The sequence below is a fragment of the Streptomyces sp. NPDC042346 genome, from assembly GCF_055581845.1.
This window is the reverse complement of record NZ_JBVJEH010000004.1, coordinates 440,939-497,192: the sequence shown is the minus strand read 5'-3', so window position 1 is coordinate 497,192 and position 56,254 is coordinate 440,939. Positions and strand designations below refer to the sequence as shown.

At 72.2% G+C, this 56,254-nt stretch carries 48 protein-coding genes (1 of these 48 only partly in view); 25 read left to right on the top strand and 23 right to left on the bottom strand.

The window, feature by feature from the left end:
* Positions 1 to 476, bottom strand: the 5' portion of a protein-coding gene (paaA, locus tag ACZ6K0_RS20235; RefSeq protein ID WP_376397719.1) for a 1,2-phenylacetyl-CoA epoxidase subunit PaaA. The gene continues 541 nt to the left of window position 1, outside the view; the window shows 476 of its 1,017 coding nt (coding positions 1-476); its start codon is at positions 474 to 476; the stop codon falls past the left edge of the window.
* A 112-nt stretch (positions 477 to 588) separates the two neighbouring features.
* On the opposite strand from paaA, the gene ACZ6K0_RS20230 reads away from it, so the two are divergent.
* The 3 genes from ACZ6K0_RS20230 to ACZ6K0_RS20220 are packed head-to-tail and all read left to right on the top strand — an operon-like array spanning position 589 to position 3,352.
* Positions 589 to 1,440, top strand: coding sequence for a DUF5819 family protein (locus ACZ6K0_RS20230; protein ID WP_469231203.1), 852 nt, complete (start codon positions 589 to 591; stop codon positions 1,438 to 1,440).
* Positions 1,437 to 2,663 (top strand): HTTM domain-containing protein, encoded by a 1,227-nt coding sequence (locus tag ACZ6K0_RS20225; RefSeq protein WP_469231201.1) that lies wholly within the window; start codon positions 1,437 to 1,439, stop codon positions 2,661 to 2,663. The genes ACZ6K0_RS20230 and ACZ6K0_RS20225 overlap by 4 nt, the downstream gene beginning before the upstream one ends.
* On the top strand, positions 2,660 to 3,352 hold the full coding sequence (locus ACZ6K0_RS20220; RefSeq protein ID WP_376397711.1) for a TrmH family RNA methyltransferase: 693 nt from the start codon (positions 2,660 to 2,662) through the stop codon (positions 3,350 to 3,352). The genes ACZ6K0_RS20225 and ACZ6K0_RS20220 overlap by 4 nt, the downstream gene beginning before the upstream one ends.
* Positions 3,353 to 3,454: 102 nt before the next feature.
* On the opposite strand, the gene paaN is transcribed toward ACZ6K0_RS20220, so the two are convergent.
* The gene (gene paaN, locus ACZ6K0_RS20215; RefSeq protein WP_469231199.1) at positions 3,455 to 5,152 is read right to left on the bottom strand and encodes a phenylacetic acid degradation protein PaaN; all 1,698 of its coding nucleotides are present in this window, start codon (positions 5,150 to 5,152) and stop codon (positions 3,455 to 3,457) included.
* A 124-nt stretch (positions 5,153 to 5,276) separates the two neighbouring features.
* Here paaN and ACZ6K0_RS20210 point away from each other — a divergent pair, with 124 nt between their 5' ends.
* Together ACZ6K0_RS20210 and ACZ6K0_RS20205 are read left to right on the top strand one after the other, a co-directional pair.
* A complete protein-coding gene (locus tag ACZ6K0_RS20210; RefSeq protein ID WP_469231197.1) occupies positions 5,277 to 6,848 on the top strand; it encodes a 3-hydroxyacyl-CoA dehydrogenase in 1,572 nt (523 codons plus the stop codon).
* Positions 6,845 to 7,438, top strand: coding sequence for a TetR/AcrR family transcriptional regulator (locus ACZ6K0_RS20205; RefSeq protein WP_055642496.1), 594 nt, complete (start codon positions 6,845 to 6,847; stop codon positions 7,436 to 7,438). The genes ACZ6K0_RS20210 and ACZ6K0_RS20205 overlap by 4 nt, the downstream gene beginning before the upstream one ends.
* Positions 7,439 to 7,495: 57 nt before the next feature.
* Here the strand turns inward: ACZ6K0_RS20205 and ACZ6K0_RS20200 are convergent, their stop codons facing one another.
* Entirely contained in the window at positions 7,496 to 7,969 is a 474-nt protein-coding gene (locus ACZ6K0_RS20200) for an Lrp/AsnC family transcriptional regulator (RefSeq protein ID WP_376398437.1), read from the bottom strand.
* Between the two features lie 342 nt (positions 7,970 to 8,311).
* Here ACZ6K0_RS20200 and pdhA (ACZ6K0_RS20195) point away from each other — a divergent pair, with 342 nt between their 5' ends.
* The 7 genes from pdhA (ACZ6K0_RS20195) (at position 8,312) to ACZ6K0_RS20165 (ending at position 16,422) form a co-directional block, all read left to right on the top strand.
* Complete coding sequence (pdhA, locus tag ACZ6K0_RS20195; RefSeq protein ID WP_376397699.1) at positions 8,312 to 9,472, top strand: pyruvate dehydrogenase (acetyl-transferring) E1 component subunit alpha; 1,161 nt, start codon at positions 8,312 to 8,314, stop codon at positions 9,470 to 9,472.
* Entirely contained in the window at positions 9,472 to 10,527 is a 1,056-nt protein-coding gene (locus ACZ6K0_RS20190) for an alpha-ketoacid dehydrogenase subunit beta (protein WP_376397695.1), read from the top strand. The genes pdhA (ACZ6K0_RS20195) and ACZ6K0_RS20190 overlap by 1 nt, the downstream gene beginning before the upstream one ends.
* Positions 10,527 to 11,957, top strand: coding sequence for a dihydrolipoamide acetyltransferase family protein (locus ACZ6K0_RS20185; RefSeq protein WP_376397692.1), 1,431 nt, complete (start codon positions 10,527 to 10,529; stop codon positions 11,955 to 11,957). The genes ACZ6K0_RS20190 and ACZ6K0_RS20185 overlap by 1 nt, the downstream gene beginning before the upstream one ends.
* A gap of 83 nt (positions 11,958 to 12,040) precedes the next feature.
* On the top strand, positions 12,041 to 12,895 hold the full coding sequence (locus tag ACZ6K0_RS20180) for an NTP transferase domain-containing protein (RefSeq protein WP_376397689.1): 855 nt from the start codon (positions 12,041 to 12,043) through the stop codon (positions 12,893 to 12,895).
* Complete coding sequence (locus ACZ6K0_RS20175; protein WP_469231194.1) at positions 12,892 to 14,310, top strand: molybdopterin molybdotransferase MoeA; 1,419 nt, start codon at positions 12,892 to 12,894, stop codon at positions 14,308 to 14,310. The genes ACZ6K0_RS20180 and ACZ6K0_RS20175 overlap by 4 nt, the downstream gene beginning before the upstream one ends.
* The gene (locus ACZ6K0_RS20170) at positions 14,307 to 15,392 is read left to right on the top strand and encodes a potassium channel family protein (RefSeq protein WP_376397683.1); all 1,086 of its coding nucleotides are present in this window, start codon (positions 14,307 to 14,309) and stop codon (positions 15,390 to 15,392) included. Before ACZ6K0_RS20175 ends, ACZ6K0_RS20170 begins: the two co-directional genes overlap by 4 nt.
* A 43-nt stretch (positions 15,393 to 15,435) precedes the next feature.
* Positions 15,436 to 16,422 carry an NAD(P)H-quinone oxidoreductase gene (locus ACZ6K0_RS20165; protein ID WP_376397681.1) on the top strand — a complete coding sequence of 329 codons (987 nt, stop codon included), beginning with the start codon at positions 15,436 to 15,438 and terminating at the stop codon, positions 16,420 to 16,422.
* A gap of 71 nt (positions 16,423 to 16,493) precedes the next feature.
* Here ACZ6K0_RS20165 and ACZ6K0_RS20160 read toward each other — a convergent pair whose 3' ends face one another.
* The 6 genes from ACZ6K0_RS20160 to ACZ6K0_RS20135 all read right to left on the bottom strand — a co-directional run bounded on the left by ACZ6K0_RS20160 (position 16,494) and on the right by ACZ6K0_RS20135 (position 24,239).
* Positions 16,494 to 17,042: a bacterial proteasome activator family protein gene (locus tag ACZ6K0_RS20160; RefSeq protein ID WP_376397678.1), complete on the bottom strand. Its 549-nt coding sequence runs from the start codon at positions 17,040 to 17,042 to the stop codon at positions 16,494 to 16,496.
* 110 nt (positions 17,043 to 17,152) lie between these two features.
* Positions 17,153 to 20,023, bottom strand: a complete 2,871-nt coding sequence (locus ACZ6K0_RS20155) for an ABC transporter permease (protein WP_376397675.1) — start codon at positions 20,021 to 20,023, stop codon at positions 17,153 to 17,155.
* Complete coding sequence (locus tag ACZ6K0_RS20150; RefSeq protein ID WP_376397672.1) at positions 20,020 to 20,754, bottom strand: ABC transporter ATP-binding protein; 735 nt, start codon at positions 20,752 to 20,754, stop codon at positions 20,020 to 20,022. Before ACZ6K0_RS20150 ends, ACZ6K0_RS20155 begins: the two co-directional genes overlap by 4 nt.
* A gap of 113 nt (positions 20,755 to 20,867) precedes the next feature.
* The gene (locus ACZ6K0_RS20145) at positions 20,868 to 21,548 is read right to left on the bottom strand and encodes a PadR family transcriptional regulator (protein ID WP_376397670.1); all 681 of its coding nucleotides are present in this window, start codon (positions 21,546 to 21,548) and stop codon (positions 20,868 to 20,870) included.
* Positions 21,549 to 21,643: 95 nt separating this feature from the next.
* Positions 21,644 to 22,429 (bottom strand): hypothetical protein, encoded by a 786-nt coding sequence (locus ACZ6K0_RS20140; protein ID WP_376397667.1) that lies wholly within the window; start codon positions 22,427 to 22,429, stop codon positions 21,644 to 21,646.
* Between the two features lie 139 nt (positions 22,430 to 22,568).
* Complete coding sequence (locus ACZ6K0_RS20135; RefSeq protein WP_376397664.1) at positions 22,569 to 24,239, bottom strand: protein kinase domain-containing protein; 1,671 nt, start codon at positions 24,237 to 24,239, stop codon at positions 22,569 to 22,571.
* A 279-nt stretch (positions 24,240 to 24,518) separates the two neighbouring features.
* Between ACZ6K0_RS20135 and ACZ6K0_RS20130 the strand changes: the two genes are divergently transcribed.
* Positions 24,519 to 26,153: a protein kinase domain-containing protein gene (locus ACZ6K0_RS20130; protein ID WP_469231190.1), complete on the top strand. Its 1,635-nt coding sequence runs from the start codon at positions 24,519 to 24,521 to the stop codon at positions 26,151 to 26,153.
* A 46-nt stretch (positions 26,154 to 26,199) separates the two neighbouring features.
* On the opposite strand, the gene ACZ6K0_RS20125 is transcribed toward ACZ6K0_RS20130, so the two are convergent.
* From ACZ6K0_RS20125 to ACZ6K0_RS20115, 3 genes are all read right to left on the bottom strand, one after another.
* Positions 26,200 to 27,216: a phosphotransferase gene (locus ACZ6K0_RS20125; RefSeq protein ID WP_376397658.1), complete on the bottom strand. Its 1,017-nt coding sequence runs from the start codon at positions 27,214 to 27,216 to the stop codon at positions 26,200 to 26,202.
* A gap of 15 nt (positions 27,217 to 27,231) precedes the next feature.
* Positions 27,232 to 27,732: a pyridoxamine 5'-phosphate oxidase family protein gene (locus ACZ6K0_RS20120; protein ID WP_376397655.1), complete on the bottom strand. Its 501-nt coding sequence runs from the start codon at positions 27,730 to 27,732 to the stop codon at positions 27,232 to 27,234.
* 144 nt (positions 27,733 to 27,876) lie between these two features.
* Complete coding sequence (locus ACZ6K0_RS20115; protein WP_376397652.1) at positions 27,877 to 28,536, bottom strand: response regulator; 660 nt, start codon at positions 28,534 to 28,536, stop codon at positions 27,877 to 27,879.
* Between the two features lie 341 nt (positions 28,537 to 28,877).
* On the opposite strand from ACZ6K0_RS20115, the gene pdhA (ACZ6K0_RS20110) reads away from it, so the two are divergent.
* The 5 genes from pdhA (ACZ6K0_RS20110) (at position 28,878) to ACZ6K0_RS20090 (ending at position 34,727) form a co-directional block, all read left to right on the top strand.
* On the top strand, positions 28,878 to 30,071 hold the full coding sequence (pdhA, locus tag ACZ6K0_RS20110; RefSeq protein WP_376397649.1) for a pyruvate dehydrogenase (acetyl-transferring) E1 component subunit alpha: 1,194 nt from the start codon (positions 28,878 to 28,880) through the stop codon (positions 30,069 to 30,071).
* 2 nt (positions 30,072 to 30,073) lie between these two features.
* Positions 30,074 to 31,054 carry an alpha-ketoacid dehydrogenase subunit beta gene (locus ACZ6K0_RS20105; protein ID WP_376397646.1) on the top strand — a complete coding sequence of 327 codons (981 nt, stop codon included), beginning with the start codon at positions 30,074 to 30,076 and terminating at the stop codon, positions 31,052 to 31,054.
* A 31-nt stretch (positions 31,055 to 31,085) separates the two neighbouring features.
* Entirely contained in the window at positions 31,086 to 32,507 is a 1,422-nt protein-coding gene (locus tag ACZ6K0_RS20100) for a dihydrolipoamide acetyltransferase family protein (RefSeq protein ID WP_469231494.1), read from the top strand.
* Between the two features lie 235 nt (positions 32,508 to 32,742).
* Entirely contained in the window at positions 32,743 to 33,384 is a 642-nt protein-coding gene (locus ACZ6K0_RS20095) for a GntR family transcriptional regulator (RefSeq protein ID WP_469231187.1), read from the top strand.
* Positions 33,381 to 34,727, top strand: a complete 1,347-nt coding sequence (locus ACZ6K0_RS20090) for an MFS transporter (protein WP_376397640.1) — start codon at positions 33,381 to 33,383, stop codon at positions 34,725 to 34,727. The genes ACZ6K0_RS20095 and ACZ6K0_RS20090 overlap by 4 nt, the downstream gene beginning before the upstream one ends.
* Before the next feature lie 87 nt (positions 34,728 to 34,814).
* On the opposite strand, the gene ACZ6K0_RS20085 is transcribed toward ACZ6K0_RS20090, so the two are convergent.
* Positions 34,815 to 35,642, bottom strand: coding sequence for a maleylpyruvate isomerase family mycothiol-dependent enzyme (locus ACZ6K0_RS20085; protein ID WP_376397637.1), 828 nt, complete (start codon positions 35,640 to 35,642; stop codon positions 34,815 to 34,817).
* Between the two features lie 155 nt (positions 35,643 to 35,797).
* On the opposite strand from ACZ6K0_RS20085, the gene ACZ6K0_RS20080 reads away from it, so the two are divergent.
* Positions 35,798 to 36,601, top strand: coding sequence for a carbon-nitrogen family hydrolase (locus ACZ6K0_RS20080; protein ID WP_376397633.1), 804 nt, complete (start codon positions 35,798 to 35,800; stop codon positions 36,599 to 36,601).
* 40 nt (positions 36,602 to 36,641) lie between these two features.
* Here the strand turns inward: ACZ6K0_RS20080 and ACZ6K0_RS20075 are convergent, their stop codons facing one another.
* The 3 genes from ACZ6K0_RS20075 to ACZ6K0_RS20065 form a co-directional block, all read right to left on the bottom strand.
* Complete coding sequence (locus ACZ6K0_RS20075; RefSeq protein ID WP_376397630.1) at positions 36,642 to 36,941, bottom strand: hypothetical protein; 300 nt, start codon at positions 36,939 to 36,941, stop codon at positions 36,642 to 36,644.
* Positions 36,942 to 37,111: 170 nt separating this feature from the next.
* On the bottom strand, positions 37,112 to 37,720 hold the full coding sequence (locus tag ACZ6K0_RS20070) for a hypothetical protein (RefSeq protein WP_469231184.1): 609 nt from the start codon (positions 37,718 to 37,720) through the stop codon (positions 37,112 to 37,114).
* Positions 37,721 to 37,747: 27 nt separating this feature from the next.
* Complete coding sequence (locus ACZ6K0_RS20065) at positions 37,748 to 39,298, bottom strand: aminotransferase-like domain-containing protein (RefSeq protein ID WP_469231182.1); 1,551 nt, start codon at positions 39,296 to 39,298, stop codon at positions 37,748 to 37,750.
* A 63-nt stretch (positions 39,299 to 39,361) separates the two neighbouring features.
* On the opposite strand from ACZ6K0_RS20065, the gene ACZ6K0_RS20060 reads away from it, so the two are divergent.
* A complete protein-coding gene (locus ACZ6K0_RS20060; protein ID WP_469231180.1) occupies positions 39,362 to 40,654 on the top strand; it encodes a trans-sulfuration enzyme family protein in 1,293 nt (430 codons plus the stop codon).
* 7 nt (positions 40,655 to 40,661) lie between these two features.
* On the opposite strand, the gene ACZ6K0_RS20055 is transcribed toward ACZ6K0_RS20060, so the two are convergent.
* Positions 40,662 to 41,153 (bottom strand): LURP-one-related/scramblase family protein, encoded by a 492-nt coding sequence (locus ACZ6K0_RS20055; protein ID WP_376397618.1) that lies wholly within the window; start codon positions 41,151 to 41,153, stop codon positions 40,662 to 40,664.
* Between the two features lie 113 nt (positions 41,154 to 41,266).
* On the opposite strand from ACZ6K0_RS20055, the gene ACZ6K0_RS20050 reads away from it, so the two are divergent.
* Entirely contained in the window at positions 41,267 to 43,096 is a 1,830-nt protein-coding gene (locus ACZ6K0_RS20050; protein WP_469231178.1) for an NHL domain-containing thioredoxin family protein, read from the top strand.
* A 6-nt stretch (positions 43,097 to 43,102) separates the two neighbouring features.
* On the opposite strand, the gene ACZ6K0_RS20045 is transcribed toward ACZ6K0_RS20050, so the two are convergent.
* The 3 genes from ACZ6K0_RS20045 to ACZ6K0_RS20035 all read right to left on the bottom strand — a co-directional run bounded on the left by ACZ6K0_RS20045 (position 43,103) and on the right by ACZ6K0_RS20035 (position 47,040).
* Positions 43,103 to 43,447 carry a hypothetical protein gene (locus ACZ6K0_RS20045; RefSeq protein ID WP_469231176.1) on the bottom strand — a complete coding sequence of 115 codons (345 nt, stop codon included), beginning with the start codon at positions 43,445 to 43,447 and terminating at the stop codon, positions 43,103 to 43,105.
* A gap of 60 nt (positions 43,448 to 43,507) precedes the next feature.
* The gene (locus ACZ6K0_RS20040; protein WP_376397608.1) at positions 43,508 to 44,815 is read right to left on the bottom strand and encodes a M18 family aminopeptidase; all 1,308 of its coding nucleotides are present in this window, start codon (positions 44,813 to 44,815) and stop codon (positions 43,508 to 43,510) included.
* A gap of 395 nt (positions 44,816 to 45,210) precedes the next feature.
* Positions 45,211 to 47,040: an acyl-CoA dehydrogenase gene (locus tag ACZ6K0_RS20035; RefSeq protein WP_376397605.1), complete on the bottom strand. Its 1,830-nt coding sequence runs from the start codon at positions 47,038 to 47,040 to the stop codon at positions 45,211 to 45,213.
* 144 nt (positions 47,041 to 47,184) lie between these two features.
* Here ACZ6K0_RS20035 and ACZ6K0_RS20030 point away from each other — a divergent pair, with 144 nt between their 5' ends.
* From ACZ6K0_RS20030 to ACZ6K0_RS20020, 3 genes are all read left to right on the top strand, one after another.
* Positions 47,185 to 47,637: an SseB family protein gene (locus tag ACZ6K0_RS20030; protein ID WP_317597074.1), complete on the top strand. Its 453-nt coding sequence runs from the start codon at positions 47,185 to 47,187 to the stop codon at positions 47,635 to 47,637.
* Between the two features lie 123 nt (positions 47,638 to 47,760).
* Positions 47,761 to 48,723, top strand: coding sequence for a pirin family protein (locus ACZ6K0_RS20025; protein WP_469231173.1), 963 nt, complete (start codon positions 47,761 to 47,763; stop codon positions 48,721 to 48,723).
* A gap of 82 nt (positions 48,724 to 48,805) precedes the next feature.
* Positions 48,806 to 49,912, top strand: a complete 1,107-nt coding sequence (locus tag ACZ6K0_RS20020; RefSeq protein ID WP_469231171.1) for an AI-2E family transporter — start codon at positions 48,806 to 48,808, stop codon at positions 49,910 to 49,912.
* On the opposite strand, the gene ACZ6K0_RS20015 is transcribed toward ACZ6K0_RS20020, so the two are convergent.
* Complete coding sequence (locus ACZ6K0_RS20015) at positions 49,909 to 50,724, bottom strand: MBL fold metallo-hydrolase (RefSeq protein ID WP_376397596.1); 816 nt, start codon at positions 50,722 to 50,724, stop codon at positions 49,909 to 49,911. The two genes, ACZ6K0_RS20020 and ACZ6K0_RS20015, sit on opposite strands and share 4 nt — an antisense overlap.
* Before the next feature lie 149 nt (positions 50,725 to 50,873).
* On the bottom strand, positions 50,874 to 52,991 hold the full coding sequence (locus ACZ6K0_RS20010; RefSeq protein WP_376397593.1) for a SpoIIE family protein phosphatase: 2,118 nt from the start codon (positions 52,989 to 52,991) through the stop codon (positions 50,874 to 50,876).
* A 185-nt stretch (positions 52,992 to 53,176) separates the two neighbouring features.
* Between ACZ6K0_RS20010 and aspS the strand changes: the two genes are divergently transcribed.
* Positions 53,177 to 55,003 carry an aspartate--tRNA ligase gene (gene aspS / locus ACZ6K0_RS20005; RefSeq protein WP_469231169.1) on the top strand — a complete coding sequence of 609 codons (1,827 nt, stop codon included), beginning with the start codon at positions 53,177 to 53,179 and terminating at the stop codon, positions 55,001 to 55,003.
* 327 nt (positions 55,004 to 55,330) lie between these two features.
* Here aspS and ACZ6K0_RS20000 read toward each other — a convergent pair whose 3' ends face one another.
* Positions 55,331 to 55,864, bottom strand: coding sequence for an SMI1/KNR4 family protein (locus ACZ6K0_RS20000; protein ID WP_469231167.1), 534 nt, complete (start codon positions 55,862 to 55,864; stop codon positions 55,331 to 55,333).
* Positions 55,865 to 56,254 lie beyond the last annotated feature (390 nt).

The window sequence follows — 56,254 nt, the reverse complement described above, 5'->3', positions numbered from 1 at the left end:
TGGTTGGTGATCGCGGCCCCGTCCACGAGCCAGCCGATCGCGCCGACGTCGGCCCAGGTCAGCGTGGGGTAGTTGAAGATCGAGGAGTACTTCTGGCGGCCGGCGTGGAGCTTGTCGAGCAGCTCGTCGCGGCTGGTGCCGAGGGTCTCCGCGGCGCTGTACAGGTACAGGCCGTGGCCGGCCTCGTCCTGGACCTTGGCCATGAGGATCGCCTTGCGGCGCAGCGAGGGCGCGCGGGTGATCCAGTTCGCCTCGGGCTGCATGCCGATGATCTCGGAGTGGGCGTGCTGCGCGATCTGCCGGACGAGCGAGGCGCGGTAGGCCTCGGGCATCCAGTCGCGCGGCTCGATCCGCTCGTCGGCGGCCACGGCGGCGTCGAACACGGCTTCGTAGGCGGCCTGTGTCGCCGCTACGGCCGCGTCCGACACGCCGGGCGCGCCCGTGGTTCCTGTCGTCCCTGCCGTCACTGCGGTCATCGAACCCCCTACCGACCGATCGTTCGGTTGAATGGCTTCAATGGTGAGTCGGCGGCCCGTATGGTGTCAACCCTGTGGATAACCGAGGTGGGCCGATCGGGATCGGGGCGGGATGGACGCGGACGTCGAAAGGGACATCGACGCGGACGTCGAATCGGACGTCGAAGCGGGCGTCGCGGGCGCTGATGCGGGCGTCGACGCGGCTCGCGTGACGGACGCGGACGAGGCGACGAGCGGCCCGCACGCGGCCGGGTCCGCCGGGCCCGCGGGGCCCACGGGCAGCGGGATCATGGCCCTGTCGCTGCCTTACCAGGTCGTCGCCGCCGTGGCCCTCGCCGTGGCCGGGGTCTTCGTCTGCGTCCACCTGGCGATGGTGTTCCTGCACGTCGCGCCGTCCAACACGCTCACCAAACGGCACGGCCAGGCCGTCGACGACTGGGTCTATCCCGAGTTCGAACAGAACTGGAAGCTCTTCGCGCCCAATCCGCTCCAGCAGAACGTCTCCGTCGAGGTCCGCGCCGAGGTCGTCACCGCCGGAGCCGGCCGCAGCACCACCGGCTGGATCGACCTCACCGCCCAGGACGCCGCGGCGATCCGCCACAACCCGCTGCCCAGTCACACCCAGCAGAACGAGCTCCGCAGGGCCGTGGACTTCTACCTGAACTCGCACTCCGACGACGACAGCCCCCACGGGATGCGCGGCCACCTCTCGGAGGAGTACATGCGCCGGATCGCGATGCTCCGGCTCGACGGCCTCCCGTCCCTCGAAGGGGCCGACGTGCGGCGCGTCCAGCTCCGGGCGGTCACCCGGCCCGTACCCGCGCCCCGGTGGAGCACCGAGAAGAACGACGAAACCCCCTCCTACCGCGAGCTCCCCTGGTGGAAGGTGACCGGCGCCGACCTGCCGGACGGCGCCACGCCGCCGGACGGCGCCGCCCCGAGCCGTACGGAGGCGGGCCGATGAGCGGTCCCACCGCCCCGCGCGCGCGTACGCGTGAGCCCTTCGACCGGCGGATCGCCCGCGCCGTCCAGGCCGTCACGGGCCGTGCGCTCGGCCCGCACCAGACCGCGATCGTGCGGATCGGCTTCTCGCTGACCTGGCTCGTCTTCCTGCTGCGCGAGCTGCCGCACCGGCACGAGATGTACGGGCCCGACGGCCCCTGGTCCTGGGAGCTGGCGCGCCGGCTGACCGCCGACAACCGGGCCTTCACCGTGCTGATGTGGTCGGACGGACGGGTGTGGTTCGAGCTCGTCTACGGGCTCGCGGTGCTCTCCGCCGTCCTGCTCCTCGTCGGCTGGCACACCCGCGCCGTGTCGGTGGTCTTCATGGTCGGGGTCCTCTCGCTGCAGAACCGCTCCGTCTTCCTGGGCGACGGCGGCGACAACGTCCTCCACCTCGCCGCGATCTACCTGGTGCTGACCCGCTGCGGCCAGGTGTGGTCCCTCGACGCGAGGAGAGCCGCCAGGAGGGCCGCCTGCGGGGCCCGCGAGGACATCGCCGGACCGCTGCTGTGGACCGTCCTCGGCGGCTTCCTGCTCGCCACCACCTGGTTCAGCGACGTCACCGGAGAGTGGTGGCTGCCGGTGCTGCTGTGGGTGCTGTGGCTCGGGCACGGGCTGTGGTGGCTGGTGTGCCGGCTCGCCCCCGGGGAGCCGCGCACCCTGCTCGACGTCCTCGCGAACCTCACGCACAACGCCGCCCTCGTCGTGATCATGGCCGAGGTCTGTCTGATCTACGCCACGGCCGGCTGGTACAAGATCCAGGGCTCGCGCTGGCAGGACGGCACGGCCCTGTACTACCCGCTCCACCTCGACTACTTCTCGCCCTGGCCCGCGCTCTCCGAGCTCCTCGGCGCCAGCGGGATCATGGTGATGCTGCTGACCTACGGCACGGTGATCGTGCAGGTCGCCTTCCCCTTCACGCTCTTCCACCGCAAGGTCAAGAACGTCCTGCTGGTCGCGATGATGCTGGAGCACGCCGGGATCGCCCTGCTCCTCGGCCTGCCGGTCTTCTCCCTCGCGATGATCTCCGCCGACGCGGTGTTCCTGCCGACCGCCTTCCTGGTGGCCCTCGGCGCACGGGCGGTCCGGGGCAGGGACCGGCTGCTGAGGCGGCGGTCCGCCGGGGCGGTGCCCGAGCAGCGCCGTACGGGTGAGGAGCACGGCCCCCGTACCCTCGTCGGGTGAGCAGCACCGAAGAGAAGCCCGGAACCGATACGGCGGAGGCAGCGGCCGAGCCGGTTCAGTACGACGAGGGGTTCGGCCCCGAGATCGGCGTCGGGCCGCACCCGGAGCCGTGGCCGGAGGGCGAGCGGTACGACCCCGAGCTGCTCGCCGACGGCGACCGGCGCAATGTCGTGGACCGCTACCGGTACTGGACGCGGGAGGCGATCGTCGCCGACCTCGACACCCACCGCCACGACTTCCACGTGGCGGTGGAGAACTGGGGGCACGACTTCAACATCGGCTCGGTCGTGCGGACCGCCAACGCCTTCCTCGCGAAGGAGATCCACATCGTGGGGCGGCGGCGCTGGAACCGGCGGGGCGCCATGGTCACCGACCGCTACCAGCACGTCCGCCACCACCCGGACACCGAGTCGCTGACCGCGTGGGCGGCGTCCGAGGGCCTGCCGATCATCGGGATCGACAACCTCCCGGGCGCGGTGCCGCTGGAGCGGACCGTGCTGCCGCGCCGCTGTGTGCTGCTCTTCGGCCAGGAGGGCCCGGGGCTCACGGACGAGGCACGCGCGCACGTCGAGATGGTCTGCTCGATCGCCCAGTTCGGCTCGACCCGGTCGATCAACGCCGGGGCCGCCGCCGCGATCGCCATGCACGCGTGGGTGCAGCGGTACGCGGAGATCGACTCCCCCGCCTGACGGACCACGGGGGTCGGAGAGACCGCGGGCCACGGAGACCGCGGGCCACGGAGATCGAGAAGACCGCGGAGGCCCCGGAGGGCCCCCGCGGTGCTCGTTGGGTCAGGCCTGGCGGCGGACCTCCACCACCCGGAAGCGGTTCGAGACGAAGGCGCCGTCGCACAGCGCCGCGTTCGCCGCGGGGTTGCCGCCGGAGCCGTGGAAGTCGGAGAACGCCGCCGTCTGGTTGACGAACACCCCGCCCGTGAGGTTCAGCGAGAGCTGCGCCGACTCCTCCAGGCAGACCTCCTCGACCGCGCGCTCGGTCTCGGCCGAGGTCGTGTACGCGCCGACCGTCATCGCGCCCTTCTCGCGGACCGTGCGCCGCAGCAGCTCCAGGGCGTCGGCGGTGGAGTCCACCGAGACGGCGAAGGAGACCGGGCCGAAGCACTCGGAGAAGTACGCGGCCTGCGCGTCGGGCTTGGAGCCGTCCAGCTTCACGATGACCGGCGTACGGACCACGGCGTCCGGGAAGTCGGGGTTGACGACCTCGCGGGAGGCGAGCGCCACCTCGCCCAGGCCGGCGGCGGCCTCCAGGCGCGCCTTCACGTCGGGGTTGACCAGCGCGCCGAGCAGGCCGTTCGCCCGGGCGTCGTCGCCGAGCAGGCCGCCGACCGCCGCCGCGAGGTCGGCGACGACCTCGTCGTACGACTTGGGGCCCTGGTCGGTGGTGATGCCGTCGCGCGGGATCAGCAGGTTCTGCGGGGTCGTGCACATCTGGCCGCTGTACAGCGACAGCGAGAAGGCGAGGTTGCCCAGCATGCCCTTGTAGTCGTCGGTCGAGTCGACCACGACCGTGTTGACCCCGGCCTTCTCCGTGTAGACCTGCGCCTGGCGGGCGTTGGCCTCCAGCCAGTCGCCGAAGGCGGTCGAGCCGGTGTAGTCGATGATCCGGATCTCGGGGCGCACGGCCAGGGTCTTGGCGATGCCCTCGCCCGGGCGCTCGACGGCGAGCGCGACCAGGTTCGGGTCGAAGCCGGACTCGGCGAGCACCTCACGGGCCACGGAGACGGTGAGCGCGAGCGGCAGGACGGCGCGCGGGTGCGGCTTGACCAGGACCGGGTTGCCGGTGGCCAGCGAGGCGAACAGGCCCGGGTAGCCGTTCCACGTGGGGAAGGTGTTGCAGCCGATCACCAGGGCGATGCCGCGGCCGACCGGGGTGAACTCCTTGGACAGCTCCAGAGGGTCGCGCTTGCCCTGGGGCTTGGACCAGCCGGCCCGCCCGGCGGGGGTACGGGTCTGCTCCTCGTACGCGTAGGCCACGGCCTCCAGGCCGCGGTCCTGGGCGTGCGGGCCGCCGGCCTGGAACGCCATCATGAACGCCTGTCCGCTGGTGTGCATGACGGCGTGGGCGAACTCGTGGGTGCGGGCCGAGATCCGGGACAGGATCTCCAGGCAGACGAGGGCACGGGTCTCGGCCCCGGCGTCGCGCCAGGCGGCCGTGCCCGCGCGCATCGCGGGCAGCAGGACGTCGATGTCGGCGTGCGGGTACTCGATGCCGAGCTCCGGGCCGAACGGCGAGACCTCGCCGCCGGTCCAGCCGTCCGTGCCGGGCTGGTCGAGCTCGAAGCGGGTGTTCAGCAGGGCCTTGTGGGCGGCGAGACCGGCAGCCGCGTCGAGCGAGCCGTCCTCCCCGTACGCCTTCGGGTGCTCGGGGTACGGCGACCAGTAGGCGCGCGTGCGGATCGTGGCGAGTGCCTGATCGAGCGTGGACCGGTGCTTCTCGGCCAGACGGTCGGTGGTCGGCAGAGCGGTGGCCATGGATGGACCAACTCCTCGTCGAGCTGGGCAGGGAGACACGTACGGAGTTAGAGTAACCGAACGATCGGTCGGGACAAGGGGGTCCGTCGATCCTGTGGAAAACCCATCGGGGAGGATCACTCCTATGAGCGCCAACGTGACCGTCAGGGGGAGCGACGACGTGACCGCCAGTGAGATCACCGCCCTCGCACAGGACCGCACCGTGGCCGTCGTCGGCACCGGCACCATGGGCCAGGGGATCGCCCAGGTCGCGCTGGTCGCCGGCCATCCGGTACGGCTCTACGACAGTGCCCCCGGCCGGGCCGGGGAGGCCGTGGCCGCCCTCGGCGCCCGCCTCGACCGGCTCGTCGAGAAGGGGCGGATGGACGCCGCCGCGCGCGAGGCGGCCGTCGGTCGGCTGCACGCGGCGGAGGACCTCGCGGAGCTCGCCGACGCGGCGCTCGTCGTCGAGGCGATCGTCGAGCTCCTCCCCGTCAAGCAGCAGCTCTTCGCCGACCTGGAGAAGGTCGTCGGCGACGACACCGTCCTCGCCACGAACACCTCCTCCCTCTCCGTCACCGCGATCGCGGGTGGGCTGCGGCTGCCCGGCCGGTTCGTCGGACTCCACTTCTTCAACCCGGCGCCGCTGCTCCCGCTCGTCGAGGTCGTCAGCGGCTTCGCCACCGACGCGGACGTCGCCACGCGCGCGTACGAGACGGTGAAGGGCTGGGGCAAGACGCCGGTCCGCTGCGCGGACACCCCCGGCTTCATCGTCAACCGGGTCGCCCGCCCCTTCTACGCGGAGGCGCTGCGGATCTTCGAGGAGGGCGCGGCCGACCCGGCCACGATCGACGCCGCCCTGCGCGAGTGCGGCGGCTTCCGCATGGGCCCCTTCGAGCTCACGGACCTCATCGGCCAGGACGTGAACGAGGCCGTCACCCGCTCCGTCTGGGAGTCCTTCTACCAGGACCCGAAGTTCACGCCCTCGCTCGCACAGCGCCGGCTCGTGGAGTCGGGGCGGCTCGGCCGCAAGACGGGGCAGGGCTGGTTCTCGTACGCGGAGGGCGCCGAGCGGCCCGAGCCGCACAACGCGCCGCCCGCGGAGGCGCCCGCGAAGATCGTCGTCCGTGGTGACCTGGGGCCCGCCGAGGCGCTGGTGGGCCTCTTCGAGGAGGCGGGGATCAAGGTGCGCCGCAAGGGCGGCGACGGGGCCGTCGTGCTGCCGGGCGGCGGCCAGCTCGTCCTCGCGGACGGCGAGACCGCCTTCGAGTACTTCGGCGACGAGATCATCTATTTCGATCTCGCGCTCGACTACGCGCGCGCGACCCGGATCGTGCTCTCCACCGGGGAGCGGACCTCGCCCGAGGTCCTCGCGGAGGCCGTGGGTCTCTTCCAGGCGCTCGGCAAGCAGGTGTCCGTGATCGGCGACGTGCCCGGCATGATCGTCGCCCGTACGGTCGCGATGCTGGCCGATCTGGCGGCCGACGCGGTCGACCGGGGCGTCGCCAGCGCCGAGGACGTGGACACGGCGATGCGGCTCGGGGTCAACTATCCCGCCGGCCCCTTGGAGTGGGCCGAGAAGGTGGGGCACATGCGGGTGTGCGACCTGCTGTCGGAGATGAACAAGCGCTATCCGACGGGACGGTACGCGCCGTGCCTGGCCTCCGCCCGCAAGGGAAGCGCCGATGCGGCCCGGATAGGGAAGGAAGGCCGATGACGACGGCGAAGCGCGACACGTACACCCCCGAGACGCTGCTCTCGGTCGCCGTGCGGGTCTTCAACGAGCGTGGCTACGACGGCACCTCCATGGAGCACCTGTCCAAGGCGGCGGGGATCTCCAAGTCGTCGATCTACCACCACGTGTCCGGCAAGGAGGAGCTGCTGCGGCGGGCGGTCAGCCGGGCGCTCGACGGGCTCTTCGCGGTGCTCGACGAGCCGGGGGCGGTACGCGGCCGGGCCGTCGAGCGGGTCGAGTACGTCACGCGCCGGACCGTGGAGGTGCTGATCGCGGAGCTGCCGTACGTGACGCTGCTGCTGCGGGTGCGGGGCAACACCGCGACCGAGCGGTGGGCGATGGAGCGGCGGCGCGAGTTCGACCACCGGGTGGCCGAGCTGCTGAAGGCCGCGGCGGCCGAGGGGGACCTGCGGGCGGACGTGGACATCCGGCTGGCGACCCGGCTCCTCTTCGGCATGATCAACTCGCTGGTGGAGTGGTACCGGCCGCATCCGGACGCGGTGGGCGAGCGGGAGCAGCTCGCCGAGACCGTCGCGCACCTGGCGTTCGACGGGCTGCGGACGGCTCGCTGAGCGGGCGTGTGGACGGCTTCAGGACGGCCCCTTCGGGGGCCGTCCTGCTTTTGGGTGTCAGAGGCGGTGGTCGGTGTTGAGGTCCGTCTCCTCGAAGACCAGCAGGGTGCGGGTCGACAGCACCTCGGGGATCGACTGGAGCCGGGTGAGCACCAGCTCGCGCAGCGTCCGGTTGTCCGGGGTGTGCACGAGCAGCAGGACGTCGAAATCCCCGCTGACCAGTGCGATGTGCGTGGCGCCCGGCAGCGCTCTGAGCTGCTCGCGGACCGTCCGCCACGAGTTCTGGACGATCTTGAGCGTGATGTACGCGGAGGCGCCGTGCCCCGCCCGCTCGTGGTTGACCCGGGCGCTGAAGCCGCGGATCACCCCGTCGTCGATGAGCCGGTTGATCCGCGCGTAGGCGTTGGCCCGGGAGACGTGCACCCGCTCGGCCACGGACCGTACCGAGGCGCGACCGTCCGTTTGCAGCAACCTCAGGATGTCGCGGTCGATCGCGTCCAGCGGGCGTGCCGGCAGGACGCCCGTCGGCATGCCGATCGGCGCGCTCAGGGCCTCGCCGGGCACCTCGGCCTCGGTCCCGCCGAGTGTCCCGCCGAGTGCCTCGCCGAGTGCCCCGCCGGGCGTCTGGCCCCGTGCCTCGCCCGTCGCGTCGGCCGGAGCCCCGCTCCGGTCGACGGCCATTTGTTCATCCGCCATGTGCCCCCGCCTCTCTCCGGTGGACGACCTGCTCCTATCCCAGGCTGTGGAGAACCGTTTGTCCACAGGCTGGAGGTGCCTGTAGCCAAAATGCCTCCACGACCGAACAATCGGTAGGTGAGGCGCGCCACACTCGCGCCACCCGCCTTCGGGTCTTATGCCCGCTCCCACGAGGAGGTGGACTCGTTGCAACAGCGCAGTTCGACAGTCCAAGAGCCGCCCGGTGCCGTTCCCGCCTACCGGCCCACCCCGCCGCCGGCCTGGCAGCCGCGTACCGACCCCGCCCCGCTGCTGCCCGACGCCGAGCCGCTGCGCGTGCTCGGCACGGACGCCGTGGCCGACGCCGACCCCGCGCTGCTGCTCCGGCTGTACGCGGAGCTGATCCGCGGCCGCCGGTACAACACGCAGGCCACCGCGCTCACCAAGCAGGGCCGGCTCGCCGTCTACCCGTCCACCACCGGCCAGGAGGCGTGCGAGATCGCCGCCGCCCTCGCCCTGGAGGAGCGGGACTGGCTCTTCCCCTCGTACCGGGACACCCTGGCGGCGGTCGCCCGCGGCCTGGACCCGGTGCAGGCCCTGACGCTGCTCCGCGGCGACTGGCACACCGGGTACGACCCGCGCGAGTACCGCATCGCGCCGCTCTGCACCCCGCTGGCCACCCAGCTCCCGCACGCGGTGGGCCTCGCCCACGCCGCCCGCCTCAAGGGCGACGACGTGGTCGCGCTCGCCATGGTCGGCGACGGCGGCACCAGCGAGGGCGACTTCCACGAGGCGCTGAACTTCGCGGCCGTGTGGAAGGCCCCCGTGGTCTTCTTCGTGCAGAACAACGGCTTCGCGATCTCCGTGCCGCTGGCCAAGCAGACCGCCGCCCCCTCCCTGGCCCACAAGGCCGTCGGATACGGGATGCCCGGCCGGCTGGTCGACGGCAACGACGCGGTGGCCGTGCACCAGGTGCTGACCGAGGCCGTGGCCCGCGCGCGGCGCGGCGGCGGCCCCACCCTCGTCGAGGCCGTCACGTACCGGATCGACGCCCACACCAACGCCGACGACGCGACCCGCTACCGCGCGGCCGGCGAGGTCGAGACGTGGCGGGCGCACGACCCGATCCTGATTCTCGAACGGGAGCTGACGGAGCGCGGCCTGCTCGACGAGGACGGCAAGCGGGCGGCGGCCGAGGCCGCCGAGACGATGGCGGCGGACCTGCGCGAGCGGATGAACGCCGACCCGGTGCTCGACCCGATGGACCTGTTCTCCCACGTGTACGCGGAGCAGACCGCACAGCTGCGCGAGCAGGCGGCGCAGCTGCGTGCCGAGCTCGACGCCGAGGGTGAGGCGTGATGACGACCGCGACGACCGGCCCCTCGGCGGCCAAGGCGGCCAAGGCCGCCGGTGCCGCCGGGAAGCCCAAGCCCGCGACGATGGCGCAGGCGCTCCAGCGCGCCATGCGCGACGCGATGGCCGAGGACCCGACCGTCCACGTGATGGGCGAGGACGTCGGCACGCTCGGCGGTGTCTTCCGGGTCACCGACGGGCTCGCCAAGGAGTTCGGCGAGGACCGCTGCACCGACACCCCGCTGGCCGAGGCGGGCATCCTCGGCGCGGCGGTCGGCATGGCCATGTACGGCCTGCGGCCGGTCGTGGAGATGCAGTTCGACGCCTTCGCCTACCCGGCGTTCGAGCAGCTGATCTCCCATGTGGCGAAGATGCGGAACCGGACGCGCGGCGCGATGCCGATGCCGATCGTCATCCGTGTCCCGTACGGCGGCGGGATCGGCGGGGTCGAGCACCACAGCGACTCCTCCGAGGCCTACTACACGGCCACCCCGGGCCTGCACGTCGTCACCCCGGCGACCGTCGAGGACGCCTACGGGCTGCTGCGCGCGGCCATCGCCTCCGACGACCCGGTGGTCTTCCTGGAGCCGAAGCGGCTCTACTGGTCGAAGTCCGACTGGTCGCCCGAGGCGCCCGCGCCCGTCGAGCCGATCGGCAAGGCGGTCGTACGGCGGCGGGGCACCGGCGCCACCCTGATCACCTACGGCCCGTCGCTTCCGGTCTGCCTGGAGGCGGCGGAGGCCGCCCAGGCCGAGGGCTGGGACCTGGAGGTCGTCGACGTGCGCTCGCTCGTGCCGTTCGACGACGAGACCGTCTGCGCGTCGGTACGGCGTACGGGCCGGGCGGTCGTGGTCCACGAGTCGACCGGTTTCGCCGGCCCCGGCGCGGAGATCGCCGCGCGCGTCATGGAGCGCTGCTTCCACCACCTGGAGGCGCCGGTGCTGCGGGTCGCGGGCTTCGACATCCCGTATCCGCCGCCGATGCTGGAGCGGCACCATCTGCCCGGCGTGGACCGGGTCCTGGACGCGGTGGCGCGGCTGCAGTGGGAGGCGCAGAGCTGATGGCCCAGGTGCTCGAATTCAAGCTGCCCGACCTCGGTGAGGGGCTCACCGAGGCCGAGATCGTCCGCTGGCTCGTCGCCGTCGGCGACGTCGTCGCGATCGACCAGCCGGTCGTCGAGGTCGAGACGGCCAAGGCCATGGTCGAGGTGCCCTGCCCGTACGGCGGCGTCGTCACCGCCCGGTACGGCGAGGAGGGCACCGAACTGCCCGTCGGCGCGCCGCTCCTGACGGTCGCCGTGGGCGGGACGGGTGTGCCGGAGGAGCTCGCGGAGGCGGCTCCGGAGGCGGCCCCCACGGCGGGTGGGTCCGCCGCCGAGTCCGCCGTCTCCTCGGAGTACTCGGGCAACGTGCTCGTCGGGTACGGCACGGCGGGGCCCGCCGCCCGGCGCCGGCGCGTGCTGCGCGACAACCCGGCCGCGGCTCCGGCTGTGGCCGCGGCCCCGGCTCCGGTCGCGGTGCGGGCTCCGGAGCCCGCAGCGCCCGTCGCCGCTCCTGTCTCCGCGTCCGTCACGGTGCCCGTCGCCGGGCAGGACGGGCCGGTGCCGGTCATCTCGCCGCTCGTGCGGAAGCTGGCCCGGGACCGGGGGCTCGACCTGCGGGAGGTGCGCGGATCCGGGCCCGAGGGCCTGATCCTGCGGGCCGACGTGGAGCTCGCCCTCGCTGCCCTGGAGCGGGCGGCAGCCGCTCCGGCGCCCGCCGCGAGCCCCGCGGTCTCCCCTGCGGTGACCTCCGTCGCGGCGGCCGGGGAGCGGATTCCGCTGCGCGGGCTCCGCGGAGTGGTGGCGGACAAGCTCTCGCGCAGCCGTACGGAGATCCCGGACGCGACCTGCTGGGTCGACGCCGACGCGACCGAGCTGATGGCGGCCCGGCGGGCCATGAACACGGCGGACGGGCCGAAGATCTCGCTGCTCGCCCTCCTCGCCCGGATCTGCGCCCACGCCCTGGCCCGGTTCCCCGAGCTCAACTCCACGGTGGACACGGCCGCCCGGGAGATCGTCCGGCTGCCGGCCGTGCACCTCGGCTTCGCCGCCCAGACCCCGCGCGGTCTGGTCGTCCCGGTGGTCAGGGACGCGGGGACGCGGACGGCCGAGTCGCTCACGGCGGAGTTCGCCCGGCTCACGGAGTCCGCCCGGCAGGGCACGCTCACGCCGGCCGATCTGACGGGTGGCACGTTCACCCTGAACAACTACGGGGTGTTCGGGGTCGACGGCTCGACGCCGATCATCAACCACCCCGAGGCCGCGATGCTCGGCGTCGGCCGGATCATCCCCAAGCCCTGGGTCCACCAGGGCGAACTGGCCGTCCGTCAGGTGGTGCAGCTCTCGCTCACCTTCGACCACCGCGTCTGCGACGGCGGCACGGCCGGCGGCTTCCTGCGGTACGTGGCGGACTGCGTCGAGCAGCCCGCGGTCCTGCTCCGCACGGTCTGACACCCCGTCCGTCCCGGCCCGGCCCGTCTCTCTTGGTGGGACGGGCCGGTCGGCCGTGATGCCCGGCGGCCCATACTGCTGGGGTGACCACCGCATACGACGCCGTCGTGCTCGCCGGGGGCGCCGCCAGGCGCCTCGGCGGCTCCGACAAGCCCGGAGTACGGGTGGGAGGCCGGACGCTCCTCGACAGGGTGCTCGCGGCCTGCCCCGACGCCGGCCGGACCGTGGTCGTCGGGGACCCGCGCCCGACCGTCCGCCCCGTCCGCTGGACCAGGGAGGAGCCGCCGGGCGGCGGCCCGCTGCCCGCCGTCGCCGCCGGGGTGCGCGAGACGGACGCCGAGGTCCTCCTCGTCCTCTCCGCCGACCTGCCCTTCCTCGACCGGGACACCGTCCGGCGCCTCCTCGCGGCGCTCGCCGAGGCGCCCGAGGCGGAGGCGGCGTTCCTCACCGACGCCGACGGCCGGGACCAGCCGCTCGTCGCCGCGTACCGGGCCGCGCCGCTCGGACGCGAGCTGACCCGGCTCACGCACGATCACCGCGGTCTGGCCCACATGCCGTTGCGGTACCTCGCGGAGGGGCTCCGCCTCACCCGGGTCGCCGCCGGATCCCTCGCCTCCTTCGACTGCGACACCTGGGAGGACATCGCCGCGGCCCGGGCCCGCATCAGGGAGCATGGGACCGTGCTGGACGAATGGATCACCGCAGTCAAGGACGAACTGGGCATCGAGCTGGACGTCGACACGGGCGTGCTGCTGGACCTGGCTCGTGACGCCGCCCACGGAGTGGCTCGCCCCGCCGCGCCCCTGACCACCTTCCTGGTCGGTTACGCGGCGGCCCGCGCGGGCACCGAGGGCGGTCCCGAGGCGGTCGCCGAGGCGGCCCGCAAGGCGGCGGAGCTCGCCAAGCGCTGGGCCGCCGAACAGGACGAGGCCGGATGACCCTCAAGGAGTCCGCCCTCGTGGCACCCGACACCTCCGCACGCCCGCAGGCGGCCGAGCAGCCGCACCGCGCCACCGCCTGGCCCGCGGCGCGGGCGGCCGCCGCCGAGGCCGGTTCCGCGGCCCGCGCCGTGCAGGCCGCTCGCGAGCCGCTGGCCGTCCCGCTCGGCGCGGCGCTCGGCCGGGTCCTCGCGGGGCCGCTCCTGGCCCTCACGGACCTGCCCTCCTTCGACACCTCCGCCATGGACGGCTGGGCCGTCGCGGGGACGGGCCCCTGGACGGTCCGTGAAGCGGGCGCCGTCCTCGCGGGCCACGCCACCGGGGCCGTACTGGCCGACGGAGAGGCCGTACGGATCGCCACCGGCGCCCGCGTCCCGACCGGGACGACAGCGGTCATCCGCAGCGAGCACGCCGACCACTCCGCACGCGTCGAGCACGTCGAGAACGCCGCGCGCGACGACCACGCCGACCACGCCGAGCACTCCGAGCACGTCGACCATGTCGACCACGCCACCCCCGCGCCCGGCCCCCTGCTGCACGCCCTGCGCGAGGTGCGGCGGGGACAGGACATCCGGCCCCGGGGCCAGGAGTGCCGCGCCGGAGACCAGCTGCTCCCCGCGGGCTCCGCCGTGACCCCCGCCGTCCTCGGTCTCGCCGCGGCCGCCGGCTACGACGCGCTTCCCGTCCTCGCCCGCCCCCGGGTGGAGATCCTGGTCCTCGGCGACGAGCTGCTCACGACGGGTCTCCCCCACGAGGGGCTCATCCGTGACGCGCTCGGCCCGATGCTCGGCCCCTGGCTGGAGGCGCTCGGCGCCGAGGTCCTCGCCACCCGCCGGATCGGCGACGACGCCGAGGAGCTGTACGCGGCCGTCACCGGTTCCACCGCCGACCTGCTGATCACCACCGGCGGGACCGCCGCCGGGCCGGTCGACCATCTGCACCGCGTGCTCGACGCGGCGGGCGCCACCCTCCTCGTCGACGGGGTCAAGGTCCGCCCCGGCCACCCCATGCTCCTCGCCCGGCTCGCGGGCACGGACCCCCGTCATCTCGTCGGGCTCCCCGGCAACCCGCTCGCGGCGGTCTCCGGGCTCCTCACCCTCGCCGAGCCGCTGCTCGCCGCCCTCGTGGGCGCTCCCCGGGAGCCGTCCCCGCCCCCGGCCACCTGCGTGCCCGTCCAGGACGAGGTCCAGGGGCATCCCCACGACACACGGCTCGTCCCGGTCGTCCGTCGCGCCGACCGGGCCGTCCCGCTGCACTACAACGGACCGGCCATGCTCCGTGGCATCGCCGCCGCCGACGGCCTGGCCGTCGTCCCGCCCGGCGGTGCCCGACCGGGCCGGGCACTGGAGATCCTCGGCCTGCCCTGGCCGACGGAGGCGGGGGACGCCCCGGCCCAAGGAGCGTGTTTCACGTGAAACTTCCCAGCCGCGACGTGATGGCCCGCAACGCGGACGAGCGGATCGCGGGTCCCCAGATCCGGCTCCCCCGCCGGGTCGTCGAGAGGCCCCTGCGCCAGGTCGGCAAGCGGCTGCTCATGGCGCTCGGCGTGCTGCTCCTGACGGTGCTCATCGTGTACGTCGACCGCGCCGGCTACCACGACAACGCCAACGAGACGCTCGACTTCCTCGACTGCGTCTACTACGCGACCGTGACGCTCTCCACCACCGGTTACGGCGACATCGTCCCGTACAGCGACTCGGCGCGGCTCGCCAACATCCTGCTGGTCACGCCCCTGCGCGTGCTGTTTCTGATCATCCTGGTCGGCACCACCCTGGAGGTCCTCACGGAGAGGACCCGGGAGGAGTTCCGGCTGAATCGCTGGAGGTCCACCTTGCGCGACCACACCGTCATCGTCGGCTTCGGCACCAAGGGGCGGTCCGCGATCCAGACCCTCTGCGCGACCGGTCTGAGCAAGGACCAGATCGTCATCGTCGACCCCTCCAACAAGGTGATCGAGACGGCGAACGCGGACGGGTTCGTCGGCGTCATCGGCGACGCGACGCGCAGCGACGTCCTGCTCCGGGCCGAGGTGCAGCGGGCCCGGCAGATCGTCATCGCCACCCAGCGCGACGACACGGCCGTCCTGGTCACCCTGACCGCCCGCCAGCTCAACCGGGGCGCGAAGATCGTCGCCGCGGTCCGCGAGGAGGAGAACGCGCCGCTGCTGCGGCAGTCCGGTGCGGACGCGGTCATCACCAGCGCCAGCGCCGCCGGCCGGCTGCTCGGCCTCTCCGTGCTGAGCCCCAGCGCCGGCACGGTGATGGAGGACCTCATCCAGCAGGGCTCCGGCCTCGACCTCGTCGAGCGGCCGGTGACCAAGGCCGAGGTGGGCAAGAGCGTGCGGGAGACCGAGGACCTGGTGGTGAGCGTGCTCCGCGGCCACCGGCTGCTGAGCTACGACGACAAGGCCGCCAGCCCGCTCCAGCCCACCGACCGGGTGATCACCATCGTGCGCGCCACGCCGGTGACCCCGCTCACGACGCCGCCGCAGGACTGAGCGTGCGGGACTGAGCACCGACCGCCGGAGTAGCCTCGCCGCCATGCATGCGATCACGATTCCGGAACCCGGCGGTCCCGAGGCGCTCGTCTGGGCGGAGGTGCCCGATCCCGTGCCCGGCGAGGGCGAGGTCCTCGTCGAGGTGGTGGCGAGCGCCGTCAACCGCGCCGACCTGCTCCAGCGGCAGGGCTTCTACGACCCGCCGCCGGGCAGTTCCCCGTACCCCGGTCTGGAGTGTTCGGGACGGATCACCGCGCTCGGGCCCGGGGTCTCCGGCTGGTCCGTCGGCGACGAGGTCTGCGCGCTGCTCGTCGGCGGCGGTTACGCGGAGAAGGTCGTCGTTCCGGTCGGCCAGCTCCTGCCGGTGCCCGACGGCGTCGACCTGGCCACGGCCGCCGCGCTCCCCGAGGTCGCCTGCACGGTCTGGTCCAACATCTTCATGATCGCCCACCTGCGGCCCGGCGAGACGCTGCTCGTGCACGGCGGGGCGAGCGGGATCGGGACGATGGCGATCCAGCTGGCGAAGGCGGTCGGGGCGCGGGTCGCGGTCACGGCCGGGAGCCCGGAGAAGCTGGCCCGCTGCGCCGAACTCGGCGCGGACGTCCTCATCGACTACCGCGAGCAGGACTTCGTCGAGGAGCTGCACAAGGCGACGGACGGGGCCGGTGCGGACGTCATCCTGGACATCGTCGGCGCCAAGTACCTGGAGCGGAACGTGAAGGCGCTGGCCGTCAACGGCCGGCTGGTCGTCATCGGGCTCCAGGGCGGCGTGAAGGGCGAGTTGAACCTGGGGGCGCTGCTCGCCAAGCGGGCGGCGGTCATGGCGACCACGCTGCGCTCCCGCCCGCCGCACGAGAAGGCGTCGATCGTCGCGGCCGTCCGCGAGCACGTCTGGCCGCTGATCGGTGCGGGCACGGTCCGGCCGGTCGTCGACCGGACGGTGCCGATGCCGGAGGCCGCCGAGGCGCACCGGGTGCTGGAGTCCGGCGACCATGTCGGCAAGGTGCTGCTGCTGGCGCCGCGCGGCTGATTCGCCGGACATGCAGGAGGGGCCCGGCACGGGATGTGCCGGGCCCCTCCTCTTGCGACGTCGGACTCGCCCTACAGGTACGGGCCCGAGCGGACGGCGTGGCCGTGGCCGCGGTCGTCGTCGTCATCGTCCTGCGAGGCGCCCGGCGGCAGCGCCCGGCGCATCTGCTCCAACTGGGCGCGGGCCGCCATCTGCTGGGCGAACAGGGCCGTCTGGATGCCGTGGAAGAGGCCTTCCAGCCATCCCACCAACTGGGCCTGTGCGATCCGCAGTTCCGCCTCGGAGGGCACCGCCTCGTCCGTGAACGGCAGGGAGAGCCGCTCCAGTTCCTCGACCAGCTCGGGCGCGAGCCCGTCCTCCAGCTCCTTCACGGAGCTGGCGTGGATGTTCTTCAGCCTGACGCGGCTGGCCTCGTCGAGAGGGGCCGCTCGTACTTCCTCCAGGAGCTGCTTGATCATGCTGCCGATCCGCATGACCTTCGCAGGCTGCTCGACCATTTCCGTCACCGGGACCTCGCGGGATTCGTCGTCACCCTGAGCGCCGCCGAGCGCCGTTCCGTCCTGTCCCACGATGAGGACCTGGGGGCTCTCCTGCGACCTGTCATTCCTCGGCATCTCCATGCCGCCATTCTCTCGCACACATGCCTCACCACACGGTGTGCCCCTGTACGAGGGTGATCCACCCTCGTACAGGGGCACAGGAACGCAACGGACCGGCCGGGCCGGGTCTGTCAGGTCGCCGCGCGCCGGGCCAGTGCGCCGCGCGAGCGGGTCACGAGCGCGGCGAGGAGCGCGGCGCCGAGCGGTACGGCGACGAGGAGACCGGCCAGCGTCTCCCAGGGGATGACGATCGGGATGTACGGCGGGCCCGACAGGCCGCTGTCCCAGCCCTCCGCGATGGCCTGCTCGTAGTAGCGGACCGCCTCGCGTTCCTCGGTGAGCCGGAGCCCGATCGCCGGCAGCACCCCGGCCGCCGATCCGAGGATCACGCCCATCGCCGCGACGACTCCGCACTGGAAGCCGCTGAGCGTACGGCGGACCCGGGGCGGGGCGCCCACGGCGGCGAGCGTCTTCAGGTCGGCCTCGGCGTCGGCCTGGGCGAGACCGGTGGCGATGCCGGCGGCGCCGATGGTGACGAGGCCGGCGAAGACGGCCAGCGCGATCAGGAAGAGGCTGTCGTCGCTGACGAAGCCCTCCTCGACGTGCAGCTCGACGTTGCTGCCGAGCTTGGCGAGCTCGCCGTCGAGCTTCTGGCGCTGCTCGCTGTCCGGCATCCGCTCGGTGCTGAAGTACGAGCCCGCGGGCACGGTGGACAGACCGGCGGCCTTGGCGGTGGCCGGGGTCATCACCACGTTGACGCCGTAGGACTCCTTGTCCCCGGGCACCATGTAGGCGGGGATCCTGCTGACCTTGCCGGGTGCGGGCAGGCCCTTCTCGGAGGCCTTGTCGGCGGCGGCGATGTCGGTGATCTGCTTGATCCCGACGGTGCCGTCCTTGGCGATCTCGGTCCGGGAGAAGGTGACGACCTTGCCTTCGGCGAGGGCCTTCACGGCACCCGGGTCGTCGATGCCGAGGACCTGGAGGAGCTTCGCGTCGCCGACGAGGAGACCGGCGTCGACGAAGACCCAGCCGCCGCCGGAGGACTGGTTGCACCGCCAGTCCTCGGCGAGCATTTTCCGGCGCTGTTCGGGGGTGTACTTCTCGCTGGGGTCGGTGCCGCCGGGCAGGGAGGTGCCGTACATCGGGCACTCGTTCGCCGGCGGGATCATGACCTCGTACCGGCCGCAGCCCGGGCCGTTGCCCCACAGGGAGCAGCCGGGCTTGCCGACCGAGACCCGCTCGACGTCGGCGCGGACGTCGACGGGGAGGAGGCGCTGGACGGCGTCGCGGACCGCGGGGACGTCCCGGCCGCCTTCCTCCAGGACGTAGGCGGAGACCGCCCCGTGCGGCAGCCTGGCCTCGTACGAGGCCCTCTGCTGGGCCTCACTGCTGGCCATGAAGGTGGAGACGGCGACCGTGCCCGCGACGGCGGCGAGGACGGCGGCGACGGCCGGTGCCGTACGCCCCCGGTTTCGGACGGCGTCCCGCAGCGCGAGCCGCGGGGAGAGCGGCAGCCAGCGTCCGGACCGGCCGAAGAGGCCCACCAGGGCCGGGGTCATGGCGACGACGCCCAGCTCGGCGATGGCGGAACCGCCCGCGACGATCATGAACGACTCGGTCACCGTCGAGCCGAGGAGCGCGAGGGCGACGCCGAGCAGAATGGCCGCGAGGCCGATCAGGGGCAGGACGCGGCTGCTGCGGCGGACACCGCGCCGGCCCGTGAGCGAGGCGAGGACGGTCTGCCGGGAGGCCGTGATCGCCGGGACGATGGCGGCGAGCAGACCGGTCAGCACGGCGAGCAGCGCGATGCCGAGCAGTTCGAGCGGCCGGATGTCGAAGGCGCCGAACCGCTGGTTCATCACGTCTTCGAGGACCGGCTGCAGCAGCAGCGTGAGGATCACGGCGAGGACCGTGCCGACGACGGCCGCGGCGACGCCGATGACGAGACCACCGCTCAGCACGATGGCCCGGATGTGGCTGCGGGCACCGCCGTTGGCCCCGACCAGACCGAGCTGGCGGCGCGAGCGGCGGGCGCCGACCGCGAAGGCCGGTCCGGCGAGGAGGCAGATCTCCAGCATCGCCAGGCCGACGACAGTGGCGAGGGCGGCGAGCGCGGCGGCGTCGGACGCCGGGCTGGAGTCGTACGTGCCCCAGCCGTCCTTCGCGTACAGCGGCACCTCGGACTCGGCCGGCGGGTCGAGCATGACGGCCCGCGAGGTGACGACCACGCCCTTGGTGTTGATCTGCTGGACGGTGTTCCACGTGAAACCACCGGACGCCTTCACCAGGTACGTGGTGGAGGTGTCGGGCTTCGGCAGACCGGACTTCTCGACCGCCGTCGCGTACGCGGTGAGGAAGGCGCCCGGCAGGGCGTTGACCTGGTCGACGGCGAGCGCGTCGGGAAGTTCGTAGGAGCCGACGATCCGATACGTACGGTCGAAGTTGCGGGCGGAAAGGGTCGATCCGACCGACAGACCGCTGACCTCCAGGAAGTGCGAGGTCGCCATGACCTCGTCGTTCTTCTCCGGGAAACGCCCGTCGAGCAGGGTCGTGATGCCGCGGGTGACCGGGTCGGACGCCTTCAGCTCACGGACCTCGGCGGACAGCAGACCGTGAGCCGTGGTCAGCTTCGCACCGCCGGAGCGGTCCGTGAGGACCGTGGAACCCGCCGGGATCGCCTTGGTGACGTCGGTGGGGCCGTTCGGCCAGGGCTCGTTCTTGTAGTCCTTGACCGGCGTGTACATCTCGCCCAGCGGGTCCTGGAGGATCGGAACACCCTCGGAATCGGAGTCCCGGAATATCGCGTCGGCCGTGCCCATCGACCTCTCCGCCTTCTCGGCGGCGGACAGTTCGGAGCTGCGGTAGGTCAGATCGAGCCCGCTGACACCCAGGATGGGCAGGGCGATCATCGCGAGGACGAGGGCGCTGCGGCCCTTGGAACGCCAGGCGTCGCGGCGGGCGATGCGGATCGCGGCCCGCCAGGAGTGGAACCAGGTCTTCACGCCTCCGCCACCTGGCCCGAGAGGAGGGAGTCGGCCTCGCTGCGCACGGTCTGGTCGACGATCGCGCCGTCCCGCAGGAACACGACGCGGTCGGCCCAGGCGGCGAACCGCGGCTCGTGGGTGACCAGGACACCGGCGGCGCCCGCGTCGCAGCGGGAGCGGAGCAGGGCGAGCACGGACTCGCCGGTCTCGGAGTCGAGGGCGCCGGTCGGCTCGTCGGCGAGGACGAGACGGCGGTCGCCGACGAGGGCGCGGGCGATGGCCACGCGCTGCTGCTGGCCGCCGGACATCTCGTCGGGGAAGCGCTCGGCGAGGTGGCCGAGCCCCATCTCCTCCAGGGCGGCCAGGGCCTCGACGCGTGCCTTGCGGGCGGAGGTGCCGTCGAGCTCGCGGGGCAGGGCGACGTTCTCGGCGGCGGTGAGCGCCGGGATGAGGTTGTAGTCCTGGAAGACGTACCCGATGCTGCGGCGGCGCAGGGCGGCGAGCTCCTTGACGCTCGCGGTGGTGATGTCGGTGTTCTCGACGATCACATGACCCGAGGTCGGGGTGTCCAGGCCGCCGGCGATGGTGAGGAGCGTGGACTTTCCGGAGCCGGACGGGCCCATGACGGCGACGAGTTCACCGGGGTACACGGCGAGGTCGATCCCGCGCAGGGCGTGCACCTCGGTGGCGCCCGAGCCGTGGACACGGGTCAGGTTCTGGAGCTGCAGCACGGGCTGCTGTGTGGACATGGAGGGGTCCCCCTTGGACGTACGCGGCGGTCGGCCGGGTACGGAGCGAGCGGTGGAAAGCGAGCGGTGGAAGGTGGTGCGACAGCGGTACGGGGCGGGGCGCGACCGTGCGGTCAGCGCGCCCTGCCCGTGGTCGTCGTGGTGCTTGCGTCGGCGGGAGCCGGAGCCGGAGCCGGAGTCGAGAGAGGAGCAGGCGGCGACGCGGGTGCGGGTGCAGGTGCGGGTTTGGGCGTGGGCGTGGAAGCCGCCGTCGCCGACAGGCGGATCAGCCGGGCCTCGCAGTGGTCCAGCCAGCGCGCCTCGGCCTCGGTCTGGAAGATCAGCTGCTCCAGGACGAGCAGCCAGGCCACGTCGTCCCGTTCCCGCGCACCCCCGCTCTCGACGGCGACGAGCGCCTGGGCCTTGAGCCGGGTGTAGTCCTGCATCGCCTTCACGGTGTGCCGGCGCTGGGACTGGATGACGTCGCGGATGTCGACGCAGGGTGCGCCGACGGCCATGGCGAGCTTGATGGCCAGCTCGTCACGGGCGGGGCTGGTGCGGTCCACCGGCTTCTCGAACCAGGTCCTGAGCTCGGCGAGGCCGGCCTCGGTGATCGCGTAGAGCGCGTGCCCCGCCTCGTCCTGGCCCCCCTGCGCGACCATGCCGTCGCGCTCCAGCCGGTTCAGGGTCGTATAGACCTGGCCGACGTTGAGCGGCCAGGTGGAACCCGTGCGGGACTCGAACTCCGTACGGAGCTGGGAGCCGTAGCGAGGGCCGCGTTCGAGGAGGGCGAGGAGCCCGTGGCGGATCGACATACTCAGTATGTATACCGAGTATGTGCTCCCCGACAACCGTCCTGAGACGGAAGCGGAAAGTCCGACTCAAGGGGGACCCCGGCGATCGGGACGGCTCAGCGGCGCCGCATACGGAGCCCCAGGAAACCGATCCCGAGGCCCATCAGGGCCAGCCCCACCCCCAGGGTGAGGACGGGAATCCGCTGGTCGACGAGGGTGGGCACGGCCTCGGCCGCCGTCCCGGGCGCGGCGGCGGGCCGGGTCGCGGGCGCCACCTCGGTCAGGACCTCGTCCTCCTCGCGTACCGCTTCGACGTCCTCCTCGACGGCCTCGTCCGCGCCGGAGTCTGTTGCCGTCCTGGTACGAGGGGGGCCGGGCGACGGAGGTGTGGGGCTCGGCGTCCCGGCGGGCGCCGTCTCGGAGCGGCCGGGCCGCGGGTGGCCCTCGGCGGCCGGCCGGCCCGCCAGGGAGGCGGAGCCGCTGGGGGCGGGGGCGTCGGTGGGCGTGGCGCTCGGCGCGCCGGTCGCGGAGGACGGGGCGGTGCCGGTCGGCGCGGGCGCCGGGGGGACGGGTGTGCCGGGGACGCCGGTGCGCCCGGGCGAGGCGGAGCCGGTCCCGGGGGCGGGGGTGGAGGGGGGCGTGGCGGGGCCGGAAGGCGTCGCGGTGGAGGGCGCGGTCTCCGTGGTGGGCGGCCCGGTCGGTGCGGTGGGCCCGGACGGGGTGGCCGGGGTGGTCGGCGGGGGCGGCGCGGGGGGTGTGGTCGGCGCGACCACGCGCGTACCGCTGGGGGCCTCCGCCGCGTACGCCAGGGGCGCGGCACAGAGGGCGAACGCGCAGGCGAACGTGCAGGCGAACGCGGGGCCGAGGGCCCGCGCCCGTGCCCTGCGGAGTGCTGGAGTCACCGGGTGACCCCCTCCCGTACCGAGCCGCCGAGGTGTCGACTCAGCGTCACATGCCGGGACACTTCCGGCATCCGGGACGGGGTCGGTGGGGGTGGGGGTGGGGGCACGGCCGTGCGGCCGTGCCCACCAGCCGTCCGTACTACTGCGGCGGGTTGCCCGTGGAGATGTTGAGGGTGAACTCGGCGTCCTCGTCGGTGATGTCCTCGCCCGCCGGCGGGTACTGCTCCAGGACCGTTCCTTCGCCGTAGGTCGCCTCGTCGACCGGGCGCTGGGTCGTGATCTTCCACCCGGCCGCCTGGATGCAGGCCTTCACCGACACGATGTTCTTGTACGTGAAGTTCGGGACCTCGAACTTGGCGGGGTCGTCGCTCGACTCCGAGGGCTGGGTGCACTTCTTGACGTCGATGGCCTTGGTCAGGTCCGGGCCCTTGTGCCCGGGCTTCGCCGTCTCGGTCTGCTCCGTGCCGCCGGTGCCGCCGCCCGTGCCGCCCGCGTTCGTGCCCGGGTCGTCCTTCTGGTTGAGCACGAAGACCAGGCCGCCGATCGCGAGGAGCGCGACGAGGACGGCGCCGACGAGCACGGGGGTGTTCCGGCGGGAGCCGCCGCCCGTCGGGACGTGGGCGGGAGCGGGCACGGGAGCCGGCGTGTGCATCGGGCCCGGGGCGTACGGCGAGGGGGTCGGCGCGGTCTGGTAGACCGGCGCGGGCGTCGGGGCCTGCTGCGGATACCCGTAGGAGGGGCCGGGCGCCGGGGTCGCCGGGCCGTACGGTCCGGGCTGCGGCGTCGGCGGGAGGTACGGCTGCTGCACGCCGTGCGGGCCGGGCTGCGGGGCCGACGGCGGGGTCTGGCCGATCGGCGGGAAGACCGCCGAGCCGACGCCCGAGCCACTGCTGACGGGACCGCCCTGGACGATCATCGGGGCACCGGTCTGACCGGCCGAGAGCACCCGCAGGCACTCGTCGCGCATGGCCGCGGCGCTCGGGAACCGCTCGTTCGGGTTCTTCCGCAGCGCCCGGGCGACGAGCGCGTCCATCGCCGGCGTCACCGCGCGGTTGACGGTGGACGGGGCGACCGGCTCCTCCTGTACGTGCGCGTACGCGATGGCCAGCGGCGAGTCGGCGTCGAAGGGGAGGCGGCCCGTCAGCAGCTGGAAGAGCATGATGCCGACCGAATAGAGGTCGGAGCGGGCGTCCACCGCGCGGCCGAGGGCCTGCTCGGGGGAGAGGTACTGAGGGGTGCCGACGACCATGCCGGTCTGGGTCATCGACGTGACCCCGGACTGCATGGCCCGCGCGATGCCGAAGTCCATGACCTTGACCACGCCGCGCTTGGTCGTCATCACGTTGCCCGGCTTGATGTCCCGGTGGACCAGGCCCATCTCGTGGCTGACCTCCAGGGCGGCCAGCACGTCGGCCGTGACCTTGAGCGCCTTGTCGGCGGGCATCGCGCCGTACTGCCGCACGTCCGAGGCGAGGACCGAGCCGAGCGGCTGCCCCTCCACGTACTCCATGACGATGTACGGCATGACGGCGCCGTCGAGGGTGTCCTCGCCGGTGTCGAAGACCGAGACGATGTTCGTGTGCGACAGCTTTGCGACGGCCTGGGCCTCGCGCCGGAACCGCTCGCGGAACGACGCTTCCCGGCCGAGCTCCGTGTGCAGGGTCTTGATCGCCACCTGCCGGTCGAGGGCGCTGTCGTAGGCCAGGTACACCGACGCCATGCCGCCCTCGCCGAGGAGGTCGCGCAGCTGGTACCGGCCGCCCGCTACCGAACCGCCCGCATAGCGGCCCTGTGCGCCGTCCTGGCTCATCTGTGCTTCCCCCATACGCGCGCGTGGCGGCGTCGAATTCCGGAATTTTCCTGGCCAAGTCTGCCCCAGGGCACCGACACGTCAAGCCGCGTGCCCGTTCCGTGACCCTCTGCACAGGTCGCCTCGGCGAAGCGTTCCGGAAGTGTCCGGGGAAACCCGTCGAATTTGCACAGGTGTACGTGGACGGGGTTGGATGGCCGGTCAACCGCGGACCGTGATGTCGTACGGAGCCTGTAGCGTGACGACTGGACACGGCACGACAGACGACGGCGAGGACTGATGGCACCCGAATCCGGAGCAGGTGGCGGTGTGCCGGACGCGGCAGCGGAATCGTGGGGCGTCGGTGGTGTCGTCGGCGACGGACGCTACCGGCTGACGCACCGTCTGGGCCGCGGCGGCATGGCCGAGGTGTTCGCCGCCGAGGACGTGCGCCTCGGGCGCACGGTGGCGGTGAAGCTCCTCCGCGCCGATCTCGCCGAGGATCCGGTCTCCAAGGCGCGCTTCACCCGTGAGGCGCAGTCGGTCGCCGGGCTCAACCACCACGCCATCGTCGCCGTGTACGACTCAGGCGAGGACCTCGTGGGCGGCCGGCCCGTGCCGTACATCGTGATGGAGCTGGTCGAGGGCCGCACCATCCGTGACCTGCTGATCAGCGCCGACGCACCAGGCCCCGAGCAGGCGCTCATCATCGTCTCCGGCGTCCTGGAGGCGCTGGCGTACTCGCACCAGCACGGCATCGTGCACCGCGACATCAAGCCGGCGAACGTGATCATCACGCACAGCGGTGCGGTGAAGGTCATGGACTTCGGCATCGCCCGTGCCCTGCACGGCGCGCAGTCGACGATGACGCAGACCGGCATGGTCATGGGCACCCCGCAGTACCTCTCCCCGGAGCAGGCGCTCGGCAAGGCCGTCGACCACCGCTCCGACCTGTACGCGACGGGCTGCCTGCTCTACGAACTGCTCGCGCTGCGGCCCCCCTTCACGGGTGAGACGCCGCTCTCCGTCGTGTACCAGCACGTGCAGGACGCGCCGGTCCCGCCGTCCGAGGTGACGCCGAGCGTGCCGCCGGAGCTCGACGGCCTGGTGATGCGCTCCCTCGCGAAGGACCCGGACGACCGGTTCCAGAGCGCCGAGGAGATGCGCGGGCTCATCCAGTACAGCCTGCAGATGCTCCAGCAGCAGGGCGGCCACGTCGGCACGTGGAACACCGGTCCCGTCGACATGCACGACGGCGGGCACACGCCCGTCGGCGGGATGGCCGCGACGACCGCGATGGGTCACCCGACGCACGGCGAGACCGCGCAGGGCCGGATCCTTCCGCAGATGAACCCGGACGACGGGGGCGTCGGCGGGTACGGCGGCTACGACGGCGGCACGGGCGGCTACGGCCAGGACGGGGCGTACGGCTCGAACGGCGGCGGCCGGGGCGGCCGCGGCAAGCTGGCCCTCTTCATCGCGCTCGCGCTGATCGCGGTCGTCGCGGGTGTCGTGTACGCCATAGACAAGGCGAAGGACGGCGAGGCGGGGACGCCCACGCCGACGAAGTCGTCGATCTCCAACTCGCCGTCGACCGCTTCCGAGGAGCCCACCCCCTCGGACGAGCCCTCCACCGAGGACGAGCAGACGCAGGACCCGGACACGTCGACCGGGGGCGGCGCCACGCAGCCGCCGTGGACGCAGCCGCCGGCCACGCAGCCGCCGACCACGCAGCCTCCGACGACCGAGCCTCCGACGACGGACCCGACGACGGAGCTTCCGACGACCGAGCCTCCGACGACGGACCCGGCGACCGAGCCGACGACGGATCCGACGGGCACCACGGAGCCGCCGGTCGACCCGACCGGCGACCCCACCGACGACGGCGGCAACCCGGACAACCCGCCGACGGGCGGCGCCACCACGGCCGGCTGACCGCCGGACGCCGTGTCCCGTGGGGTGCACGGCGCCTTCCGCCCGCTCAGCCGGCGAAGGCGTCACGCACGGCGTCGTACTCACGGGTCCACCAGACCGCCAGGGCCGACACCGCGGGAAACTGCGGGTCGGCCCTTCGGTCGTGCAGCTGGTAGCGCCAGCGCAGGGTCCAGAAGTCGTTGAGCCGCTCCCACCACACCCGGTGCGCCGCCGCGGCCAGCTCGGCACCGTCGGCGCCCGTCGCCCGCCGGTACGCCCGCGCGTACGCCCGCACCTTCTCCAGGGCCAGCTCGCCCCCGGGCCGTACGAAGAAGATGGCGGCCGCCCTGACCGCCTCCTCGGCCCGCGGGCGGACCCCGAGGCGGTCCCAGTCGACGATCGCGGCGGGCTCGGCGCCCCGGTAGAGCAGGTTCAGCGGGTGGAAGTCGCCGTGCACCCAGCCGGACGCGGCGGCCGGCGGCGGCCGGTGGTGGGCGTGCTGGGCGAGCAGCCGGCGGCGCTCCCGCAGCCGGTGCTCGGCGAGCGCGTCGAAGCTGTCGTGGGGCCGGTGCGCGCGGGCGAGGCGGATCAGCTCCTCGATGGCGTGGAAGGTGTCCTCGGGACGGGCGCTCTCGTGCTCGCCGCCCGGCGGCGGGGACTCCATGACCCGCTCCAGACAGGTGTGGACGTGTCCCAGGAGGGCGCCGAGGCGGCGGGAGCCGCCGGTGGAGAGCTGGGTGCCGTCGCGGTGCCGGCCGTCGATCCACGGGTGCAGGGCGTAGCAGAGGCCGTCGACGACCGCGACCGTACGGCCCCGGCTGTCGGCGAGCGGCGGGGCCACGGGCAGGCCCAGGGCGTGCAGGCGCTGGGTGGCGCGGTGCTGCCGGACGATGGTGGCGCGGTCGGCGGTGGGGGCGTCCAGGTGCTGCTTGAGGAAGTAGCGGCCGCGCGTGGTGGAGAGGCGGTAGCCGCGGTTCAGGAGGCCCTGGGCCACGGGTTCGCAGGAGAGCGGCTCGCCCGCGGCCGCGTAGCGGCGAAGGAGGACGCCGACGGGCGGAGCGAGGGTTGCAGATGAGCGCGGCACTCCGCAGATGTTAGATCACGCTACGTGGTGGAGGTGTCGCTCCAACGAGTGGTCCAGGGGGCGCTCCGTGGAGTGGTCCGTGGAGTGCAGCTCGACGGGGCGGCCGGAGGACCCGGCGGGCCGGCCGTCCGTGTAGTCGAGCTCGTGCACGGTCACGAACTGCGGTTCGATCCGCAGGTAGACCGGGTCGAAGGGCTCGTCGTCCACGGCCCGGGGCTCGGGCCCGAAGGCCGCGAGCTGCTCCTCGGTCGGCTCCACGATCTCCGCCGTGCCCGTGAACTGCACGGACCAGATCTTCTGGGCTCCGGTGTTGAAGTTGTCCGCGCCGTACGCGACGACGCTGCCGTTGCAGGCGCGGTGGTAGCCGAGTCCTCGGTGCATCCGGATCAGGACGCGTCCGTCGGTCACGATGTGGCGGGCGGGTGCGACGAAGGGCATCGCCCGCATGCTCGTCGCCACCCGGCCGTACGACACTCGGCCGAGCAACTCGATGGCGCGGATCTCCTCGGTGGACATGGCTTCCACTCTCCGGCACCGGCAGTGTGTCGGAAAAGGGGCCCCTGCCCCGCCTTCATGGGGACGTAGGTCCCGAATCCTGGCCGTCGGCCCCGGGCTGCTCCGTACGGGTGAGGCACGGGAGGCGCCGGGGCCGCGCGGGCCTCAGTGGCGCTCGGCCTGGAGCCGGGCCACGTACGCCGCAGCCTGTGAACGCCGCTCCATGCCCAGCTTCGACAGCAGGCTGGAGACGTAGTTCTTGATGGTCTTCTCCGCAAGGTGGAGCCGCTCGCCGATGACCCGGTTGGTCAGGCCCTCGCCGATCAGGTCCAGGATCTTGCGCTCCTGGTCGGTCAGGTTGGCGAGCTTGTCGTCGCCCTTCGGGTTGTTGCCGTCACGCAGCCGCTCCAGGACGCGGGCGGTCGCGACCGGGTCGAGCAGCGACTTGCCGGCCGCCACGTCCCGCACGGCGTTCAGCAGTTCGTTGCCCCGGATGGCCTTCAGGACGTATCCCGAGGCCCCGGCCATGATCGCGTCGAACAGCGCCTCGTCATCGGCGTACGAGGTGAGCATCAGGCATTTGATGTCCTCGTCCTGCGATCGGATCTCACGGCACACCTCCACACCGCTGCCGTCCGGCAGCCGGACGTCGAGCACGGCGACGTCGGGTCGGGTCGCAGGGATCCTGACCAGCGCGTCTGCCGCCGTCCCGGCCTCGCCGACCACCTCGATGTCGTCTTCCACGGAGAGCAGCTCGTGGACGCCGCGCCGGACGACTTCGTGGTCGTCCAGCAGAAATACCCGGATTTTTCCTTCTTCGCGCACCTGGTCAGTCTCACATATTGGCTCTTCCCGCGCCCGGGGTGCGCGGGATAACGTGCCGGATGTTCCGGCGGCCCCTCTGGCCGTTGCCGACGCGCTGACCAGCGACTGTTCCCACTTTTCTCGATTTACTTGGAAATCCAAGCAAAATCGCAGGTCAAGTGGGGTTTCGCGGGAATGCCGCGCTGTGGGTAACGTGCCTAGAACAGGGCTCTCGCCGGGGCACCTGTCACGCCCGACCCCGGCCGCATCGCACCCACCCCGTGCGAAGGGTACGGATAAGGCGGAGAGCCGCACTGGTCTACCGGCGAACCCGGAGGCCGGACCGACGGAGGAGCACGCACGTGACCGTGGAGAGCACTGCAGCGCGCAAGACGACGCGACGCAGCAGCGGCACCAAGCGCACCGCAAGCGCGAGCACGAGCACCACCAAGAAGACGAGCACGCGCGCCGAGGCGGTAGCGACGGAGCCCGAGCTCGTCCAGCTGCTGACGCCCGAGGGAGAGCGCGTCCAGCACCCCGACTACGACATCGACCTGAGCGCCGAGGAACTGCGCGGTCTCTACCGCGACATGGTCCTCACCCGTCGCTTCGATGCCGAGGCCACGTCCCTCCAGCGCCAGGGCGAGCTGGGCCTGTGGGCCTCGCTGCTCGGCCAGGAGGCCGCGCAGATCGGCTCCGGCCGCGCTCTCCGGGACGACGACTACGTCTTCCCCACCTACCGCGAGCACGGCGTCGCCTGGGTGCGCGGGGTCGACCCGACGAATCTGCTGGGAATGTTCCGTGGCGTGAACCACGGCGGCTGGGACCCCAGCACCAACAATTTCCACCTGTACACGATCGTTCTCGGCTCGCAGACCTTGCACGCCACGGGCTATGCCATGGGCATCGCCAAGGACGGCGCGGATTCCGCCGTGCTCGCGTACTTCGGCGACGGAGCGTCGAGCCAGGGCGACGTGAACGAGTCGTTCGTGTTCTCCGCGGTCTACAACGCCCCCGTCGTGTTCTTCTGCCAGAACAACCAGTGGGCGATTTCCGAGCCCACCGAGAAGCAGACCCGCGTCCCGCTCTACCAGCGTGCCGCCGGCTTCGGCTTCCCCGGCGTCCGCGTCGACGGCAACGACGTCCTCGCGTGCCTGGCCGTCACCCGCTGGGCGCTCGAGCGCGCCCGCCGCGGCGAGGGCCCGACGCTCATCGAGGCGTTCACCTACCGCATGGCCGCCCACACCACCTCCGACGACCCGACGAAGTACCGCCGGGACGAGGAGCGCGAGGCCTGGGAGGCGAAGGACCCGATCCAGCGCCTCAAGACGTACATGGAGAACGAGGGCCACGCCGACGCGGCCTTCTTCGAGGAGCTGGAGGCGGAGAGCGAGGCCCTCGGCAAGCAGGTCCGCGAGGTCGTGCGCGCCATGCCCGTCCCGGAGCACATGGCGATCTTCGACAACGTGTACGCGGACGGGCACGCGCTCGTCGACGAGGAGCGCGCGGAGTTCGCCGCCTACCAGGCGTCCTTCGCGAACGGAGAGGCCGAGTAATCATGGCTGTTCAGAAGCTTCCCCTCGCGAAGGCGCTCAACGAGTCGCTGCGCAAGGCCCTGGAGACCGACCCCAAGGTCCTCATCATGGGCCTGGACGTCGGCAAGCTCGGCGGTGTCTTCCGGATCACCGAAGGTCTGCAGAAGGACTTCGGCGAGGACCGTGTCATCGACACCCCGCTCGCCGAGTCCGGCATCGTCGGCACCGCGATCGGCCTCGCGCTGCGCGGCTACCGGCCGGTCGTGGAGATCCAGTTCGACGGTTTCGTCTTCCCGGCGTACGACCAGATCGTCACGCAGCTGGCGAAGATCCGGGCGCGTTCGCTCGGCACCGTGAAGATGCCGGTCGTCATCCGCATCCCGTACGGCGGCGGCATCGGCGCCGTCGAGCACCACTCCGAGTCCCCCGAGTCGCTCTTCGCGCACGTCGCGGGCCTCAAGGTCGTCACCCCGGCGAACTCCTCCGACGGCTACTGGATGCTCCAGCAGGCGATCCAGAGCGACGACCCGGTCATCTTCTTCGAGCCCAAGCGCCGCTACTGGGACAAGGGCGAGGTCGACACCGAGGCCATCCCCGGCGAGCTGCACAAGGCGCGGGTCGCCCGCGAGGGCACGGACCTCACGCTGGTGGCCTACGGCCCGATGGTGAAGACCTGCCTGGAGGTGGCCGAGGCCGCCGCCGAGGAGGGCAAGTCGATCGAGGTCGTGGACCTCCGCTCGATCTCCCCGATCGACTTCGACACGATCCAGACCTCGGTCGAGAAGACCCGCCGCCTGGTCGTCGTCCACGAGGCTCCGGTGTTCTTCGGCTCCGGCGCGGAGATCGCCGCCCGGATCACGGAGCGCTGCTTCTACCACCTGGAGGCCCCCGTCCTGCGGGTCGGCGGCTACCACGCGCCGTATCCGCCGGCGCGCCTGGAGGAGGAGTACCTGCCGGGCCTCGACAGGGTGCTCGACGCCGTCGACCGCTCGCTGGCGTACTGAGGAGAGCACCGTGACGATCCGCGAATTCAAGATGCCCGACGTGGGCGAGGGCCTCACCGAGGCCGAGATCCTCAAGTGGTACGTCCAGGTCGGTGACACGGTCACCGACGGACAGGTCGTGTGCGAGGTCGAGACGGCCAAGGCCGCCGTCGAGCTGCCGATCCCCTTCGACGGGACCGTGCACGAGCTGCGCTTCTCCGAGGGGACGACGGTCGACGTCGGCCAGGTCATCATCTCGGTGAACGTCGGCGGCGGAGACGCCCCCGCGGCCGAGGCGCCGGCGGCGCAGGCCGCTCCGGTGGCCGAGGCCGCCCCGGTCGTGGCGGCCCCGGCCGCCCCGGCGGTCGAGGACGAGGAGCCCAAGGGCCGTCAGCCCGTCCTCGTCGGCTACGGCGTGGCCGCGAGCTCCACCAAGCGCCGCCCGCGCAAGGCGCCGGCGGGCACCGCCCCGGCGGCTGTGACGGCCGCCCCGGTCCTCGCCTCCGTACCGGAGCAGCTCAACGGGCACGCTCCGGCCGCGGCCAGGCCGCTGGCCAAGCCGCCGGTCCGGAAGCTCGCCAAGGACCTCGGCGTCGACCTGGCGACGGTCACCCCGACCGGCCCGGACGGCATCATCACCCGCGAGGACGTCCACGCGGCGGCGGCTCCCGCCCCCGCGCCGGTCGTCGCGGCCCCGGCCCCCGTGGCCGCCCCGGCCCAGGCTCCGGCCCAGGCCCCGGCTCCCGTCGCGGCGGCCGTGGTGTCGTCGGACGCCCGGGAGACCCGTATCCCCATCAAGGGTGTGCGGAAGGCGACGGCGGCGGCGATGGTCGGCTCGGCCTTCACCGCGCCGCACGTCACCGAGTTCGTGACGTTCGACATCACGCGGACGATGAAGCTGGTCGAGGAGCTGAAGTCCGACAAGGACATGGCGGGCCTGCGGGTGAACCCGCTGCTCCTCATCGCCAAGGCCGTCCTGGTCGCGGTGAAGCGGAACCCGGACATCAACGCGGCCTGGGACGAGGCGGCGCAGGAGATCGTGCTCAAGCAGTACGTGAACCTGGGCATCGCCGCGGCCACCCCGCGCGGTCTGATCGTGCCGAACATCAAGGACGCGCACGCCCAGACCCTGCCCGAGCTCTCGAAGTCCCTGAGCGAGCTGGTCGCCACCGCCCGCGAGGGCAAGACGACCCCGGCGGCCATGCAGGGCGGCACCTTCACCATCACCAACGTCGGCGTCTTCGGCGTCGACACCGGTACGCCGATCCTCAACCCCGGCGAGGCCGCGATCCTCGCGGTCGGTGCGATCAAGCTCCAGCCGTGGGTCCACAAGGGCAAGGTGAAGGCGCGTCAGGTCACGACGCTGGCGCTCTCCTTCGACCACCGCCTGGTCGACGGCGAGCTCGGCTCGAAGTTCCTCGCGGACATCGCGGCGATCCTGGAGCAGCCGAAGCGGCTCATCACCCGGGGCTGAGCGGCTCATCGCCTGGGCCTGAGCGGCTATCGCCTGGGCCCGATCTCCCCGATGCGGTAGGCGGGTTCGCCCGTTTCACGTGAAACATCCGGTGACGACATCCGGTGGTGGCATCTGCCGCCACCGGATGTTTCGTTGTGCGGCATGGATCTGCGACGTCGGGATCCACAGAGGCGCCCGTCCGCATCCTGGACGGCGGCTCCTGTTGCACCCTTGTTGTATCTAAGCTGTACGCATGGCATCCGCACCCCCAGCCGCAGACCGCGTCTACATGCACGTCAAGCAGGCGGTGCTCGACCGTCGTTACGAAGGTGGCACCCTCCTCACCGAGGGGGAGCTCGCACTCGCGGTGGGGGTGTCCCGGACCCCCGTCCGCGAGGCCCTGCTCAAGCTGGAGATGGAAGGGCTGCTCAAGCTCTACCCGAAGAAGGGCGCCCTCGTCCTGGCCGTCTCCGCCCAGGAGATCGCCGACGTCGTCGAGACCCGGCTGCTCGTCGAGGAGTTCGCGGTCCGCCGGGCCGTGCCCGCGTCGGCCGCGCTGATCGAGCGGCTCGAAGAGCTCCTGGAGGAGCAGAAGCGGCGCGCGGAGGCGGGGGACCTCGCGGAGGTCGCGGTCACCGACCGCTGCTTCCACGCCGAGATCGTCCGCCACGCCGGCAACCAGATCCTCTCCCGCCTCTACGACCAGCTCCGCGACCGCCAGCTCCGCATGGGCGTCGCCGTGATGCAGTCCCAGCCCGACCGGATCGCCAAGAACATCACCGAGCACGCCGAGATCCTCGACCGGATCCGCGCGGGCGACGTCGAGGGCGCCGCCGCCTGCGTCCGCCAGCACCTCAGCTGGGTCAAGGTCCTGGTCCGGGGAGAGGACCGATGAGCCCCGACAAGCGGAAGGGGCGGGTTCGCGGCAGCCAGAACGGGTACGGCTCCGCCGTCACCCTCCCCGGCGACCCGCCCGGCGGCCGCCGCGCCGCCCTCGTCTGGGGCGTCGGCGTCGCCGTCTACTTCGTCGCCGTCATCTTCCGCACGTCCCTGGGCGTCGCCGGACTCGACGCCGCCGACCGCTTCGACGTCAACGCCTCGGCGCTTTCGACCTTCTCCATCCTCCAGCTGCTCGTCTACGCGGGCATGCAGATACCCGTCGGGCTCATGGTCGACCGGCTCGGCACCAAGAAGGTCCTGGCCATCGGCGTCACGCTCTTCACCCTCGGCCAGCTGGGCTTCGCGCTCTCGCCCACCTACGGCACGGCGCTCGCCTCCCGCGCGCTCCTCGGCTGCGGCGACGCCATGACCTTCATCAGCGTCCTGCGGCTCGGCAGCCGCTGGTTCCCCGCCCGGCGCGGCCCGCTCATCGGCCAGGTCGCCGCCCTCTTCGGCATGGCGGGCAACCTCGTCTCGACCGTCTTCATCGCCCGCGCCCTGCACGGCCTCGGCTGGACGACCACCTTCGTCGGCAGCTCGCTCGCGGGCGTCCTCGTCCTCGTCCTGCTGCTGCTCTTCCTCAAGGACCACCCCGAGGGGTACGAGCCCGAGCCCGCCCGGCACGCGGGCGCCGCCTACGTCCGCCGCCAGATCGCCGAGTCGTGGCGGGAGCCCGGCACACGGCTCGGCATGTGGGTCCACTTCACGACCCAGTTCCCGGCCATGGTGTTCCTGCTGCTGTGGGGGCTGCCGTACCTCGTCGAGGCGCAGGGGCTGTCCCGGGGCACCGCCGGTGAGCTGCTGACCCTGGTCGTGCTCTCCAACATGGTCGTCGGCCTCGCGTACGGGCAGATCATCGCCCGCCACCACACGGCCCGCGCCCCGCTCGCCCTCGGTACGGTCGCGGCGACCGCGCTGCTGTGGGGCACCACCCTCGCGTACCCCGGCGACCACGCCCCGATGTGGCTGCTGATCACCCTCTGCCTGGTCCTCGGGGCCTGCGGACCGGCCTCGATGATCGGCTTCGACTTCGCGCGCCCGGCCAATCCGCCGGAGCGTCAGGGCACGGCCTCGGGGATCGTCAACATGGGGGGTTTCGTCGCCTCGATGACGACGCTGCTCGCCGTCGGCATCCTGCTCGACGCGACCGGCGGCAACTACCGGATCGCGTTCTCGTCCGTCTTCGTCCTGGAGGCGTTCGGCGTCGTGCAGATCCTGCGCCTCAAGGCCCGTACCCACCGCAGGGAGCGGGAGCGGCTCGTCGCCAGCCGCGTGGAGGCCGTGCACGTACCGGCGTAGGAACATGCCGGCGCAGGCACGTACTGGCGTAGGCACCTACCGGCGTCGGCACCTACCGGCATAGGCACGTACCGGCGGCCTGGCGGTTCAGCGGGGCGTCACCGCGAAGTTGTCGAGGATCGCCCGCGCCAGGCCCTCGTCGCCCTCCGTCTTGATGCGGTCGGCGACGTCGGCCGGCCGGACGCGCCCGCAGGCGAGCCGGACGAACGTCTCCCAGTCCGTCGCGAGCGTCACCGCAGGTCCCAGCGAGGGCGCCCCGTCGATCGAGCCCCGGCCCTCCGCGTCGACCCGTACCGTCCGCAGGAACTCCACCGGGCCGGTCACGTCGAGCACCACCGCCGAGGATGCGGGCGCCCCCGCGTCCTTCGCGACCACCTTCGGCAGCGCCTCCAGGAGCACGTCCCGCGTGACGTGTGCCCCGGCCGAGTCCAGGTTTCCCGGCGTGCCCAGCGCGACCCGCAGGTCCTGCTCGTGCACCCACACGTCGAAGGCGCGCATCCGGTAGGCCAGTTCGAGGGACTGCTCGGCGCCGAGGGGAGCGCGGATCATGTGCTCGGGGGAGCGGTTCTCGTTGCGGAGCTGCCGGGCCCGGCGGATGAGGATGTACTCCAGCTCCGAGGTCATCTCCGGCGCGGTGTGGTGCCGCCGCACATCGACCTGGACTTCCGTGTAGCGGGCGAAGTCACTGCGTACGTGGTACAGGTCGCGCGGCAGGGAGTGGATCGGGCGCGGATCGCCGAGCATCTCCGTCTCCATGCCGATGACATGGGAGACGATGTCCCGCACCGACCAGCCGATGCACGGCGTCGGCCGGTTCCACTCGCCCTCCACAAGGGGCTGCACCAGCTCGGCTATCGCCTCGATGGAATGGGTCCAGGCGTCGGCGTAGTTCTGGAGGCTGGGATGGACGGTCACGGGACCCCTCGGCGGTTCTTCGGTGCGCGGGCTGAAAACACGACTGGGTGGGAGGCTCGGACGCTAAGTTACGCTGCCCGAAGGCACCCCGGCAGTGCTTTCGTGTGACGATCGTAGGCCGGTGTTGACGGCTCGAATGCCAGGACGGTGGTAGTGTGCGCGCCTCGCTGATCCAGATCGCGGTAGACCCGGACGAACCGGTCGACGCCCGACGGGCCCGCGTGGCCCGTCTCGTACGGGAGGAATCCGGCCACGCCGACCTCGTCGTCCTCCCCGAACTGTGGCCCATGGGGGCCTTCGCATACGAGTCCTTCGCCGCCGAGGCCGAGCCGCTGAACGGCCCGACGCACCGGGCGATGGCGGAGGCCGCGCGGGACGCCGGGGTCTGGCTGCACGCGGGCTCGTTCGTCGAGGCGGAGGGCGGCGCGCTCTACAACACCTCGCTCGTCCTCTCCCCCGACGGTGAACTCGCCGCCTCCTACCGCAAGATCCACCGCTTCGGTTTCGACAAGGGCGAGGCGGTGCTGATGGCGGCGGGGGAGGACCTGGTCACCGTCGACCTGCCGCACCTCACCCTCGGCGTCGGCACCTGCTACGACCTGCGCTTCCCCGAGCTCTTCCGCGGCCTCGTCGACGCGGGCGCCCAGGCGTTCGTCGTCCCCGCCGGCTGGCCCGCCCGCCGCCGCGCGCACTGGACGCTGCTCGCCCGGGCCCGCGCGGTCGAGAACCAGGCGTACGTCCTCGCCTGCGGCACGGCCGGCACCCACGCGGGCGTCGAGCAGGCCGGGCATTCGATCGTCGTCGACCCGTGGGGCGAGGTCCTCGCGGAGGCGGGCCCGGACGAGGAGATCCTGCGGGTCGTCCTCGACCCGGAGAAGGTGACGGCGACCCGCGAGCAGTTCCCGGCCCTCAAGGACCGGGTCCTGGGCCTCGCGGCGCCGCGCGTCCGCCGGCCCTGAGCGGGCGGGCCCGACCTACCCGCTAGTCAGCAGTCGGCAGTCAGCTGCCGGGCATGAGCGCGGCGAGGCCCTTGGCAAGGTCCTCGCGGTTCATGACCGGCCGGTAGGAGACCTTGGCGCCGAGCTGGAGGAAGAAGGGCTCCGAGAACTTCGGCAGCTGGGACGGGTCGGCGAGGTCGAAGAAGATGTAGGCGGTCCGACAGCCGTCCTCGGCGCCGAAGTAGGCCGCCTCGGGACGGAGCTCCTCCATCGAGGCTTCCATGATCTTCTGCAGAGTGCCTTGCTTGATGGCCTCGTTGGAGGTCTGGGTGTCCATCTGAACCTTCAGCAGCATGCGCATGACGCGGCCTTTCCGACCGGGCAGGCGCTCCGTTCGGTACGCACCCTCGACACCCGGACGCGGTTACCTCCAGCGTCCCCCTTCCCGCCCGCCGGGACCACTCGGCAGCGGACGCTCCCTGGGACCGGCCCCAGGACCGGCACGAGGACCGGCCCCAGGACCGGCTCTCCCTAGGACTGGCTCTCCGCCCACAACTGGCCGATCCGCGAGAAGCCCGCGCGGACCGCCCCGCCCCGGGTGAGGGCCGCGCGGTCCACCCCCGCGAAGATCAGCGCCAGGGACAGGTCAGCCGCGCCCGCCCGGCCCGCCACCGTCACGTCGAGCCGGCGCCGGCTCCCGCGGCCCGCCCCGCGGACCGACACGGTGACCCCCGGGTCCTCGGCGTCCGCCGCGCGGGCCAGCACCCAGGAGCGCCGGTCCCGCGCCCACAGCCGGTAGTGGTCGCCGCCGTACCGCAGCTGGAGCGCGCGCTGACGGGCCGTCGCGCCGAGCCGGTTGCGGGTCATGGAGACGTGGGCGTCGCCGACGCGGAGGGTCGCGCGGTTCAGGGTCGGCAGCCGGATCGTCTCGGTGTGGATGCCCCGTGCCTCGTACGAGGCCGGCGGGATCAGCCCGCCCCGCACCTCCGACAGCACGACCTGCTGCACGGTCTGCCGCAGCGGTGCCTCCACGGTGATCTCGCCGAACTCGGCGGACGCGCCCCGCCAGCCGGCCCGCCGCTCGTACCCCTTGCCCTCGCGCCACGGACGCAGCGTGAACGGTGTGACAGCGGTGTGCATGGCGCCCCCCTGAGGTGGATCCGGTCGTCAGACGACGATCGCATGGAGCGACGCGCGCTCCGGTGCCGGGCCCGGGGTGTACTCCGCCCAGGCCGCCGCCAGTCTCCGCACCGCCTCCGTCAGGACCTCGGGCGGCGCGAGGAAGTGGAGCCGGAGGTGGCGGACGCTGCCGCCGAGGGCGTCGGTCGTGGCGCCCGGCAGGACGGCCACCCCGTGGCGGAGGGCGAGTTGGGCGAAGGAGACGCCGTCGCCGTACGGCAGCCGTACCCACAGGGTCTGGCCGCCGGTCGTCGGCGCGCAGGACCAGGTGGGCAGCAGTCGGGCGAGCGCGGCCCTGAGGTGGTCGTGGCCCGCGCGGACCGCCGCCGTACGGGCCGTCAGGACGGGGGCGAAGTCGGCGAGGAGGCGGGTCGCGGCCAGTTGGGAGGGGAGGTCGCTGCCCAGGTCGTGGAGGGCCTTGAGCCGGGCGAGGCGGGCGATCAGCGGCGCCGGGCCCCGCACCCAGCCGATCCGCAGCCCGCCCCACACGACCTTGCTCAGCGAGCCGACCGCGATCACGTCGCCGTAGGAGGAGAGCGAGGACTCTCCGAGGGCGGGCTCTCCGAGAGCGGGCTCTCCGAGGGAGGACTCCCCGAGAGCGGGCTTTCCGAAGGAGGGCTCCCCGAGAGCGGGCTCCCCGAGGGCGGGCGTGAAGGCCAGGTCGGCGAGGACCTCGTCGTCGACGAGCGGCACGCCCAGCGCGTTCGCCGCCTCGACGAGCCGCCGCCCCGCGAGCGGCGGAAGGACCGTCCCCGTCGGGTTCTGGAAGCGGGCCACGACATAGGCGAGGGCGGGACGGTGACGTTCCATCACCCGTACCGCCTCCGCCACGTCCACCCCGTCGGGACCCACCGCCACCGGCAGCGGTACGGCCGCCGCCTCGCGGAAGAGGTCGAGCGCCCCCGGATACGTCGGCGCCTCCACGAGCACCCCGTCGCCGGGCGCGAGCAGCAGCCGGGTGAGCAGCGAAAGCCCCTGCTGGGCGCCGGTGGTGACGAGGATCCGCTCCGGCCCGGTCGGCACGCCCCGCGCCGTGTACCGGGCGGCGACCGCCGCCCGCAGCGCCCCGAGCCCGGCCGGGTGGTAGCCGAGGTCCCCGTCGGGCAGGACGAGGGAGCGGTACGCCTCCGCCAGCTCGGGCGGCGGCTGCGAGGGTGCGGCGCAGCTCAGCAGGATCACGTCGTCGGGCGCCTCCAGGAGGTGCAGGAAGAGCGGGTTCGACGTCTCGGTGACCCGCGGTGTCTCGGGGGCGAGCGCGGGCCGGGCGACCCGGGTGCCGCTGCCCTGCCGCCGTACGAGCCGCCCCTCCTGCCGGAGGGTGTCGTACGCGGCGACCACCGTCGTACGGCCCACGGCGAGGGCCGTCGCGAGCCGCCGGTCCGGCGGCAGCTTGGCGCCGGGCGGCAGCGCCCCCTCGTCGATCAGCCGGCGCAGCCGGGCGGCGAGCAGCAGGTAGAGCGGGCCGCGCCCGGCGGACCAGCGGCCCAGGCGGGCGACCAGCGCGTCGATCGTGTGCGGGGTGAGGGTGATCGGCTCCATCGACGAACCAATCTGCCGGGATTGGACCTGGGAAGGCAAACGGCCTGTCCACAGACTGGGCGCATGAGCCACGCCGACTCCGCAGCCTCCCCCGCCGCCGCCCCCGCAGCCTCCCCCGCGGTCTCCGCCGCCGCCTCCCCCGCAGCGGCCTCCGCGGTGTCCCCCCTCCCCGACACGGCCCGCCCCGAGACCCTCGCCGTCCACCCGCCCCACGTCGAGATCACCGGCAGCCGGCCGCTCGGTGTCCCCCTCCACCAGGGCCACGTCTTCGCGTTCGACTCGGCCGACGCCCTCGCCGAGGCCTTCACCTCCCCCGACGCGTTCATGTACAGCCGCCACGGCAACCCCACGGTCCGCACCCTGGAGAACGCCGTGGCCCGCCTCGAAGGCGGCGCCGCCGGCCTCTCCTTCGCCTCGGGCATGGGCGCGGTCAACGGCGTCCTCCACGCCCTGCTCGGCAGCGGAGGCCACGTCGTCGCCCAGACCTGCCTGTACGGCGGTACGTACGCGGTCCTCACCGACCTCGCCACGCGCTGGGGCGTCGACGTCACCTACGTCTCCGGCACGGACCCGGAGGAGGTGCGGGCGGCCCTGCGCCCCGAGACGCGCCTCCTCTACCTGGAGACCATCGCCAACCCGACGACCCGCGTCTCCGACCTGCCCGCGCTCGCCGCCGTCGCCGGCGAGGCCGGGATCCCGGTCGTCGTCGACAACACCTTCGCCTCCCCGCTGCTCTGCCGGCCCCTCCACCACGGCGCCGACATCGTCGTCCACTCCGCCACCAAGTACCTCGCGGGCCATGCGGACGTCCTCGGCGGCATGGCCGTCTTCAAGGACCCCGACCTGCACCGCGACGTCCGCCGTCACACCGTCGAACAGGGCGCGTCCACCGACCCGTTCGCCGCCTGGCTCACCCTGCGCGGCATGCAGACCCTGTCGCTGCGCATCGCGCGCCAGTGCGCGAACGCCGCCGAGCTCGGCGCCCGGCTGGAGGCGCACCCGGCGGTCGCGGCCGTCCGCCACCCCGCGCTCGCGAGCCACCCGGACCGCGAGATCGCCGAGCGGCTGCTACCGGACGGGGGCGGCGGCGTGATCTCGGTCGACCTCGCGGGCGGCCGGGAGGCGGGCCGTACCTTCGTCGAGGCGGTACGGGTGGCGTCGCTGAGCGTCTCCCTGGGTGACGTGAAGACCCTGGTGATGCACCCGGCCTCCACCTCGCACCACCAGCTCGACGCCGAGGCCCTGGCGGCGGCGGGCATCGGCCCGGGCACGGTCAGGATCTCGGTCGGCATCGAGCACGTCGAGGACCTGTGGACGGACCTGGAGCAGGCGCTGGAGCAGGCCAAGGCCGTGTGAGGGACGGTCAGTCCTCGCGCTCCCGCTCGGCCATCCGGATCACGCACACGGCCACGGCGACGAGCAGCGCCGCGTCCGCGTCCTCGCGGACCACGTTCACGGCGTACGTCTCGCGGACGCGGAACCACTGCCGGGAGATGTGGGCGAGGAGTTCGCCGTCGTACTCGACGGTGAACTCCCGGTCCAGGATCTTCCCGCTGACGTCCAGTTCGGTGCCCTCGACGAGCGTCACCCGGTAGTGGTTGCGCAGGAGCGAGAGCCGTTTGCGGCGGATGCTCGCGAGGGGGCGCTCGTCCCGCTCGATCGTCATCGCGTCCCGCAGGCTGAACATCTTCTGGCGCAGGGTGATCAGGACCTGCCCGTCGGGGTCCTTCAGCTCCAGGGTGTCGCGCAGCCGCATGGCCTTGCCGTCGACGAGGAAGGCGTGGCGGCCCTGCTCGTCCTCGATCCAGTAGTCGTCGCCGATCGCGAAGATCTTGTCCCGTACGAGATATTTCACGCGGATATGCCTGCCCCGTGGCGAGTCCTCTTACGCGACGCGGCTCACGCCGAGAAGGAGCGGGGTCGTACGGGTGTGATCCAGTGTTCATCGGCGGATGGCAAGCTTGAAGGATGAACGATGCCGCCCCGGCGCCCGAGCCCCGCCGACGTGCCCGTGTCCGTGCCCCCGAGCTGATCGGCAAGGGCGGCTGGCTGAACACGGGCGGAGACGAACTGACCCTCGCCGACCTGCGAGGAAAGATCGTTCTTCTCGATTTCTGGACCTTCTGCTGCGTGAACTGCCTGCACGTCCTCGACGAGCTGCGCGAGCTGGAGGAGAAGCACCGCGACACGCTCGTGATCGTCGGCGTGCACTCGCCGAAGTTCGTGCACGAGGCCGAGCACCAGGCCGTCGTCGACGCCGTCGAGCGGTACGAGGTGCACCACCCCGTGCTCGACGACCCGGAGCTCGCCACCTGGAAGCAGTACGCCGTCCGGGCCTGGCCCACGCTCGTCGTGATCGACCCCGAGGGGTACGTCGTCGCCCAGCACGCCGGTGAGGGGCACGCCAACGCCCTCCGGACGCTCGTCGAGGAGCTGGAGGCCGAGCACGGGGCCAAGGGGACGCTGCGGCGCGGGGACGGGCCGTACGTGGCGCCGGAGCCGGTGGCCACCGATCTGCGGTTCCCCGGCAAGGCGATCCTGCTGCCGTCCGGGAACTTCCTCGTCTCCGACACCACCCGGCACCAGCTCGTCGAGCTGAGCGCGGACGGCGAGACCGTCGTGCGGCGGATCGGGGACGGCGAGTTCCGCGAGCCGCAGGGCATCGCGGCGCTGCCCGACGGCAGGGTCGTCGTCGCCGACACCGTCCATCACGCCCTGCGTGTGTTCGACCCGGAGAGCGGTGCGATCGAGCGCGTCGCCGGCACCGGCAAGCAGTGGTGGCAGGGCTCGCCCACCTCCGGGCCCGCCCTGGAGGTCGACCTGTCCTCGCCGTGGGACGTCGCCTGGTGGCAGGGCAAGGTGTGGATCGCCATGGCCGGCGTCCACCAGCTGTGGACGTACGACCCCGAGAGCGGGACCGTCGAGGTCGCGGCCGGGACGACGAACGAGGGCCTCGTCGACGGGCCCGCCGCCGAGGCCTGGTTCGCGCAGCCGTCCGGGCTCGCCGCCACCGAGGACCGGCTGTGGATCGCCGACTCCGAGACCAGCTCCGTGCGCTGGATCGAGAAGGATGAGAAGAACGGGGAGGACGGGGACGGTGACGGGTACGTCGTGCGTACCGCCGTCGGCACCGGGCTCTTCGACTTCGGGCACCGCGACGGCGCCGCCGACCAGGCCCTGCTCCAGCACCCGCTGGGCGTGACGGCCCTCCCCGACGGCTCGGTCGCGATCAGCGACACGTACAACCACGCCCTGCGCCGCTTCGACCCGGCGACGGGCGAGGTGACGACGCTCGCCACCGATCTGCGCGAGCCGAGCGACGCCGTGCTCGTCGACGGCGACATCGTGGTCGTCGAGTCCGCCCGCCACCGGCTGACGCGGCTGCGGCTGCCCGAGGAGGCCGTGCGGGTCGAGTCGGTCGCCCACCGCACCAAGCGCGAGGCCACCGAGGTCGCCCCCGGCCGCCTCCGCCTCGACGTCGTCTTCCAGGCCCCGACGGGCCAGAAGCTCGACGACCGCTACGGCCCGTCGACCCGGCTCCTGGTCTCCTCGACCCCGCCGGAGCTGCTGCTGGGCGGCGAGGGCACGGGCACGGACCTCTTCCGGGAGCTCGACCTGAACCCGGAGCTCACGGAGGGCGTCCTGCACGTCTCCGCGATGGCGGCGTCCTGCGACGACGACCCGGACAACGAGTACCCGGCCTGCCACGTCCACCAGCAGGACTGGGGCGTCCCGCTGAAGGTCACGGAGACGGGCATCGCCCGGCTGCCGCTGATCCTCGCGGGCATGGACGGCTGACGGGACTCAGCGGACCAGGCCCTGGTTCCTGGACGGGCGCCCCGCGGCCCCGTCCAGGCACCCGGCGACCCAGGCCGCCGGGTCGTGGACGGCCCGGTCGCCGCCCATCCCCTGCCGCTCCATCAGCGCGCACTCCCCGGCGAGCAGCGCCTTCGTGCGCGAGCCGTCGGCGTCGTACCCGCGGATGCGGGAGGCCAGGACGAAACCGCCCTCGTAGGCGATGTCCGTGCCCCACGGCGGCCGGTCGTCGAACTGGGCGACGACGACGGCCGCCGCCGTCACGGCGAGCGTGACGGCGGCGGTGAGACCGGCGGTGAACTTCCCCCGGGACGGGCCCTCGTGACGGTGCATGAGGACGAGCCTGCCGAGCGGGGGCTTTCGCCGATGTTTCGCTCGGCTTCCGGGACGGGCTCAGCCCTCCAGGAAGGCGACCAGTGCGTTCGCGAGGAGGTACGGGTCGTCGGCGCCGCAGAGTTCGCGGGCGCTGTGCATGGAGAGGATCGCGACGCCGATGTCGACGGTCTTGATGCCGTGGCGGGCGGCGGTGATCGGGCCGATCGTCGTGCCGCAGGGCATGTCGTTGTTGGAGACGAACGACTGCCACGGCACGCCCGCCTTCTCGCAGGCGGCGGCGAAGACGGCCCGGCCGCTGCCGTCGGTGGCGTACCGCTGGTTGACGTTCACCTTGAGGATCGGGCCGCCGTTGACGCGCGGGTGGTGCGTCGGGTCGTGGCGCTCCGCGTAGTTGGGGTGGACGGCGTGGCCGGTGTCGGAGGAGAGGCAGACGGTGCCGGCGAAGGCGCGGGCGCGGTCCTCGTAGGAGCCGCCGCGGGCGTAGACCGAGCGCTCCAGGACGTTGCCGAGGAGCGGGCCCTGGGCGCCGGTGTCGGCCTCGGAGCCGTTCTCCTCGTGGTCGAAGGCGGCGAGGACCGGGATGTACGGGAGGTCGTCGCGGCCCGCGAGGGAGGCGAGCGCGGCGACGGAGGCGTGGACGGACAGGAGGTTGTCCATGCGCGGTCCGGCGAGGAGTTCGAGGTCGCGGCCGAGGTAGGCCGGGGCTTCGACGGGGTGGACCATGAGGTCCCAGCCCGTGACGTCCTCGGCGTCGACGCCGGCCTCGGCGGCGACGAAGGAGATCAGGTCGCCCTCGTGGACCTCGCCGATGCCCCAGATGGGCTGCATGTGGCGCTGGCGCTCCAGCTTGAGGCCGTCGTTGGCCCCGCGGTCCAGGTGGATGGCGAGCTGCGGGACGCGCAGCAGCGGCCGGTCGACGTTGACGAGGTGGTGGCTGCCGTCGCGGAGGGTGAGGCGGCCGGCGAGGCCGAGGTCGCGGTCGAGCCAGGTGTTGAGGAGGGTCCCGCCGTAGATCTCGACGGCGACCTGGCGCCAGCCCTGGGCGCCCATGTCGGGGCGGGGCTTGACGCGCAGGTTGGGGGAGTCGGTGTGGGCGCCGACGATGCGGTACGGGGTGTGGGCGGCGGCGCCCTCGGGCACGTACCAGGCGATGATCGCGCCGCCGCGGGTCACGTACTTCCCGCCGCTCGTTCCGTCCCACTCGGCGGTCTCCTCGACGCGCCGGAAACCGGCCTTCTCCAGGCGTTCGGCGGCACTGGCCACCGCGTGGTACGCCGACGGGGAGGCCGTCAGGAAGGACATGAGGTCATCGGTGTGACCGCGGTCGAAGGGGCCGGCTGTCGGGCGGGAGGCTGCGCTGCTCATGGGTTCACCTTAGCCAGGGACCGGAATGCGGATACGGGACCCCGGAGCAAGGACGCGGGAAGGCGGGGCCGGTGGGGCCGGGCCGGTGGAGCCGAGCCGGGGTGGGGCGGGTCCGGTGGAGCCGGGCCGTCGGGGTGAGGCGGGTCCGGGATGGAGCCGGGCCGTCGGGGTGGGGCGGGGCGGAGCCGGGCCACCGGGACCGGCGAGTGAGCCGAAGGGGCGCGGCCGGGGGAACGGTCCCGAGCGCGCGGAGGCCCCGACGAAGGAGGGGTCGAGCACGGTCGGGACCGTGAGCCCGGCTTGAGCGCCCCGGAGGCGAACCGAGCCCGAAGAAATACAGCACGGCCCGCCCCCCTCCCCGGGGACGGGCCGTGCCGGTATGGGCGAGGGACGTCCTAGAACGCGGCCTCGTCCAGGTCCATGAGCGAGCCCTCGACGGCCTCGGCGAGCGCGCGCTCGGCCGAGACGCCCGGCAGGACGTTGGCGGCGAAGAACTTCGCGGCCGCGATCTTGCCCTGGTAGAAGGCGACATCCTTGCCGGTGGCGCCCGCGGCCAGCTTCTCGGCGGCGACGGCCGCACCGCGCAGCAGCAGGTAGCCGACGACGACGTCGCCGGAGGCGAGCAGCAGGCGGGTGGTGTTGAGGCCGACCTTGTAGATGTTCTTGACGTCCTCGCCGGTGGCGGTGAGGTCGGTGATCATCGTGCCGACGATGCCTTCGAGGTCGACCGCGGCCTTGGCGAGCGCGTCGCGGGCGCCGGCCAGCTCCTCGCCGCCGGTGCCGACCGCGAGGAACTTCTTGATCTCCTCGGAGAGGGCGTTCAGGGACGCGCCCTGGTCGCGGACGATCTTCCGGAAGAAGAAGTCCTGGCCCTGGATGGCCGTGGTGCCCTCGTAGAGGGTGTCGATCTTGGCGTCCCGGATGTACTGCTCGATCGGGTACTCCTGGAGGAAGCCGGAGCCGCCGAAGGTCTGGAGCGACTGCGCGAGCTGCTCGTAGCCCTTCTCGGAGCCGTAGCCCTTCACGATCGGGAGCAGCAGGTCGTTCAGGCCGTGGAGCGCCTTGACGTCCTCGCCGGCCGCTTCCTTGATCGCGATCTCGTCCTGCACGGAGGCCGTGTAGAGGACGAGGGTGCGCATGCCCTCGGCGTACGCCTTCTGCGTCATCAGCGAGCGGCGGACGTCGGGGTGGTGCGTGATGGTGACCTTGGGCGCGGCCTTGTCCATGAAGTTGGCCAGGTCGGTGCCCTGGACGCGCTCCTTGGCGTACTCCAGGGCGTTGAGGTAGCCCGTGGAGAGGGTGGAGATCGCCTTCGTGCCGACCATCATGCGGGCGAACTCGATGATGAGGAACATCTGGCGGATGCCCTCGTGCTTGTCGCCGATGAGCCAGCCCTTGGCGGGGTGCTGGTCGCCGAAGGTCATCTCGCACGTGTTGGAGGCCTTGAGGCCCATCTTGTGCTCGACGTTCGTCGCGTAGACGCCGTTGCGCGCGCCGAGCTCGCCGGTCTCCCAGTCGAACTCGTACTTCGGGACGAGGAAGAGGGAGAGGCCCTTGGTGCCGGGGCCGGCACCCTCGGGGCGGGCGAGGACGTAGTGGAGGATGTTCTCCTCCATGTCGTGCTCGCCGGAGGTGATGAAGCGCTTCACGCCCTCGATGTGCCAGGAGCCGTCCTCCTGCTGGACGGCCTTGGTGCGGCCGGCGCCGACGTCGGAGCCGGCGTCGGGCTCGGTGAGGACCATGGTGGAGCCCCAGCGCTTCTCGACCGCGATCTGGGCGACCTTCTTCTGCGCCTCGTTGCCCTCGTTGTAGAGGACGCCGGCGAAGGCCGGGCCGGAGGAGTACATCCAGATGGCCGGGTTCGAGCCGAGGAGCAGTTCGGCGTAGGCCCAGACGAGGGAGCGCGGGGCGGTGGTGCCGCCGATGCCCTCGGGGATGCCGAGGCGCCAGTACTCGGAGTCCATGAAGGCCTTGTAGGACTTCTTGAAGGAGGCCGGAACGGGGGCGGTGTTGGTCTCCGGGTCGAAGACCGGCGGGTTGCGGTCGGCGTCGGTGAAGGACTCCGCGAGCTCGTTCTCGGCGAGGCGGCGGATCTCGTCGAGGATGCTCTTGGCGGTCTCGACGTCCATCTCCTCGAACGGACCGGTTCCGTACACCTTGTCGCGGCCGAGGACCTCGAAGAGGTTGAACTCGATGTCGCGGAGATTCGACTTGTAGTGCCCCATGGCGACGGCTCCGTTAAGGCTCGGGGAGGCAGGTTCCTCGTACACGTACCAGCGAGTAGCAACACGCTCTCTCCGATGATGCTACCCACCGGTAATAAGAGCAACCCCTTCCGGGCCATCTGTGACGCAGTAGGCTCAGGGCCCATGTACGGCTACGACCAGAATCCGGGTGCCCAGCAGCAGTACGCCCCGCCGCAGCAGGGGTACGCGCAGCAGCCTCCGCTCTATCCGGAGCCCTCGCCTCCGTCTCTCGCCGACGCCGTACGCGCCTTCACGACCGGCACCCTCGCCCCCGAGGACTTCCAGCAGATCTTCGCGACGTCGAAGGTCTACTGCCCGCGCGGCGACAACCCCGGCTTCCTGGCCCTGCACAACACCCAGCAGCCGGTGATCCCGATGTTCACCACGCTCAAGGAGCTGCGGCGGTACGCGGGCAAGGAGTCGAAGTACTTCGTCATCACCGGCGCCGAGGTGATCGACCTGCTGCCCACCGGCTACGGCTTCGTCCTCGACATGGAGGGCGACCACCGCATGGTCTTCGACGCCAAGGCCGTCGAGCAGATGGTCGACTACGCGATGCGCCGGATGTACGGCTGACCGATTCTTGACCCATGGGGCGCCCGGGAGGAATTCCTCCCGGGCGTTCCGCGTTCCTGGTGGCAGAAAGTTCAGCGTTCAACTAAAGTGGACGTAACAAGGTCGCACCTAGGAGGTCCGGTCATGCCCGCAGTGACTGTCGAGAACCCGCTCACCCTGCCGCGCGTCGGCGCCCCGGCCGACGCCGCATCCCGCCCCGTGCTCGCCGTCACCACGGCCCCGTCCGGCTTCGAGGGCGAGGGATTCCCGGTGCGCCGCGCGTTCGCCGGGATCAACTACCAGTACCTCGACCCGTTCATCATGATGGACCAGATGGGCGAGGTGGAGTACGCCCCCGGCGAGCCCAAGGGCACGCCCTGGCACCCCCACCGCGGCTTCGAGACCGTCACCTACATCATCGACGGGATCTTCGACCACCAGGACTCCAACGGCGGCGGCGGCACCATCACCAACGGCGACACCCAGTGGATGACAGCAGGTAGCGGCCTGCTTCACATCGAGGCCCCGCCGGAGTCCCTCGTCGTCAGCGGCGGACTCTTCCACGGCCTCCAGCTCTGGGTGAACCTCCCCGCGGCCGACAAGATGATGGCCCCCCGCTACCAGGACATCCGCGGCGGCCAGGTCCAGCTGCTCACCTCCCCCGACGGCGGCGCGCTGCTCCGGGTCATCGCGGGCGAACTCGACGGCCACGAGGGCCCCGGCATCACCCACACCCCGATCACGATGATCCACGCCACCCTGCGTCCCGGCGCCGAGATCAGCCTGCCGTGGCGCGAGGACTTCAACGGCCTCGCGTACGTCCTCGCCGGCCGCGGCACCGTCGGCGCCGACCGCCGGCCCGTCCACACGGGCCAGACCGCCGTCTTCGGCAAGGGCGGCGCGCTCACGGTCCGCGCGGACGAGAAGCAGGACGGCCACACGCCGGACCTGGAGGTCGTGCTCCTGGGCGGGCAGCCGATCCGCGAGCCCATGGCGCACTACGGCCCGTTCGTCATGAACACCCAGGCCGAACTCCGCCAGGCCTTCGAGGACTTCCAGGCGGGCCGGCTCGGCACGATCCCGGCCGTCCACGGCATGGGGGAGTAGTACACAGCCCGTGTTGACGGGCCGTCACCCGTACGGCCGTCAGCGCGCGACGACACGCCGACGGGCGTGGTCCGGTGGACGGGTGCAGACGACCCGAGCGCTCCTCCCCGAACCCGCCCGTCGCTTCGCCGCCTGGTGTGTCGTCCTGCTGCTCGCCGCGGGGGTCTTCGCCATCGGGATCTGGCTGTGCGTCGTCTTCCAGACGGCCGTCACCCCCGTCCTGCTCGCAATCCTCGGCACCGCGCTCCTCGGGCCGCTCTACCGGCGGCTCCTGCGCATGAAGGTGCGGAAGTCGCTCGCCGCCGGACTCACCGTCGTCGCCGTCGTCGCGGTCGTCGGCGGAGCCACGTACATCGTCGTCCTCGCGCTCATCGACACCGGCGACCAGATCATCGCCTCGCTGCGGCAGGCCGCCGCCGACATCGCGGAGCACCTCGGCGCCGCCGGGACCTCCCTCGACGACCTCGCCAAGAACGCCGAGGGCCTCCTCAAGCAGTTCGGCGGCACCGCCGCCTCCGGGGTGATCAGCGGGCTCAGCGTCGTCGCCCAGATGCTCGCCACCGCCGTCCTCGCCCTGCTCCTCATCTTCTTCTTCCTGAAGGACTCCGACCGGGCCGCCGGCGCCCTGCGCTCCCTCGCCCCCCGCGCCACCGGCGACACCGTCGAGGCCATGGCCCGACGGGCCTTCGAGGCCGTCGAGGGCTACATGCGCGGCACGACCTTCGTCGCCCTCGTCGACGCCGTCATCATCGGCGCCGGACTGCTCGTCCTCTCCGTGCCCGGCGCGGTGGGACTCGCCGCGCTCGTCTTCGTCACCGCCTACATCCCGTACCTCGGCGCCTTCCTCTCCGGCGCCGTCGCCGTCCTCGTCGCCCTCGCCGACCGGGGCTTCGTCATCGCGCTGTGGGTGCTCGGCATCGTCCTCGCCGTCCAGGTCCTGGAGGGGAACGTCCTCCAGCCCTTCGTGCAGAGCAAGACCGTGCAGATGCACCCGGCCGCCGTCATGCTCGCGATCACGGCGGGCGCGTCCGTCGCGGGCATCCTGGGCATGCTCCTCGCCGTACCGCTGACCGCCGCCGCGACCGGGGTCCTCGGCGAACTGCGCGCGCGGTACGGGGCGCCCCGCGAGGCGCCCGAGGAGAGCAGCCCTCAGGGCGTATCCGACCCTGATCCGCCGGACAGGCCCTAAGCGGCCGCCATCCCGCCCGGCTCGAACGAGGCCAGCATCTGCTCAAGGGCCGCCTGGTCGGGCCCCACGAACGGGTCGGAGTCCGGGGCCATCGCGATCGTCTCCAGCATCCGGCCGGTCATCCGCACGGCCGGCGGCAGATGCGTGCACAGCACGATCTCCGGGTTCATCTCCCGCAGCGGCGCGATCGTCGCCCGGTACTTCTCCGCGTCCACGAGGTGCACCCACGGGCTGTCGAGCGTCGCCCACAGCAGCTGCGCCCGCCGCAGCTCCTCCGGCTTCAGGTCGCCCGCGTGCCCGCTCTCGGCGATCTCGACGCTCGGCATCGGGCCGCCGAAGCAGTCGGAGCTGAAGCAGATCCGGGTCCGGTCGTCGTAGAAGCCGACGGTCGCGGGGTTGTCGAAGAGCGGCGGCCGGAAGGCGTGCAGGGTGCGGTCGCCGACGTCGAGGGACTCGCCCGGGTTGAGGAAGTACACCCGGTCCATGGGCAGGGCCCGCTCGGTCATCATGATGCCGAAGCCGACGAAGGTCGTGACCACACGCGCGTCCGGGGCCGAGTCGAGCAGGTCGAAGATCCCGCCCGTGTGGTCGCGGTCGGGGTGGGTGAGCCAGATCCAGCGCACGTCCGCCGGGTCCATGATCCCGCCGAGCGCCGCGACGAAGTCACGGTCCGCGACGGAGAGACCGGTGTCGACGACGACCGGTTCGGCGGCGGTGAGGACGAAGGCGTTGACGGGGATGTGGCCGACCCCCGGTGCTTCGAGGCTGTCGGCCAGCACGGTGGTGTCACTGCCGACCTTGTGGATGTCCATGGCACGCTCCGTGGTCCCCCCGGCGGCCGTACTACACCAGTCTGCGCCGTACGAGGGGGCCGCGCGCGCCGTACGAGGGAGCCGGCGTGCGCCGTACGAGGGGGCCGCGTGCGCCGTACGGCCCACAGCGGGCAGGGCCCAGAGCCGACCTACCCGCAGCAGCCCTGCCCCGACGGCGGCTCGTTCAGCTCGAACCAGATCGACTTGCCCTCGCCCCGCGGGTCGAAGCCCCACGCGTCCGCCAGCATCTCCATCAGGAGCAGCCCGCGGCCGCTCGACGCCATCTCGCCCGGGTGCCGCTTGTGCGGCAGCTCGTCGCTCTGGTCGGAGACCTCGACGCGCAGCCGCCGCGACTCCTCGCCGCAGGCGACCTCGGCGACCAGGAGCGCGTCGCCGTCGGTGTGGACGAGGACGTTGGTGACCATCTCGGAGACCATGAGCACGGCCGAGTCGAGCTGGTCCTCGTCCTTCCAGTCGTGCAGGAGCTGGCGCAGCTGCTCGCGCGCCTCGGCGATCCGCTCCGGCTCCGCCTGGGCGATGGTCATCAGGGTCCGGCGCGGGGCCTCCGGCAGCGCGCCCCCGGGCCGGCGGGAGAGCAGCAGGACCGCGATGTCGTCCTCGCGGCGGTCGGCGAGCGGGCCCGTCGTGTGGTGCGAGCCGGGGCCGTGGACGGCCTCGACGAGGGTGTCGGCGAGCTGCTCCAGGTCCTCGCCGTCGTGGGACTCCAGGAGCGTCCTGACCCGCTCCCAGCCGGTGTCCAGGTCGTGCCCGCCGGTCTCCAGGAGGCCGTCGGTGCAGATCATCAGGGTCTCGCCGGGTTCCAGGGTGAGCCGGGTCGTGGGGTAGTCGGTGTCGGGGTCGATGCCGAGGGGCAGGCCGCCGGCCGTGGGCCTGAGGAGAACCGTTCCGTCGTTCATCCGTACGGCCGGGTCCGGATGCCCGGCCCGGGCGATGTCGACCGTGCCCGTCTCCAGGTCGACCTCCAGGTAGAGGCAGGTCGCGAAGCGCGGGCCGACGTTCTCCCCGTCGTCCCCGTCCGTGATCCCGTACAGGAAGCGCGAGGCGCGCGACAGCACGGCGTCCGGCCGGTGGCCCTCGGAGGCGTACGCGCGCAGGGCGATCCGCAGCTGCCCCATCAGGCCCGCGGCCCGCACGTCGTGGCCCTGGACGTCGCCGATGACGAGGGCGATGCGCCCGGCGCCGCGCCCGCCGGCGCGGGTGGTGCCGCCGGGCAGCCGGATCATGTCGTACCAGTCGCCGCCGACCTGGAGCCCGCCGCCGGTCGGCACGTACCGGGCGGCGACCTGGATGCCGGGGATGCCGGGGCCGAGGACCGGCATCATCGTCCGCTGGAGGCCGAGCGACAGCTCGCGCTCCGACTCGGCCACCCCGGCGCGCGCGAGGGCCTGCGCGAGCATCCGCGCGACCGTCGTGAGCACCGAGCGCTCGTCGGGCGTGAAGGCGACCGGGTGCTTGAAGGCGGCCATCCAGGCGCCCATCGTGCGCCCGGCGACGACGAGCGGCACGAACGCCCAGGAGCGGCGGCCGAAGCGCTGGGCGAGCGGCCAGGTGGTGGGGTACCGGCGCAGGTACTCCTCCGGCGTCGGCAGATAGATCGCGCGCCCGGTCCGTACGACGGCGGCCGCCGGGTAGTCGGTGTCGAGCGCCATCGACGAGAACGGACCCTCGTCGCCCTGGCTGTGCCCGTGGTGGCCGATGACGGTCAGCCGGTCGCCGGCCACGCCGAAGACGGCGAGCCCGTCCGGCGAGAAGCCGGGCATCGACAGGGAGGCCGCCACCCGCAGCACCTCGGCGGTCGAGCGGGCCTCCGCCAGGGCCCGTCCCGCGTCGAGGAGGAAGGCCTCGCGGGAGCGGCGCCAGTCGCCGGTGATCGGGGTGTGCGCGGCGGTGCCGGGCTGCTGCTCGGCGACTTCCTGGAGGGTGCCGACGAGCTGGTAGTCGTTGCCCTCGATGAGGGGCTTGGACCTGCTCCGTACGGTACGGATCACCCGGCCGTGCTCGTCCATGATCCGCAGCCGGGCCTCGGCGAGGGTGCCCTCGGCGACGGCCAGATTGACGACCCCGTCGATCTCGTTCCAGTCGACCGGGTGAAATCGCGAGCGTACGGCCGCCTCGGTGAGCTGCACCGATGCGGCGGGCAGCCCGAGCAGCCGGGCCGCCTCGGCGTCGAGCGAGACGATCCCGGACGCGTTGTCCCAGCGCCACAGGCCGGTCGCGATCGCGGCCAGGACGTCCTCGGTGCGCATTGCCCTACTTTATGAATATCGGACAGCAGGTCGCCACTGAGAGTATTCGAAAAGGGATCATGGGGCGGCCGGTACCCTGGGTGCGTCTGTCGGCGTGTTCCTGTGACTTGCGTCCCGTAAGTGACGGGCGTGCGACGACGGCGCCCCATCCCAAGATCCCGATCCCGAAGACTGGATGAACGACGATGCATCGGTACAGGTCCCACACCTGCGGCGAGCTCCGCGCCTCTGACGTCGGCACCGACGTCCGGCTGAGCGGCTGGCTGCACAATCGGCGCGACCTGGGCGGCATCCTCTTCATCGATCTGCGCGACCACTACGGCATCACGCAGCTCGTCGCCCGCCCCGGCACCGCCGCGGCCGAGGTCCTCGACAAGCTGACGAAGGAGACCGTCGTCCGCGTCGACGGCAAGGTCGTCTCGCGTGGCGCGGAGAACGTCAACCCGGAGCTGCCCTCCGGCGAGATCGAGATCGAGGCCGTCGAGGTCGAGGTCCTGGGCGCGGCCAAGCAGATCCCCTTCACCGTCAACACCGACGACGGCGTGAACGAGGAGCGGCGCCTGGAGTACCGCTTCCTCGACCTGCGCCGCGAGCGCATGCACCGCAACATCATGCTGCGCTCCGCCGTCATCGCCTCCATCCGTTCGAAGATGGTGGCCCTCGGCTTCAACGAGATGGCGACCCCGATCCTCGCCGCGACCTCCCCCGAGGGCGCCCGCGACTTCGTCGTCCCGTCCCGTCTGAACCCGGGCAAGTTCTACGCGCTGCCGCAGGCGCCCCAGCAGTTCAAGCAGCTGCTGATGATCTCCGGCTTCGACCGCTACTTCCAGATCGCGCCCTGCTTCCGCGACGAGGACGCCCGCGCCGACCGTTCGCCGGGCGAGTTCTACCAGCTCGACGTCGAGATGAGCTTCGTCGAGCAGGAAGACGTCTTCCAGCCGATCGAGAAGCTGATGACGGAGATCTTCGAGGAGTTCGGCGGCGGGCGTCACGTCACGTCCCCGTTCCCCCGCATCCCGTTCCGCGAGTCGATGCTCAAGTACGGCAACGACAAGCCCGACCTGCGCACCGCCCTCGAACTCGTCGACATCTCCGACGTCTTCGAGGCCTCGGAGTTCAAGGCCTTCGCCGGCAAGCACGTCCGCGCGCTCGCCGTGCCGAACACGGGCGACCAGCCCCGCAAGTTCTTCGACGCGCTGGGCGACTTCGCGGTCTCCCTCGGCGCGAAGGGCCTGGCCTGGGTCCGCGTCGGCGAGGGCAACGCCCTGACCGGCCCGATCGCCAAGTTCCTCACCGAGGAGAACGTCAAGGTCCTCACCGAGCGCCTCGGCCTGGAGCCGGGCCACGCGATCTTCTTCGGCGCGGGCGAGTTCGACGAGGTCTCCAAGATCATGGGCCCGGTCCGGGTCGAGGCCGCCAAGCGCGCCGGCCAGTTCGAGGAGAACGTCTTCCGCTTCGCGTGGATCGTGGACTTCCCGATGTACGAGCGGGACGAGGAGACCGGCAAGATCGACTTCTCGCACAACCCGTTCTCCATGCCGCAGGGCGGCATCGAGGCCCTGGAGACCCAGGACCCGCTGGACGTCCTCGGCTGGCAGTACGACATCGTCTGCAACGGCATCGAGCTGTCCTCGGGCGCGATCCGGAACCACGAGCCCGAGATCATGTTCAAGGCCTTCGAGATCGCGGGCTACTCGCGCGAGACGGTCGAGCACGAGTTCGCGGGCATGCTCCGCGCCTTCGAGTACGGCGCCCCGCCGCACGGCGGCATCGCCCCCGGCGTCGACCGCATCGTCATGCTCCTCGCGGACGAGCCCAACATCCGCGAGACGATCGCCTTCCCGCTCAACGGCAACGCCCAGGACCTCCTGATGGGCGCCCCCACCGAACTGGACGAGTCCCGCCTGCGCGAGTTGAACATCCAGCTCCGCAAGCCGGTGGAGAAGGCGACGGATAAGCCCTCCGAAACCCGCCCGGTCACGGACGCGGTCCACCCGGACGCGGCGCGCTAGTCACCCTGACGAAGGGCCCGGGACCGCACGACGGTCCCGGGCCCTTCGTCATGAGCACGCACGCGGGACGCTTCGGCCATGGCCATGTGCGACAGCCCGTCTTCGTACTTCCCCGAGATTGCGGCCAGGGCCAGACCGCCCCATCGGAGCCTGACCTCGGCGAGGAGTTCGGAGCGTTGCATGCGCCCGACAGCGAGGTCACGCACCTGCTCCCAGCACTGCGGCGAACAGGACCTCACCCCGGGCTTCTCCAAGGACTGCTCAAGGCTCTCCAACGAGGCACGTCCGATTCCGCCGGAGCCTTGGAGCCGACAGAGCGCCGCGCCGTCACACTGCGCGGAGTCGGCGGAATTCATGCGGGGTGCGAGGGAAGGAGGAAGAGAGGATGCTCGACTGCAGCTCTCCATCAAGAGAGGAAGCGAGGAACTGTGTGCAGGATGCAGAGAAATGCTCCCATCGGTCGCCGCGTGCCTCGTTCACCATGACGGTCCATTGGTCCGGGTCAAGGTCGGGTCGAACAAGCCAGTAGAGGCATTCTCCGTTGTCCGTGGTCGCCCATGGGATGACTCGGGACCCCTCGGCCTCCAGTTCCGCCGGCTTCTCCTCGAATTCCCAAAGGGCTTCCAGGTCTTCGGCCTGGTGCTCCGCCCATTCGATGAGGTCGTAGTTCCGGTTGGGGCAGCCGGGTTCGAGTACGTACAGGTAGTCGTCCCAGTTGCTTCCTCCGTAAAGGTGGATGAGCTCCTTGTAGTCGGAGGGAAGCTCGACACCCAGGCTGCGCTCGGCATCGCCCCAACCCTTCCGTCGGGGCTCACCACACGCTGGGGCGAACTCGAGGAGACGGGCCAGGGCGTTGCTCACGGCGGGGTTCCTTTCCCTGAGGGCCAATGGGTCCGGACGACAAGCATGACTTCAGGCCGATGTGACGAGGCTTTGGATCCTCTCCCGCAGCTCACTGTCCGTCAGGTCGGCGGGCTCTCTGCGGCCCTCCGGGCTTCCCACCATCCGTCGGCGAATTCAGCAGCAGTGCATGTTCCCTGGCTAAAGGTGCTGAGCAGTGACATCAGGCGGGCTGTAGCAGTGCCTGGCGTGACATCACTGGGGTGCGACCACGCTCTGTGCGCAGGCGGGTAGGCGGTGGCGGCCTCCTGGAGATGAGCCCGCCTCTTCTTCATCTGTCGTGCGTAGCGCCCGAATCGTGCGCGTGCCGCATCGATTCCTTCAGCCACTGCGCCGGTCAGGGACGCCTCA

Excerpts from the sequence above, each read along its gene's own strand:
- ACZ6K0_RS20230 (WP_469231203.1), top strand. The coding sequence starts at position 589 with ATGGACGCGGACGTCGAAAGGGACATCGACGCGGACGTCGAATCGGAC.
- ACZ6K0_RS20225 (WP_469231201.1), top strand. The coding sequence starts at position 1,437 with ATGAGCGGTCCCACCGCCCCGCGCGCGCGTACGCGTGAGCCCTTCGAC.
- paaN (WP_469231199.1), bottom strand. The coding sequence starts at position 5,152 with ATGGCCACCGCTCTGCCGACCACCGACCGTCTGGCCGAGAAGCACCGG.
- ACZ6K0_RS20210 (WP_469231197.1), top strand. The coding sequence starts at position 5,277 with ATGAGCGCCAACGTGACCGTCAGGGGGAGCGACGACGTGACCGCCAGT.
- ACZ6K0_RS20205 (WP_055642496.1), top strand. The coding sequence starts at position 6,845 with ATGACGACGGCGAAGCGCGACACGTACACCCCCGAGACGCTGCTCTCG.
- ACZ6K0_RS20200 (WP_376398437.1), bottom strand. The coding sequence starts at position 7,969 with ATGCCGACGGGCGTCCTGCCGGCACGCCCGCTGGACGCGATCGACCGC.
- ACZ6K0_RS20190 (WP_376397695.1), top strand. The coding sequence starts at position 9,472 with ATGACGACCGCGACGACCGGCCCCTCGGCGGCCAAGGCGGCCAAGGCC.
- ACZ6K0_RS20185 (WP_376397692.1), top strand. The coding sequence starts at position 10,527 with ATGGCCCAGGTGCTCGAATTCAAGCTGCCCGACCTCGGTGAGGGGCTC.
- ACZ6K0_RS20175 (WP_469231194.1), top strand. The coding sequence starts at position 12,892 with ATGACCCTCAAGGAGTCCGCCCTCGTGGCACCCGACACCTCCGCACGC.
- ACZ6K0_RS20165 (WP_376397681.1), top strand. The coding sequence starts at position 15,436 with ATGCATGCGATCACGATTCCGGAACCCGGCGGTCCCGAGGCGCTCGTC.
- ACZ6K0_RS20160 (WP_376397678.1), bottom strand. The coding sequence starts at position 17,042 with ATGGAGATGCCGAGGAATGACAGGTCGCAGGAGAGCCCCCAGGTCCTC.
- ACZ6K0_RS20150 (WP_376397672.1), bottom strand. The coding sequence starts at position 20,754 with ATGTCCACACAGCAGCCCGTGCTGCAGCTCCAGAACCTGACCCGTGTC.
- ACZ6K0_RS20145 (WP_376397670.1), bottom strand. The coding sequence starts at position 21,548 with ATGTCGATCCGCCACGGGCTCCTCGCCCTCCTCGAACGCGGCCCTCGC.
- ACZ6K0_RS20135 (WP_376397664.1), bottom strand. The coding sequence starts at position 24,239 with ATGAGCCAGGACGGCGCACAGGGCCGCTATGCGGGCGGTTCGGTAGCG.
- ACZ6K0_RS20130 (WP_469231190.1), top strand. The coding sequence starts at position 24,519 with ATGGCACCCGAATCCGGAGCAGGTGGCGGTGTGCCGGACGCGGCAGCG.
- ACZ6K0_RS20120 (WP_376397655.1), bottom strand. The coding sequence starts at position 27,732 with ATGTCCACCGAGGAGATCCGCGCCATCGAGTTGCTCGGCCGAGTGTCG.
- ACZ6K0_RS20105 (WP_376397646.1), top strand. The coding sequence starts at position 30,074 with ATGGCTGTTCAGAAGCTTCCCCTCGCGAAGGCGCTCAACGAGTCGCTG.
- ACZ6K0_RS20100 (WP_469231494.1), top strand. The coding sequence starts at position 31,086 with ATGCCCGACGTGGGCGAGGGCCTCACCGAGGCCGAGATCCTCAAGTGG.
- ACZ6K0_RS20095 (WP_469231187.1), top strand. The coding sequence starts at position 32,743 with ATGGCATCCGCACCCCCAGCCGCAGACCGCGTCTACATGCACGTCAAG.
- ACZ6K0_RS20090 (WP_376397640.1), top strand. The coding sequence starts at position 33,381 with ATGAGCCCCGACAAGCGGAAGGGGCGGGTTCGCGGCAGCCAGAACGGG.
- ACZ6K0_RS20075 (WP_376397630.1), bottom strand. The coding sequence starts at position 36,941 with ATGCGCATGCTGCTGAAGGTTCAGATGGACACCCAGACCTCCAACGAG.
- ACZ6K0_RS20070 (WP_469231184.1), bottom strand. The coding sequence starts at position 37,720 with ATGCACACCGCTGTCACACCGTTCACGCTGCGTCCGTGGCGCGAGGGC.
- ACZ6K0_RS20065 (WP_469231182.1), bottom strand. The coding sequence starts at position 39,298 with ATGGAGCCGATCACCCTCACCCCGCACACGATCGACGCGCTGGTCGCC.
- ACZ6K0_RS20060 (WP_469231180.1), top strand. The coding sequence starts at position 39,362 with ATGAGCCACGCCGACTCCGCAGCCTCCCCCGCCGCCGCCCCCGCAGCC.
- ACZ6K0_RS20050 (WP_469231178.1), top strand. The coding sequence starts at position 41,267 with ATGAACGATGCCGCCCCGGCGCCCGAGCCCCGCCGACGTGCCCGTGTC.
- ACZ6K0_RS20045 (WP_469231176.1), bottom strand. The coding sequence starts at position 43,447 with ATGCACCGTCACGAGGGCCCGTCCCGGGGGAAGTTCACCGCCGGTCTC.
- ACZ6K0_RS20040 (WP_376397608.1), bottom strand. The coding sequence starts at position 44,815 with ATGAGCAGCGCAGCCTCCCGCCCGACAGCCGGCCCCTTCGACCGCGGT.
- ACZ6K0_RS20035 (WP_376397605.1), bottom strand. The coding sequence starts at position 47,040 with ATGGGGCACTACAAGTCGAATCTCCGCGACATCGAGTTCAACCTCTTC.
- ACZ6K0_RS20030 (WP_317597074.1), top strand. The coding sequence starts at position 47,185 with ATGTACGGCTACGACCAGAATCCGGGTGCCCAGCAGCAGTACGCCCCG.
- ACZ6K0_RS20025 (WP_469231173.1), top strand. The coding sequence starts at position 47,761 with ATGCCCGCAGTGACTGTCGAGAACCCGCTCACCCTGCCGCGCGTCGGC.
- ACZ6K0_RS20015 (WP_376397596.1), bottom strand. The coding sequence starts at position 50,724 with ATGGACATCCACAAGGTCGGCAGTGACACCACCGTGCTGGCCGACAGC.
- ACZ6K0_RS20010 (WP_376397593.1), bottom strand. The coding sequence starts at position 52,991 with ATGCGCACCGAGGACGTCCTGGCCGCGATCGCGACCGGCCTGTGGCGC.
- aspS (WP_469231169.1), top strand. The coding sequence starts at position 53,177 with ATGCATCGGTACAGGTCCCACACCTGCGGCGAGCTCCGCGCCTCTGAC.